This is a genomic window from Streptomyces sp. NPDC017202 (assembly GCF_044331705.1).
GTDB lineage: Bacteria > Actinomycetota > Actinomycetes > Streptomycetales > Streptomycetaceae > Streptomyces.
The window spans coordinates 1-53,841 of sequence record NZ_JBIRNP010000016.1 but is presented as its reverse complement, the minus strand read 5'-3'; the positions used below and the strand labels follow the sequence as shown (position 1 = coordinate 53,841).

Here is a 53,841-nt window from a genome sequence, read left to right as displayed (position 1 = left end):
TACTCCTGGTCCGTCGGGGGCATCAGGATCTCCGCGCCGTGCTCCACGGCCCGCCGGTGGTGGGCGTCGACGTCGTCCACCACGACGTACACCCCCGCCGGACCGGCGTCCTTCATCGCCGCGTCGAAGAGACCGCCGCGGCCCTTCGAGCCGAGCATCACCGCGCCGTTGCCCTGCACCAGCTCGGCGTGCAGCACCGAGCCGTCCTCGCCCTCGAACACCGACAGCTCGGAGAAGCCGAAGGCCTCCGTGAGCTGCCGGATCGCCGCCCCGGCGTCCCGGTAGAGCACCGTCGGGTAGATGCTCGGACGCCCACCGCTCGTGCCTGCCATGCCGACCACTCCCTCGTGACCCCCGCGCCGTTCCTGCCGGAAACCTCACTCACGCCCCAGTCTGGCAGCGCCCACCGACAACGCCCCGGGGAGCGGGCACCGCGCGGTCAGCGGAAGGTGTCGCACCGCGCCATGTCCCCGCTCCGGTACCCCGTGTCGAACCACTGCTGCCGCTGCGCCGCCGACCCGTGCGTCCACGTCTCGGGCGTCACCCGCCCCTGGAACCGCTCCTGGATCCGGTCGTCGCCCACGGCCGCCGCGGCGTTCAGCCCGTCGGCGACGTCCGCGGCCGTGAGGCTGGTGATCAGCGGCCGCCCGGTCGACTCGTCCGGGGTCGTGGTCGCGTGCCGGGCCCACACGCCCGCGTAGCAGTCGGCCTGCAGCTCCACGCTCACCGCGGCGCTCCCGGCGCCGGCCGCCCCGTCCTGCGAGCGGCTCAGCGTGCCCATGAGGTCCTGCACGTGGTGCCCGTACTCGTGCGCCACGACGTACGCCTGCGCGAAGGGACCGCCGCCCGCGCCGAACTTCGACCGCAGGTCGCCGAAGAACCCCAGGTCCAGGTAGACCTTCCGGTCGCCCGGGCAGTAGAACGGTCCGACCGCCGAGGTCGCCGTGCCGCACGCCGTCCCCACCCGCTGGGCGAAGAACACGGTGGGCGCGCGCGTGTACGCGCCGTCCCGCCGCCGGAACTCCTCGTCCCAGAAGTCCTGCACGCTGTTGACCACCGCCACCGTCCGGCAGTCGTCCCGCGTGTTCGCGTCCTGACCGGTACGGCAGTCGCGCTGCACCTGCGCGAGCCCCGACGAGGTCGCCGCGGGCTCGTCGCCGCCCGAGGAGAGCCCGAGCTGGTCCGGCCCGACCCCGAGGAACAGCGCCAGCAGCAGCGCGACCAGCCCGGCGATCCCGCCGCCCACGGTCGCCCGCCCGCCCGGGATCCGGCTCCCGCGCACGTCCTGCACCTCGGACGTGTCCAGCCTGGCGTCGTCGTCGAACTGCACGGGCCACCTCCGTCTGTGCCACCCTCGGCCGCCATCCTCACCCGCCATACACCCCCCACGCGCGCGGAGCCCGCGCACGCGGAGGGCGGTCGGCAACCAGGTACCCGCCCGTCCCGCCGTTGCACGCGCCCTTCCGCGCGACGGTCCCGCGCGCGGAGCCCGCCGGACCGTCGCGCGCACGCGGAACCGGACGGCTTCCCCCACCGAATGGTCCCGTGCGTACCCGCGCGCGGAGCCCGCGCGATCCGGCCCGCGCGCCCGACCAGGCACGCGACCCGCGCGAAGATCGAACACACGCACCCAGAAAAAGTGCTTGCACGGCCCCGTTAGAATGGCTTCATGGCCATTCTCCTCGCGCATTAGACGGCGGGAACGTCCTCAGCCGCCCATCCCGCCCCCACCCGCTCTGGAGTCTGTCCGTGATCTCCGCCTCCGGCATCGAGCTGCGCGCCGGCGCCCGCATCCTCATCGAGAACGCCTCCTTCCGCATCGCCAAGGGCGACCGCATCGGTCTGGTCGGGCGCAACGGCGCCGGCAAGACCACGCTGACGAAGGTCCTCGCCGGTGAGGGCATCCCCGCCGCGGGCCAGGTCACCCGGTCCGGCGAGGTCGGCTACCTCCCGCAGGACCCCCGCACCGGGGACCTCGACGTCCTCGCGCGCGACCGCATCCTCTCCGCCCGCGGCCTCGACGTACTGATCCGCAAGATGCGCGACAACGAGCAGCGCATCGCCAACGGCCAGGGCTCCACCCGCGAGAAGGCCATGCGGCAGTACGAGCGCCAGGAGACGGAGTTCCTCACCAAGGGCGGGTACGCCGCCGAGGCCGAGGCCGCCACCATCGCCGCCGCGCTCAACCTGCCCGACCGCGTGCTCGGACAGCCCCTGCACACGCTGTCCGGCGGTCAGCGCCGCCGGGTCGAGCTGGCCCGGATCCTGTTCTCCGACGCCGACACCCTGCTCCTCGACGAGCCGACGAACCACCTGGACGCCGACTCGATCGTCTGGCTGCGGGACTACCTCAAGACCTACCGCGGCGGCTTCATCGTCATCTCCCACGACGTCGACCTGGTCGAGACGGTCGTCAACAAGGTGTTCTACCTGGACGCCAACCGCTCCCAGATCGACGTCTACAACATGGGCTGGAAGCTCTACCAGCAGCAGCGCGAGGCCGACGAGAAGCGCCGCAAGCGCGAGCGGCAGAACGCCGAGAAGAAGGCCGCCGCCCTGCACTCGCAGGCCGACAAGATGCGCGCCAAGGCCACCAAGACGGTCGCCGCCCAGAACATGGCCAAGCGGGCCGACCGGCTGCTCGCCGGGCTCGAGGCCGTGCGGGCCTCCGACAAGGTCGCCAAGCTGCGCTTCCCGGAGCCCGCGCCCTGCGGGAAGACCCCGCTGATGGCCGAGGGCCTGTCGAAGTCGTACGGCTCGCTGGAGATCTTCACCGACGTCGACCTGGCCATCGACAAGGGGTCCCGCGTCGTCATCCTCGGTCTCAACGGCGCCGGCAAGACCACGCTGCTGCGCCTGCTCGGCGGCGTGGAGAAGCCCGACACCGGCGAGGTGCGCCCCGGCCACGGACTCAAGCTCGGCTACTACGCCCAGGAGCACGAGACCCTCGACCCCGAGCGCTCGGTCCTGGAGAACATGCGCTCCGCGGCCCCCGACCTGGACCTCGTCGAGGTCCGCAAGGTGCTCGGCTCGTTCCTGTTCTCCGGCGACGACGTCGACAAGCCGGCCGGTGTCCTGTCCGGCGGTGAGAAGACCCGGCTGGCCCTGGCCACCCTCGTGGTCTCCTCGGCCAACGTGCTGCTCCTCGACGAGCCCACCAACAACCTCGACCCGGCCAGCCGCGAGGAGATCCTCGGCGCGCTGCGCACCTACAAGGGCGCGGTCGTCCTCGTCACCCACGACGAGGGCGCCGTGCAGGCGCTCCAGCCCGAGAGGATCATCCTGCTGCCCGACGGCGTCGAGGACCTGTGGGGCGCCGACTACGCGGACCTCGTCGCCCTGGCGTGACCGAACGCTTGATCCACGGCGTATGGATCATTCGGCCCACCGGTGATCCCTCATCTGTGTGAGATCTCCTCGTACCGAGGTGTGTCCTACATCCATTTCACGGCCGACCCCTCTGTCGTCGGGGGTCGGCCGTCGTGCGTCTCTGACCTGCCGCTTCGTGGAGAAACCCGTTCGGCCGTACGAACGCCCGTCACTGGAATCACATATTCCGCTTGTGGAGACGTGCTCCTGTCGTCACGACCCTGTCGCACGGACCTTGCCGAATGGGTGGCCATCGGGCTCCGGAGGGGTGATCATGAGGGGACCAGAGCGCACTTCCCTTGAGGAGGCACGGGTGGCCGAGACTCTGAAGAAGGGCAGCCGGGTGACCGGCGCCGCGCGCGACAAGCTCGCGGCAGACCTGAAGAAGAAGTACGACTCCGGTGCGAGCATCCGGGCACTGGCCGAGGAGACCGGCCGCTCGTATGGCTTCGTGCACCGGATGCTCAGCGAGTCGGGCGTCACGCTCCGTGGGCGTGGCGGAGCGACACGCGGCAAGAAGGCCGCCTCGTCCTGATCCGGGCGGCCCGTCGGCTCCGATGGTGGCCACCCGGTCGGTCTTCCGATCGGCCGGGTGGTTACTGTGCAGTCACTTAGCTGACCGCTAGCTGACCGCACTCATCGGAGGCGCCCCATGGCCACGCCCGGCCAGGAACTCGTTCCCCTGCTCGACAAGGACGGCGTACGGCTCACCGTGGACGACGCGCTCGCCACGGTGACGCTGACCCGTCCGGCCAAGCGCAACGCGCAGAGCCCCGCGATGTGGCGCGCGCTGGCCGAAGCGGGCCGGCAACTGCCGGGCTCCGTCCGCGTGGTCGTGCTGCGCGGCGAGGGCAAGTCCTTCTCCGCCGGCCTCGACCGGCAGATGTTCACGCCCGAGGGGATCGAGGGCGAGCCGTCCTTCATCGATCTCGCGCGCAGTGGCGACGCCGAACTCGACGCCGCCATCGCCGGGTTCCAGGAGGGCTTCACCTGGTGGCGGCGCAACGACCTCGTGTCGATCGCCGCCGTCCAGGGCCACGCCATCGGCGCGGGCTTCCAGCTGGCCCTCGCCTGTGACCTGCGCGTCGTCGCCGACGACGTGCAGTTCGCCATGCGCGAGACCGGCCTCGGCCTGGTACCGGACCTCACCGGCACGCACCCCCTCGTCTCCCTCGTGGGGTACGGCCGCGCCGTCGAGATCTGCCTGACCGGCCGCTTCGTGCACGCCGAGGAGGCGGTCGCCACCGGCCTCGCCAACGTCGCCGTGCCCGTCGCCGAACTCGACGCGACGGTCCGCGAGCTGGCCGCGGCGGTCCTGGCCGCACCGCGCGACGCGGTCGTCGAGACGAAGACGCTGCTGCGCGGCGCCGGCGACCGGACGTACGACGAGCAGCGGGCGGCCGAACGCGCCTCCCAGGCCCGCCGCCTGCGGGACCTGGCCGGCCTCGGAGAATGACCCCGCCGGGGCCGGTGCGTGCGGCGGGCGTTCAGCCCGCCGCCGTCACCAGCACCGCCACCGTCGGCTGATCCGTCAGCGCTTCCGACACCGCCGCGCGGACCCCCCGGGCGACCTCCAGCGCCCGGTGGTCCGCGCGCACCGCGATCTCCACGCACGCGTGCCGCCGCGGCAGGGTGGCCGTCACGTCCCGCCGCTCCTCCAGGCGCACCGCGCGCCCGAGCACGTCCGTCAGCGCGGACACCCCGGGCACCGACAGGGCTGCCTCGGCGGCGCGCGCCTCGTCGCCCTCCCGCGCCGCCCCGGCCGGCCGGGGCGGCCGCCCGGACTCCGGCCCGGGCCCCGGCCGTTCCTCCTCACCGTCGAGCAGTGCCGTCACCCGCAGGTCCACCTCGGCCACCACCAGTCCGAGCCGCTCCGCCGCCGCCAGCGCCAGCGCCGTGCGCAGCCGGGACGCGGCCGTGGGCAGCGGTTCGGAGGCCGCCGCCGCGAACTCCGCCGTCACCCGCAGCGGACCCGGCGGCAGCGCGCTCGGCGGTGCCGGCACCACCGGCTCGTACACCGCCTCGGGATCGGCCATGGCGATCCGCAGCGCGCCCAGGCGCACGCCGGGCAGCTCCCGCGCCGCCCGGCGCAGCACCGCCCGCGCCGCGTCCTCCGTGATCCAGGCCCCGTCCCGCGGCCCGCCCAGAGGGAGCAACCGGCCCATTCCGAGCTGTTCGCGCACCACGCGCGTCCATTCGTCCGACGTCATTCCTCCACCCTGCCGCATCCCTGGGGCGGGGACGGCCCACCGCGCTTACGGTGGCAGAAGGACGACGACCGAAAAGGACGTACGGCGATGAGCGAGACGACCGAACAGAGCAGGACGCAGCTCCCGGACGGCGGCACCGAGCCGGTGTCGACCCGCAAGGCGACGAGGCGCGGCGGCGGCGACCCGGGATCGCGCGGACGCACCACCATCGCCGACGGCGTCGTGGAGAAGATCGCCGGACTGGCGGCCCGCGACGTGGTCGGCGTGCACGCGATGGGCAGCGGCATGAGCCGCACCTTCGGCGCGGTGCGCGACCGGGTGCCCGGCGGCAGCACGAAGGCCGTCACCCGCGGCGTCAAGGCCGAGGTGGGCGAGGTGCAGACGGCACTCGACCTGGAGATCGTGGTCGACTACGGCGTGTCCATCACCGAGGTCTCCCAGGACGTGCGCGAGAACGTCATCGCGGCCGTCGAGCGGATGACCGGCCTCGAGGTGGTCGAGGTCAACATCGCGGTCAGCGACGTCAAGCTGCCGGAGGAAGAGGACGAGGAGCCGGAGTCCCGGCTCCAGTGACACACCGGCCACGGGCGACCGGGCCGCTGAGGGGAGTGCATCGTGAACATGGCCGTGGTGGGCATGATCGCCGGCATGGCACTCGGCTTCGCCGGATACTTCGGCGGGTTCGGGGCCTTCCTGCTGGTGGCGGCGCTGGGCGCCGTCGGGTTCTTCGCCGGCCGGTTCCTGGAAGGGGACCTGGAACTCGGCGACTTCTTCCGCACGCGTGACGACCGGCGCCGGTGACGTCCGTGAGCGAGGCACTCGGCGCGTCCGGCACCCGCCCGGCCGCGGTCCCGCCCAGGGAGCGGGGCGCCACCCGGATCGCCGACCGGGTGGTGGCGAAGGTCGCCGCGCAGGCCGCGCGCGAGGCGGTCGGGCCGCTGCCGGCCGACGCCGCCCGCCCGCACGCCACCGTCGTCGTCCACCACGAAGCCGCGCACATCCGCGTCCACCTCGAACTCGGCTATCCGACCGACATCGGCCCCCGCTGCCACGCGGTGCGTCGTCATGTCACCGAGCGGGTAGGCGCGTTGGTGGGAATGGAGGTGCCGGAGGTCGCCGTCCAGGTCGAACGCCTGCATCTGGCGGCGGAACACGGCGTGGCACACGGGAGGACGTCATGAGCGAGCCCCTGGGCTCCGAGGGCACCACACGACGACTGCCGGTCCTCGAGAAGGCCGCCGAGGACGACACACCCCCGCCCGGACCCGCCCCCGCGCCGGGCAGCGGACGCTTCTGGTCGGCCCGCCGGATCCCGGCGGCCGTCGTCGCGGCGCTGCTCGCCGCCCTCGCGGGCGTGCTCCTGTACGACATCGCCGCGGTGCGGGCCGACCGGCCGGCCCTGCACGTACGCCGGGAGCTGGCACGGCAGCTCGCCGAACGGCCCCTGGACGACACCTGGGTCCTCGTGGGCGCGGGTGTCGCCGCGGCCCTCGGCCTGTGGCTGGTCCTCCTCGCCGTCACGCCCGGTCTGCGCGACCTGCTGCCCATGCGGCGCCCCCACCCCGACGTCCGCGCCGGACTGCACCGGGGCGCCGTCCGACTGGTGCTGCGCGACCGGGCCATGGAGGTCGCCGGCGTGCAGTCGGTCCACGTCCGCTCCGGGCGCCGCCGGGCCCGCGTACGGGCGGTCTCCCACTTCCGCGACCTGGACGAGGTGCGCGCGGAACTGGACGAGGTGCTCGGCGGCGCCGTCCGCGGCCTGGGGCTCGCCCGGCCGCCCGCGCTGTCCGTGCGCGTGCGCCGGCCCGGAAAGAAGGGATGACGCCGATGCTCAGGACCGTCAACCGCGTGGCCCTGGGGCTCGTGGGCCTCGCCCTGCTCGTCGTCGGCGGCGCCGTGCTCGCCGTCGGCCTGGGCGCCGACCCGCCCTCCTGGTGGATCCACGACGACCGGCACGACGTCCTGCTCAGCACCGCCGAGCGCACCCGCTGGCGGGACGAGGGCTGGTGGTGGCCGGTCGTCCTCGCCGTGCTGGCGGTGCTCGTCCTGCTCGCCCTGTGGTGGCTGGTCGCGGTCCTGCGCCGGCGCCGCCTCGGCGAGGTCCTCGTCGACACCGGCGACGGCGCGGGCGCCCTGCTGCGCGGCCGTGCCCTGGAGAACGTCCTGGCCGGCGACGCGGCCCGGCTGGACGGCGTGTCCCACAGCCGCGCCCACCTCACGGGCCGCAGGGACGCCCCCGAGGCCCACGTACGGCTCCTGCTGGAACCGCACGTGGACCCGGCCGCGGCGCTCGACCGCCTGACGAACGAGTCCCTGGTCCACGCGCGGGACTCGGCGGCGCTGCCGTCGCTCCCGGCGGAGGTCCGCCTCAGGACGCACAAGCACAAGGCGGAACGGGTCAGTTGACGCCGGTCCGGGCCGGCGGGCGGTCCCTCAGAACCCGTGCCGCATCCCGCCGTCCACCGGCACCATGGTGCCGGTCAGGTAGGAGGCGGCCGGCGACAGCAGGAAGGCCGCCACCCGCCCGAACTCCTCCGGCGTCCCGTACCGCCGCAGCGGGATCCGGGACTGGTTCGCCGCCCGGGTCGCCTCCGGGTCGGCCGACAGCGCGTCCAGCTCGCGCACCCGGTCGGTGTCGATCCGCGCCGGCAGCAGCCCCACGACCCGGATCCCGCGCGGCCCCAGCTCGTCGGAGAGCGACTTCGCGAACCCGGCCAGCCCCGGCCGCAGCCCGTTGGAGATCGTCAGCCCCGGAATCGGTTCGTGCACCGACCCCGACAGCACGAACCCGATCACACCCCCGGCCTCCAGCTCGGCGGCGGCCGCCCGCGCCAGCCGCACCGCGCCGAGGAACACCGACTCGAACGCCGCCAGCCACTGCTCGTCCGTGTTGTCCGCGACGAAACCGGGCGGCGGCCCGCCCACGCTCACCAGCACACCGTCGAAGCGGCCGAACGCCTCCCGCGCGGCCGCGATCAGCCGCGCGGGCGCCTCGGGGTCGGCGTTGTCGACGGCGACCCCGACCGCGTCCGGCCCCAGCGCCCGCGCCGCCTCGACGGCACGCTCCTCGTCCCGCCCCGTGACGACCACCTTCGCGCCGTCCGCGACCAGCTCGCGCGCGGCGGCGTTGCCGAGGCCGCGGGTGGCCCCGGTGACGACGTACACCCGGTCCTTCAGTCCAAGATCCATGGTCCCTATCCTGCCTGCCCGTCGCCGTACAGCGTGAGGGCGGTGTTGACGAGGCCGATGTGGCTGAACGCCTGCGGGTAGTTCCCCAGGTGACGGCCGGCCTTCGGGTCGTACTCCTCGGCCAGCAGCCCCACGTCGTTGGCCAGGGCCACCAGGCGGTCGAACAACTCGCGCGCCTCCCGGGTCCGGCCCGTCATGTGCAGGGCGTCCGCGAGCCAGAAGGAGCACGCCAGGAAGGTGCCCTCGTCGCCGGGCAGGCCGTCGACGGTCTCCCCGGCGGTGCTGTAGCGGCGCAGCAGACCGTCGTACCCGAGCCCCTCGCGGACGGCGTCGACGGTGCCGATCACCCGCGGGTCCTCGGGGGGCAGGAAGCCGACGCGCGGGATGAGCAGCAGGGCGGCGTCCAGGTCGCGCGAGCCGTAGTACTGCGTGAAGGTGTTGCGCTCGGGGTCGTAGCCCTTCTCGCACACCTCACGGTGCACCTCGTCGCGCAGCGCCCGCCACCTCTCCAGGTCGCCGCCGAGCCGCGGGTAGCGCTCCACCGCGCGGACGGCACGGTCGGCGGCCACCCACACCATCACCTTGGAGTGCACGAACTGGCGGCGGCCGCCTCGCACCTCCCAGAGCCCCTCGTCGGGCTGCCGCCAGTTCTCGCACAGCCAGTTCATCAGCGCGCACTGGAGCGACCACACGTGCGGCTTGGGCGTCATCCCCGCGGTGCGGGCCAGCGACAGCGAGTCCATCACCTCGCCGTACACGTCGAGCTGGAGCTGGCTCACGGCGCCGTTGCCGATGCGCACCGGACGGGAGTCCGCGTAGCCGGACAGCCACGGCAGCTCGAACTCGGGCAGCCGGCGCTCGCCCGCCAGCCCGTACATGATCTGGAGGTCCGCCGGGTCGCCCGCGACGGCACGCAGCAGCCAGTCGCGCCAGGCCTCGGCCTCCTCCTCGTGGCCGGCCGCCAGCAGGGCACCGAGGGTGAGGGTGGAGTCGCGCAGCCAGCAGTAGCGGTAGTCCCAGTTGCGGACCCCGCCCAGTTCCTCGGGCAGGGAGGTGGTGAGGGCGGCGACGATGCCGCCCGTCGGCACGTAGGTGAGGGCCTTCAGGGTGATGAGGGAGCGGATCACGGCGTCCCGGTGGGGTCCGTCGTAGCGGCAGCGTGCCGACCACGCCCGCCAGTCGGCGACGCTGGCCCGCAGCGCCTCGTGGGGGTCGACGAGCGGCGGGCGGGCGTGGTGCGAGGGGTGCCAGGTCAGCACGAACGCGACCGTCTCGCCCGCGGCGACGGTGAACTCCGCGTGGGTGCTGAAGTTCTCGCCCCAGGTGCGCACCTCCGGCTCGCTGCGCAGCCACACCGCGTCCGGCCCGGCGACCGCCACCCGGTGGCCGTCGACCCGGCGCATCCACGGGACGACCCAGCCGTAGTCGAAGCGCAGCCGCAGCGTGCTGTGGACGGTGACCCGCCCGCGCAGTCCCTCGACGATCCGTACGACGTCGGGGGCCCGGTCGCGCTGCGGCATCAGGTCGGTGACCCGGACCGCGCCCTCGTCGGTCTCCCACTCGGTGTCCAGGACGAGCGTGTCCGGGCGGTAGGCGCGGCGGGTGCAGTGCTCCCCGTCGGCGCCCTCGGGCGCGATGCGCCAGTGGCCGTTGTCCTCGTCGCCCAGGAGGCGCGCGAAGCAGGCTCCGGAGTCGAAGCGGGGCAGGCACAGCCAGTCGATCGAGCCGTCCATGCCGACCAGGGCCGCGGTCTGTTCGTCGCCGATGACGGCGTAGTCCTCGATACGGGGGTGCACGGGGTGCGGGTTCCCGGCGGTGCGGCAGGGCAATCCGGGCGGGAGCCGGGCGGGTGACACGGGGCCGGGACGTTCGGCCGGGGCGGCCCGAGCGATGCGGTCGGGTGTGGCCCGGGCGGTGCTGCCGGGGCGGCCCCGGCGGGCAGGGCCGCACCGACCCTGGGGCACGGCCCGGCGGGGCCCTCAGACCGCCGCGGGCTGCGCCTCCGTCGGCTGCTGCGCGGCGGCTGCCTCCCTGCGGTCGCGCAGCTCTCGCCGGACCAGGATCACCCAGCCGATCGGTACGCCAGCGGAGAACAGCCACCACTGGATCGCGTAGGCGTAGTTGAGCGCGGCGTCCTCGTTGCCGGGCCTGCCGATCAGCTCGGGGGTGCCGTTCGCGGGCTCGGGCGCCGTCTGCGCGATGTAGCCGCCGAGGACCCGGGCGCCGAGGCGCCGCGCCTCCTGCGCGCTGTTGATCAGCATGACCTGCCGGTCCGGCAGCCCCTGGAGGTTCTTGATGCCGCTCGCCGCGGTCGTCTCGTCGGGCATCAGCCGCCCGGTCACGGTGACCTGGCCGGCGGGCGGCGCCGGGACCTCGGGGAACGTGGTCTGACTCGGGGCGTCGGCGGGGATCCAGCCGCGGTTGACCAACAGCACCTTCCCGTCCTTCAGGACGAACGGGGTGAGGACGTGGAAGCCGACCTCCTCGTCGCCGTTGACGCGCCGCCGGACCACGATCTCCCGCTCGGGGTCGAAGTGGCCCACGGCGGTCACGGGGCGGTACCGCTGGCCGGTGCTGACGGTGTGGCCCGGGGACGTGAGCGTCTCCACCGGCACGGGATCGGCGGAGAGCGCCCGGGAGACCAGCTGGTTGCGGGCGGTGCGCTCGTCGTAGCGGTGCATCTGCCAGATGCCCAGCCTGATCATCGTGGGGATCAGGAGGAGGGCGACGAGCGTGATGATCACCCACTGCCGGGACAACAGGAAGCGGTACACCCCACGACGGTACCTCCCGGCCGTGGGGTGTTTTCGGGTGGGGGCCGCTTCAGACCCGGTCGACGATGCCCGCCTTTCCCTCCGCGCGGGCGCAGTGGGCGCCGCAGTACCAGCGCCCCTCGGCCTCCACGCCCTGGCCGATGATCTGCACCCGGCAGTGCTCGCAGATCGGGGCCATGCGGTGGATCGCACAGGAGAAGCAGTCGAAGACGTGCACCGCGCCCTGCGCGTGCACCTCGAAGGTCATTCCGTAGTTGTTGCCGCAGACTTCACATGTCGCCATGGGCCACAGGGTGGGCCGTCGGCGTGGCGCGGGCGAGGCGGTGCCGGGCGAGTCGCGCGGCAATCACCCGTCCGTACGGTCACCGCGGCGCGGCCGGCTCGACGTCGCGCAGCAGCTGGCCGAACGCCGCCTCGTCCACCACCGGCGTGCCGAACTGGCGGGCCTTGACCACCTTGGAGGTGCCCGAGTCGGGGTCGTTGGTGACGAGCAGGCTGGTCAGCCGGGAGATCGACGTGGCGACGTGCAGTCCGGCCTCGGCCGCGCGGTCCTCCAGCAGCTCGCGCTCGACCGAGGTGTCCCCGGAGAACGCGATGCGCATGCCCTGCTTGAGGCGTTTGCCGTCCTCGTACCGCCCCGGGTTGGGGTACGGGCACGCGGGCCGCTTCCGGGCCGGACGCCAACTCGTCGGCCGGGAGCCGCCCGCCTGCTGCCCGACCCGCGGCGCGGGACGGTCCTGCCACTCCGTCAGCGGCCGGCACTCGTGCAGCGGCAGCCGCACACCGCCCGCCGCCGCGGCCCGCAGACTCGGCCGGAACGCCTCCGCCAGCACGCGCGCGTCGTCCAGGGCGTGGTGCGCCCGCCGCTGGACGACGCCGAAGTGGGCGGCCAGCGACTCCAGCTTGTGGTTGGGCAGCGGCAGGGCCAGCTCCTTGGCGAGCGCGATGGTGCACAACCGCTGCCGCACCGGGGCCTCGCGCTTCGCGCGCGCGTACTCGCGGGCGATCATCTGCCAGTCGAACACCGCGTTGTGCGCGACCAGCACCCGGCCGTCGAGCCGGTCCGCGAACTCCTGCGCCACGTCCCGGAAGAGCGGCGCGCCCTCCAGGACCTCGCTCGTCAGACCGTGGATCCACACCGGGCCCGGGTCGCGCTCCGGGTTGACCAGCGTGTACCAGTGGTCCTCGACCTCGCCGCGCGCGTCCAGCCGGTACACGGCGGCGGAGATGATCCGGTCGTCGCGGGCCAGGCCGGTGGTCTCCACGTCGACGACCGCGTATCCCCGGGGGTAGGCGGCCGGCCACTCCGTGGGGGAGGACGCTGTGGGCGTACGGTCTTCGAGCATGGTCAATGAGGATACGGGCCGCCACCGACAGCCGACGCACGCCTCCCACCCCGCGGCCGGACACACCCGCACGCGCGTGCGGGACGAACCCGGACGGAGGGTGCGGCGGGCGCACGGGGGTCCGGTGCCGGCCAGCCGTTCCGGGCGATGCCGGGCAGGCCCGCGGGACCGGCGCCGGACCCGTGCCGGCCGGCGCGCTTCGGCACGCGCGCGGGGATCCTCGGTGCGACGTCCCGCCGGCCGGGATGCGATCCTCCCCGTATGACGGAACCATCCCACGAGGAGCCCCACGGCGGGTCGCTCGGAGCCCGGCTCAACTGGCTGCGGGCTGCCGTGCTCGGCGCTAACGACGGCATCGTGTCCACCGCGGGCCTCGTCGTCGGCGTGGCCGGGGCCACCGGTGACCGCTCGGCGCTGCTGACCGCGGGTCTGGCCGGTCTGCTGGCCGGGTCGATGTCGATGGCGGCGGGGGAGTACGTGTCGGTGTCGACGCAGCGCGACTCCGAGAGGGCCGCCCTCGCACTGGAACGACGGGAGCTGCGGGAGCAGCCGGAGGCCGAGCTGGAGGAGCTGACCGGGCTGCTGGAGGAACGGGGCCTGACCCGCGAGGTGGCCCGGGACGCCGCCGTCCAGCTGACGCGGCGCGACGCACTGCGGGCCCACGCGCGCGTGGAGCTGGGCATCGACCCCGACGAGCTCACCAACCCCTGGCACGCGGCCTGGGCGAGCTTCCTGGCGTTCACGGTGGGCGCCCTGCTCCCGCTGCTGGCGATCGTGCTGCCCCCGTCGGACTGGCGGCTGCCCGTCACCGTGGTGTCGGTCCTCCTCGCCCTGGCCTGCACGGGCTGGAGCAGCGCACGCCTCGGAGCGGCGGCACCCGCGCGGGCGGTCGTGCGCAACGTGGGCGGCGGGGCGGTGGCGATGGCCGTGACGTACGCGGCCGGGTCGCTGCTGGGCGCGGCCGGGATCTGAGCGGCGGCCCTCCCACGGCCCTCGCCCCGGGCGTCGTGGCCGACCGCACCGCGCCGAAGGCCGTGGCGGCCGGCTGAGCCGCCGGACGCCGAGGCAGGTGCCCATCCGCGGCCCGGCGGCCGGCCATAGACGCCGAAAGGCCGGGCGGATCCGCTCCGCCCGGCCTTTCGAAGGACGTCCCGGCTACTTCACCGCACGCAGCGCGTTCACCACGCCGAAGCCGTAGAAGCCGTTGACGCGCTTGCCGCCCTCACAGGTCGCGTCCACCACACCGTCACCGTTGCCGTCGTACGGCTCGGCCGGGCAGCCCGGGTTGTCGGCCTGCGCCTTGAGCAGCGCCTGGAGCGTCGCCGGAGAGGCCCACGGGTGGGCCGACTTCAGCAGCGCGGCCACACCCGCGACGTGCGGGGACGCCATCGAGGTGCCCTGGAGGAAGCCGTACGCGTTGTTCGGCATCGTCGACAGGATGCGGCCGTTGGCCGACGGGGTCTCCGGGATCTGGTACCGGTCGCCGCCCGGCGCCGCCACGTCGACGACGCCCAGACCGTACGTGGAGTAGTACGACTTGGCGCCCTTGACGCCCGTCGCGCTCACCGTGACGACCCCCGGCAGCTGGGTCGGCACGTCGAAGCACTCGTGCGGGTCGATCGTCCGCGTCACCGGGGTGGAGTCGTCCGGGCTGGAGGAGTCGACGATCGCGTCGGAGTCCAGGTCGTGGTTGGAGTTGCCGGCCGAGGCGACGTTGAGCGTGCCCTTCTTCTGGGCGTACAGCTGCGCCCTGTTGACCGCGTCGACGATGGCCTTCTGGTCGGGGTCGTCCATGCAGTTGTACAGCCACGGGTCCACGTAGTAGCTGTTGTTCGTGACCTCGACCCCGTGGTCGGCGGCGAACACGAAGGCGCAGACGACGTTCTCCGGGTAGAACAGACCGTCCTTGGGGTCGCTCACCTTGATGCCGGCGACCTTCACGCCGGGCGCGACACCGGCCACGCCGATGCCGTTGCGGGCCGCCGCGATCTCACCGGCGACGTGCGTGCCGTGGTAGTCCTCGGTGGGGTTGTACGGCCGCCAGGCGCCCTCGCTGGTGTCGGCCACACCGCCGACGCAGTTCGCCGACTGCGACGCGGAGAAGTTCGGCGCGAGGTCCGGGTGGGTGTCGTCCACACCGGTGTCGATGACGGCGACGGTCACCTTGCTGCTGCCCGGGTTGATCTCGGCGGCCTTGTCGGCGCCGATGGCGCGCAGGTCCCACTGGTCGGCCTCGAGCGGCTCGCTCACGCCCGCCGCGGCGGACGCACTCGCCGTCTTCGCGGCGTCGGCCGCGGAGATCAGCTCGGCGGCGCCCTCGTCCGTGGTCCCGGCGGGGCTCAGCGGCGCGGTGCGGGTCGCGCCCGCCGACTGGACCCCGCGCACCGCGCGTATCCGCGCGCCGAAGTCGGGGTTCGCCGAGTGCACGACGATGACGCCGATCTTCGCGTAGGTCGCGACGACGGTGCCGTCGGCCGCGGCGATCGCCTTCTTCACCGACTCGATCGTGCGGTGGTCCACCTTGGTGTTGACGACGTACGCCAGCGTTCCGGCGTCCGCCGCCTGGGTGGCCGTGGCCGTGACCGGAGCCGCCGAGGCCGCCGTCGGCAGGAAGCCGAGGGAGGCGGTCAGCGACAGCACGACGGGCACCGCGAGGGCGAGGCGGCGTCTGGAAGGCAGATGAGCCATGGGGTCTCCACATCATCCGGAAGCGAGACCTGCCCGGACACGGGTCGTGCCTGGGCAGGTACATGACGGGGTGGTGCTCGCCCGAAGCTATCTCCCCCACTCGCCGGCCAGCAATGACCTTCGGGAGGTGACTTCACCCGGCCATGACCTCCGACGGGCGTGGCTCGTTGACACAGCGGCCGCCGAGGCCGCTTCGGAAACCGCTGCGAGGTGTTGAACCCGTCGTCGTGCGCCGCCGTGACCTTGGGCAGGGACGGCGAGGCCCCTCGCCCGCCCCTTTGCCCACCGCACCCGCAACGCGAGGAGACTCCGTGGCCACCGAGACACCGCCCCCCTCGAAATCCCCAGCCCGACTCCCCGCAGGCGAGGAGTTCGTCGCGGTGCAGGAGAGCGCGGAGTTCGGTGAACTGCGCCGCTCCTACCGCGGCTTCGCCTTCCCGCTGACCTTCGCCTTCATCGCCTGGTACCTGCTGTACGTCCTGCTGTCCAACTACGCGGGCGACTTCATGGGCACCAAGCTGTTCGGCAACTTCAACGTCGCCATGACGCTGGGCCTCGCCCAGTTCCTCACCACGTTCCTCATCGCCTGGTGGTACGCGCGCGTGGCCGCCGCCAAGTTCGACCCCAGAGCCGAAGCGATCAAGTCCCGGATGGAGGGCGGCGCATGAACACCGCGCAGACGTTCCTGGCCGCCGGTGAGGCCGGCGAGCACCGCACGCTGATCATCACCCTCTTCGCCGTCTTCGTCGTCGCGACCCTCGTCATCACCGTGTGGGCGGGCCGCCAGACGAAGGACGCCGCCGACTTCTACGCGGGCGGCCGCCAGTTCACCGGATTCCAGAACGGCCTCGCCGTCTCCGGCGACTACATGTCGGCCGCGTCCTTCCTCGGCATCGCCGGCGCGATCGCCCTCTTCGGCTACGACGGCTTCCTGTACTCCATCGGCTTCCTGGTCGCCTGGCTGGTCGCCCTGCTCCTGGTCGCCGAGCCGCTGCGCAACTCCGGCCGCTACACCATGGGCGACGTCCTCGCGTACCGCATGCGCCAGCGCCCGGTCCGCACGGCCGCCGGCACCTCCACGATCGTCGTGTCGATCTTCTACCTGCTGGCCCAGATGGCGGGCGCGGGCGTCCTCGTCTCCCTGCTCCTCGGCATCACCAGCGACAGCGGCAAGATCGGCATCGTCGCCCTCGTCGGCGTCCTGATGATCCTGTACGTCACCATCGGCGGCATGAAGGGCACCACCTGGGTCCAGATGGTCAAGGCCGTCCTGCTGATCGCCGGAGCCCTGCTGCTCACCTTCCTGGTGCTGCTGAAGTTCGACTTCAACCTCTCCGACCTGCTGGGCTCGGCCGCCGACAACAGCGGCAAGGGCGCCGCCTTTCTGGAGCCGGGCCTGAAGTACGGCGCCACCGGCACCACCAAGCTGGACTTCATCTCCCTCGGCATCGCCCTGGTCCTCGGCACCGCCGGCCTGCCGCACATCCTGATCCGCTTCTACACCGTCCCCACCGCCAAGGCCGCCCGCAAGTCGGTGCTCTGGGCCATCGGCCTGATCGGCGCCTTCTACCTGATGACCCTCGCCCTCGGCTTCGGCGCCGCCGCACTGATCGAGCCGGACGAGATCACCTCCTCCAACAAGGCGGGCAACACCGCCGCACCCCTGCTGGCGCTCCATCTCGGCGGCGTCGACTCCACCTGGGGCGCCGTCCTGCTCGCCACCATCTCCGCCGTCGCCTTCGCCACGATCCTCGCGGTCGTCGCCGGCCTGACCCTGGCCTCGTCCTCCTCGTTCGCCCACGACATCTACGCGAACGTCATCAAGAGGGGCACGGCCACCGAGAAGCAGGAGATCAACGCGGCCCGCTACGCGACCGTGGGCATCGGCGCCGTCTCCATCCTGCTCGGCGCCCTCGCGAGGGACCTCAACGTCGCCGGACTGGTCGCCCTCGCCTTCGCGGTCGCCGCCTCGGCCAACCTGCCGACCATCCTCTACAGCCTGTTCTGGAAGCGGTTCACCACCGCCGGCGCCCTGTGGTCCATCTACGGCGGCCTGGTCACCGCCGTCGGCCTCGTGCTGTTCTCCCCGGTCGTCTCGGGCAAGCCCAGCTCGATGTTCCCCGACGTCGACTTCCACTGGTTCCCGCTGGAGAACCCCGGCATCATCTCCATCCCCGTCGGCTTCCTGCTCGGCTGGCTGGGCACGGTCCTCTCCAAGGAGGAGCCGGACACCGCCAAGTACGCGGAGCTGGAAGTACGGTCCATGACCGGCACCGGCGCACACTGACACACACCCCGAGGGGGCCGCGTCGCGGGCGGTCCGTGGATCCCCGCGACGCGGCCCCCTCGTACCTCGTGGAGATCGAGCCTCCTCGTTGTCGGTGCTGTCACGTAGGCTCACAGATGACGGAAAACCCGTGATCCGCTACGAGGGAGGGGGCCCGCGTGCTCATCGACACCTACGGCCGGGTGGCCACCGACCTGCGCGTCTCACTGACCGACCGCTGCAATCTCCGGTGCACGTACTGCATGCCCGAAGAGGGCCTGCAGTGGCTGGCCAAGCCGGATCTGCTCACGGACGACGAGATCGTCCGCCTGATCGACATCGCCGTCACCTCCCTCGGCATCGAGGAGGTCCGCTTCACCGGCGGCGAACCCCTGCTGCGCCCCGGCCTGGTCGGCATCGTCGAGCGGGTCGCGGCCCTGAGCCCGCGCCCCCAGATGTCGCTGACCACCAACGGCATCGGCCTCAGGCGCACGGCGCCGGCCCTCAAGGCCGCGGGCCTGGACCGGGTCAACGTCTCCCTCGACACGCTCCGCCCGGACGTCTTCAAGACCCTCACCCGCCGCGACCGCCACCAGGACGTCCTCGAAGGCCTCCGGGCCGCCCGGGAGGCGGGCCTGACCCCGGTCAAGGTGAACGCGGTCCTGATGCCCGGCCTCAACGCCGACGAGGCCCCCGACCTCCTCGCCTGGGCCATCGAGCACGACTACGAACTGCGGTTCATCGAGCAGATGCCCCTGGACGCCCAGCACGGCTGGAAGCGCGAGGGCATGGTCACGGCAGGCGACATCCTCGCCTCCCTGCGCACCCGCTTCGACCTCACCGAGGAGGGTTCCCAGGAGCGCGGTTCGGCTCCGGCGGAGCGCTGGACCGTCGACGGCGGCCCGCACCGGGTCGGCGTCATCGCCTCCGTCACCCGCCCGTTCTGCGCGGCCTGCGACCGCACCCGCCTCACGGCGGACGGCCAGGTCCGCACCTGTCTCTTCGCCCGCGAGGAGACCGACCTGCGTGCCGCCCTGCGCTCCGACGCCCCCGACGAGGAGATCGCGCGCATCTGGCGCCTGGCGATGTGGGGCAAGAAGGCGGGCGCGGGCCTGGACGACCCGGCCTTCGTCCAGCCGGACCGCCCGATGTCCGCGATCGGCGGCTAGGGCCTCTCGTGGGGATCATGCCGGGCTCGCGGGGCCTGGCACCGCCCCTCGCCGCGTTGTCGTCGGTTGCCATGGCTCCGCCATGGAGCCCTCCTCCGCCTTGCGATGCACGGCACCAGGCCCCGCTCCCTGATCCGGCCTGATCCAAACGAAAGACCCTAGGACGCCCCGGGGGCCCCGGGCGCCTCGGGGGCCCCGGGAACCCGAGCCTGGGGAACCTCGGGCGACTCCCACTCCGTCAGCAGGACGACGTCCTTCAGGAAGCCGCGCACTCCGAGGAACTGCGACAGGTGCTCCCGGTGCTCCTCGCACGCCAGCCACGTCTTGCGGCGCTCCGGCGTGTGGATCTTCGGGTTGTTCCACGCCAGCACCCACACGGCGTCGGCACGGCAGCCCTTCGCGGAGCAGATCGGGGTCTCGTCACTCACAGGTTCGTCTCACAGGTGCGCGGAAAAAAGGCGACGCCGAGCAGCCACGGGGGGAGCTGCCCGGCGTCGGTCCGTCGCTCCGACGGGGGATGCGGAGCGCGTACGAAGTATGTCACGGCGACCCGGCGCCACGGCACCGGAACAACAGCTTTTATTGGGCCCGGCGCACAGCCGGCTCATGGCCGCCGCCCGGTCGGACCGGCCTCCACGTGCCCCGACCGGGGCCCGGATTCCTCACGCGGGGACTCCGGTTCCTCCCGCGGGGATTCCGCGGCGGGCTCCTCTTGCGCCGTCCGTTCCTCCGCGTGCCCGGCGGTGATCATCGGCGGCAGGGGAGTGGTCACGAACGTCGACGGCAGCCCCGGCGCGTTCTCCCGTCCGGCATTGGCGATCACCACCGCGACGTACGGCAGGACCAGGCCCAGGACCAGCGCCACCACCGCGACATGCCGTTCCACGTTCCACAGCGTCGCTCCCAGGATCACCGCCACGGTACGGACCGACATCGAGATCACGTACCGCCGCTGCCGGCCCCGGACGTCCTCCTGGAGGCCCTGACGTGCTCCGGTGATCCGGAACACCTGGGCGTCGCCGCCGCCGCGCTGCTTCCGCATCACATTCCACCATCCGCGCGCTCGAACTCTCCCCGCTCGTCAACGGTACGCCGCGACCCGGCCGCCCTCGAGACCGGGTCGCCGCCGGCCGGGCGGAACCGCTGCGCCGTACCGCGTACGGCAGCACCCGACATGCGGCGTAAGGAGGTCGGGCCGACACTGGGGGCAATGCTCGCGTAGAGCCGTACGAGGAGGCAGCCATGGGCTGGTTGTGGGCGATCATCGTGGGATTCGTGCTGGGCCTGATCGCCAAGGCGATCATCCCGGGCAAGCAGCACAGCCCGCTGTGGCTGACCACCATCTTCGGCATCCTGGGCGCGGTCGTCGGCAACGCCGTCGCCCGGGGCTTCGGCGTCGAGGAGACCCCGGGCATCGACTGGAGCCGGCACATCTTCCAGCTGGTCGCCGCCGTGATCATCGTCGCCCTCGGCGACATGCTGTACGTCCGGACGCTGGGCAGGCGCAGGCACCACGCCTGAGCGCACGAAGAGGCGCGGGCCACGCGTGGCGGGCCACGGAATCCCGTCACCCGCCACGCACGGCCCGCGCCCCGGTGGCGCTCCGCGCCACTACGCCCCCGTCACCTCGACGGCGGCCAGGTTCTTCTTGCCGCGCCGCAGCACCAGCCACCGCCCGTGCAGCAGGTCCTCCGCCGCCGGGACGGCGTCCTCGGCGGTGACCTTGACGTTGTTCACGTAGGCTCCGCCCTCCTTCACCGTCCGCCGGGCCGCGGACTTGCTCGCCACCAGGCCGACCTCGGCGAACAGGTCGACGACCGGCCCCGGCTCGGCGACCCGGACGTGCGGCACCTCGGACAGGGCCGCGGCCAGCGTCCGCTCGTCGAGGTCCGCCAGCTCGCCCTGCCCGAACAGCGCCCGGGACGCGGCGATCACGGCGGCCGTCTGGTCGGCGCCGTGCACCAGCGTCGTCAGCTCCTCGGCCAGCGCCCGCTGTGCGGCCCGCGCCTGCGGCCGCTCCGCGGTCTGCCGCTCCAGCTCCTCCAGCTCCTCGCGGGAGCGGAAGGACAGGATGCGCGAGTACGTCGAGACGTCCCGGTCGTCCACGTTCAGCCAGAACTGGTAGAACGCGTACGGCGTCGTCATCTCCGGGTCGAGCCAGACGGCGCCGCCCTCGGTCTTGCCGAACTTGGTGCCGTCCGCCTTGGTCATCAGCGGTGTCGCCAGCGCGTGCACGGAGGCGTCCGGCTCCAGCCGGTGGATCAGGTCCAGGCCGGCCGTCAGGTTGCCCCACTGGTCGCTGCCGCCCTGCTGGAGCGTGCAGCCGTAGCGGCGGTAGAGCTGGAGGAAGTCCATGCCCTGGAGGAGCTGGTAGCTGAACTCGGTGTAGCTGATGCCCTGGTCGGACTCCAGCCGACGGGCCACGGAGTCCTTCGTCAGCATCTTGTTGACGCGGAAGTGCTTGCCGATGTCCCGCAGGAACTCGATCGCGGACAGACCGGCCGTCCAGTCGAGGTTGTTGACCATCACGGCCGCGTTCTCCCCCTCGAACGAGAGGAACGGCTCGATCTGGGAACGCAGCCTGCCGACCCAGCCGGCGACCGTCTCCGGGTCGTTCAGCGTGCGCTCCGCCGTGGGGCGGGGGTCGCCGATCAGGCCCGTCGCGCCGCCGACCAGCGCCAGCGGCCGGTGCCCGGCCTGCTGGAGCCGGCGCACGGTGAGCACCTGCACCAGGTGTCCGACGTGCAGGGACGGCGCGGTCGGGTCGAATCCGCAATAGAACGTGACGGGACCGTCCGCGAGCGCCTTGCGCAAAGCGTCCTCGTCGGTGGACAGGGAGAACAGCCCCCGCCACTTCAGCTCGTCGACGATGTCCGTCACGGTTCTCGTGTCTCCTCGGTGTTCTCGGGCGGTCCGGCGACCACCGGCTATGAGGTTATACGCCCTGGCTGACAGAGCTCATGTTGAAGTCCGGCACCCGCAGCGCGGGCATGGCGGACCTGGTGAACCAGTCGCTCCACTCCCGGGGCAGCGTCTTCTCCGTGCGCCCGGCCTCGGTGGCCCGGCGCAGCACGTCGACGGGGGACTCGTTGAAGCGGAAGTTGGTGACCTCGCCCACGACCTCGCCGTCCTCGACGAGGTAGACGCCGTCCCGGGTCAGCCCGGTCAGCAGCAGGGTCGCGGGGTCCACCTCGCGGATGTACCACAGGCAGGTCAGCAGCAGCCCGCGCGTGGTGCTCGCCACCATGTCCTCCAGCGACCGGTCGCCGCCGCCGTCCAGGATGAGGTTGTCGGCTCCGGGAGCCACCGGCAGGCCGGTCAGGGCCGCGCCGTGCCGGCTGGTCGTGAGCTGCTTCAGTTCGCCGCCGCTGATCCACTCGGTGGCCCGGATCGGCAGGCCGTTGTCGAACACCGACTGGTCGCCGCCCGAGGAGTGCGCGACGACGAACGGCGCCGACTCCAGGCCCGGCTCGTCCGGGTCGCTGCGCAGGGTCAGCGGCAGCCCGGTCAGCCGCTCGCCGAGCCGGGTGCCGCCGCCCGGCTTGGAGAACACCGTCCGCCCCTCGGCCGCGTCCCGGCCCGACGACGACCACAGCTGGTAGATCATCAGGTCCGCGACCGCGGTCGGCGGCAGCAGCGTCTCGTACCGCCCCGCGGGCAGGTCGATCCGCCGCTCGGCCCAGCCCAGCCGTACGGCCAGCTCGGCGTCGAGCGCCGCCGGGTCGACGTCCTTGAAGTCCCGTGTCGAGCGGCCCGCCCACGCCGAGCGCGTACGGTCCGGCGACTTGGCGTTCAGCTCCAGCGTCCCGTTGGGCTGGTCGTGCCGCAGCCGCAGCCCCGTCGACGTGCCCAGGTAGGTCGAGACCAGCTCGTGGTTGGCGAAGCCGTACAGCTCACGGCCGCCCGCACGCGCGCGTGCGAACGCCTCGCCCAGCGCCGGCGCGAAGTCGGCGAACACCGCGGACGAGGTCTCGGCGGGCGCCTCGGTGAACTCGGGGGACGGCGCCCCGCCCGTCACCAGCGGCTGCGCGTCCTCGGCGGGCGCCGCACCGCGTGCGGCGGCCTCGGCGGCCCGCACCAGCGGCTCCAGCTCGTCGGCGGTCACCGCGGACCGCGAGACGACCCCGGCGGCGGTGCCCTCCTTGCCGTCGACGGTCGCGATCACGGTGAGCGTGCGCCCGCGCGTGACACCGTTCGTGGTCAGCGCGTTGCCCGCCCAGCGCAGGTTGGCGGTCGACCGCTCGTCGGCGATCACGACGCAGCCGTCGGCCCGCGACAGCTCCAGCGCGCGCTCCACGACCTCGTGCGGCTTGTCGGTACGGGCGCTCATCGGCCGGCCTCCTGCGTGGTGTTCAGACTGTGTTTTCCCGGGGGGCGCCCCCCGGACCCCCGGCCGGTCCCGCACCTGGCGCTCATCGGCCGGCCTCCTGCGTGGTGTTCAGAATGTTGACGCCCTTGAACAGGGCGGACGGGCAGCCGTGCGAGACGGCCGCGACCTGGCCCGGCTGGGCCTTGCCGCAGTTGAAGGCGCCGCCCAGGACGTACGTCTGCGGGCCGCCGACGGCCGCCATGGAGCCCCAGAAGTCGGTGGTCGTCGCCTGGTAGGCCACGTCCCGCAACTGCCCGGTGATCCGCCCGTTCTCGATCCGGAAGAACCGCTGCCCGGTGAACTGGAAGTTGTAGCGCTGCATGTCGATCGACCAGGACCGGTCCCCGACGACGTAGATCCCGCGGTCCACGCTTCCGATCAGGTCCTCGGTGGACATCCCCGCCGGATCCGGCCGCAACGACACGTTGGCCATGCGCTGCACCGGCACGTGCGCGGGGGAGTCGGCGAACGCGCACCCGTTGGAGCGCTCGAAGCCGGTCAGCTTCGCGATGCGCCGGTCCAGCTGGTAGCCGACGAGCGTGCCGTCCTTGACCAGGTCCCAGGACTGCGCCTCGACGCCCTCGTCGTCGAAGCCGACGGTCGCCAGGCCGTGCTCGGCGGTGCGGTCGCCGGTGACGTTCATCAGGTCCGAGCCGTAGCGCAGCGTGCCGAGCCGGTCGAAGGTGGCGAAGGAGGTGCCGGCGTAGGCGGCCTCGTAGCCGAGGGCCCGGTCCAGCTCGGTGGCGTGCCCGATGGACTCGTGGATGGTCAGCCACAGGTTGGACGGGTCGACCACCAGGTCGTACAGCCCCGGCTCCACGCTCGGCGCCCGCATCTTCTCGGCGAGCAGCTCCGGGATCCGCTCCAGTTCCTCGTCCCAGTCCCAGCCGGTGCCCGTCAGGTACTCCCAGCCGCGCCCCACCGGCGGCGCGACGGTCCGCATCGAGTCGAACTCGCCGCTGGACTCGTCGACCGACACCGCCGTCAGCGCCGGATGCAGCCGTACCCGCTGCTGGGTGGTCACCGTCCCCGCGGTGTCGGCGTAGAACTTGTTCTCGTGGACGGTGAGCAGCGAGGCGTCGACGTGGTTGATCCCGTCGGCCGCCAGCAGCCGCGCGCTCCAGTCCGCCAGCAGCGCCGCCTTCTCCTCGTCGGGCACCGCGAACGGATCGATCTCGTACGACGAGACCCACGACTTCTCGGCGTGCACCGGCTCGTCGGCCAGCTCCACCCTCTCGTCCGACCCGGCGGCCCTGATCACCTGCGCGGACAGCTTCGCCATCGCCACCGCCTGCGAGGCGACCCGGGCGGCGGCGTCCATCGTCAGGTCCACACCGGAGGCGAACCCCCACGTCCCGCCGTGCACCACCCGCACCGCGTACCCCAGGTCGGTGGTGTCCGACGACCCGGAGGGCCTGGCGTCCCGCAGCCGCCAGGACGCGCTGCGCACCCGCTCGAACCGGAAGTCGGCGTGGTCCGCCCCGAGCGCACGCGCGCGTGCCAGGGCGGCGTCCGCGAGGGCGCGCAGAGGTAGTGCCAGAAATGACTCGTCGATTTCATGGGGCACGGGTGGGAATCCCTTCGAACTGCTCGCCTGTGAGGTACGTCGCAAGCAGTGAATCACGGCTCACTGGGCTGATTCCTTGGAAAAGGAGCGCGACGGTTCCTGCCGATATGGCGAGGAACGAAAGCACCGGTGGGGATGTCTCCGTGCGGAGCAGTAAGGTGGCTCAGTCGCGTGGAGACGATGGCCGAGGGACGGCCCTTCACCCACCCCTCCCTCACCCCGCCCCGGCTCAGGGCCCGCGCCACCCTCCGGGGAGCAGCCCACTGACCCGTGTCATCCCGGCCGGAGGTCCGCCGAAGCACCCGACCAGTTGGGCGGAGGCCTGTTCGGTCTGGGCGAGGTCGAGGGCGGCGACATACAGCTCGACATGCTCAACGTGTTCGGTGAGGGCGAGCAGGAGTAGGACAGCGGGCGCAGACCAACGGGCGGGCACGAGGTCAATCCTCGTGCCCGCCCGCGAACGTCATGTAGGACGTGCGACCTCAGTCGTCCAGAGGCGAGTCAGCCGCGAGTGTCGTGAACGCCGCCCAAGCGGTCGGCGTGACGACAAGTGGACGGATACCCGTGTCCTTGGAGTCCCGGATGTGGACCGCCTCGGGGCGCACGGCGACCTCGACGCAGTTGCCGCCGCCACTGCCGCTGTAGCTGCTCTTGAACCAGGCCAGTTCGGTGCTCATAGCGCTCCTTGCATCTCCCTCAGCAGGTCCACAGTGGCCATACGACTCAGGGCCTGTGACCGCATCTTCCCATAGCGCTGGAGCATGGAACTCACCAATTTCGGCTCGCTCAGGAGGGTGCTGCTGTCGTGTCCCTCGACGTAGCCGACCCACTGGTGGTTGTCGCGTTCAGCGAGGTACATCTGGCCGTCGACCCCGGAGTGATCCTCCTGTCGGAGGGGCATGACGAGGATCTCGACTGTCAGGCTGGATTCCTCGCGCAGGGTCTTGAGGACCGCGCCGAAGGTCTTCAGGCTGTCGGAGAGTTCCGCCTCCGTGCCGTTCGCGCCGCCGTTTCCGCCTCCGCCGTGGCCCGCCCTCATCGCCGTGTGCCTCCCGTGTCCGCGTGTCCACGCCTCGCTCAACTCCGCCCGACCCGCCCAGGGTCACGGGGAGTTACCCACCCAGTCCAGAGTGTGCGCCGATACAGCCGCGCCTGTATGGGTGTCGTCCCTGTCGGGGGCCAGGGACGGCACGGAACGCTGGCCGCATGCCAGCGTCAGAGGCCCAAGAGGCCGTAACCGTAAGTGTGTTCGCCCAGCGCTTCTCCGCCACGCGCCGGGGTGCCCGTCTCGCCCGCAGACTCGCCACCCACCGGCTCGACCTGTGGCACTTGCCCTACGGCAGCCCGGCCTCGGACACCGTCACCCTCGTCGTGGCTGAACTCGCCGCCAACGCGGCACTCCACGGCCACGTCCCTGGGCGCGACTTCGAGCTGCGGCTCACGTACGACCGGTCCGTGGGCCTCGTCCGCGTCGAGGTGTCCGACACCCACCCGGGGTATCCGGAAATCCCTGAGTCGGCAGGTCGGCCGTCCGCGGACACCGACGACGGGAGGGGCCTGCTCCTGGTGGAAGCCGTCGCCGACCGCTGGGGCGTGGTCGGGCGGACGGGGCCGGGCAAGACCGTGTGGGCCGAGTGCGCGGTCCGCGTCCCCGACGACCCGCGTCCGGTTCGGCCGTAGTTGACGATCATCTTCCGCAACTGCCCTCTACGCGCGTTGAGTTGGGATTTCGGCCAGTGTCAGTGGGGACGGGTAGGCTTGTCGGCCTGTTCGAGTTGACGGTCAGCTCTGCGACGGGCGACAGCTGGTGGAGGCGTACGTGGTCGGACGTGAGGTCGCTGCGGCGGACCATCCGAGCAAGGAGGTCAGGGCGGTCCTCAAGCGGCTCGTCGCCGACGGGTGGACGCTCGCGTCGGAGGCCCACTGGGGCACGCTGTACTGCCCGTGCCCGGACCACTACACGGTGATCCGCGTCGGCGGCACGCCGAGGAATCCCGGACAGGAGGCCCGCCGAATAGCCCGCAAGGCGAAGTGGTGCCCGCTGCCGCCGAACGACCCGCGCGCGGCCCTCCGCGGCGGCGTTGGCAATTGACAACACCGTCGGGCTCGGCGAAGCTTGCTACAGGGGGGCGTTCCCTGGAGTGAGAGGCGCAGATACCGGAACCAGGAAGAGCGAACAGGCATACGCATGGGGGGCTGGGGCGCCATGGAGTACGAGTTTCACTTCGTCGTGGACGGAATCGAGGTCGACGACGACAAGGCCGTCGCGATCGTCCACGACACCTTCGACGGGGTGCTGACCCGCCATCGTGGCCGGCACTTCCTGGACGTGTCCGAGAGCGGGGTCAACGCGATCGACGCGGCCCACCGCATCGTCGTGCGGCTGCGTAAATCCCTGCCCGCCCTGAGGCTGCTGCGCACCGATCCCGACCTCGTCGGCGTCTCCGACATCGCGGAGCGTGTCGATCGTTCCCGGCAGAACGTCCAACAGTGGGTGAGCGGCGAGCGGCGACAGGACAAGCTGCCCTTCCCGGACCCCGAGGGGATCGTCGGACGCTCGCCTGTGTGGCGCTGGGGAGACGTCAACGCCTGGCTCGCCCAGTTCGGCGAGGGGGACGACGTCCACCCACCCACCCGCGAAGAGGCCCTGACCATCGACTTCCTGCTGCCCAAGTGGCAGCGCACCCTGGACGACGGTCTTCCCCTGGTGCACTTCGCCGCCGCCGAGACCGGGGACGGGCGGGACGAGGAACGCGAGACCGTCCAGCGGCTGCTGGAGGGCACGCTGGCGCTGCCCGGCGTGCTGGAGCGGATCGCCGCGTTCCCCGTCCCCAGGACGGAGCGGCAACGGCTCACCGTCGTGTGCGCGGTCCTCACCGACCGGCTGAGCAGCGTGGTGTCCCGTATCGGTCACGACGAGGTGTGGGCGGTCCTCGCCTACCAGGGCGCGGAGAGTGAGCTGCACCTTCAGCCCGTCGGCACGGCGAAGGCCCCGGGCGCGGTCCCGGTCTCCAGCCTCGGTCTCGGCCGCGACGCCACGGTCGGTGACCTCCTGCTCGTCCAGACGAACGGCCCCGACGACATCCTGGTCACGCCGATCACTCCGGTCGGCCTGGACTGAGTCCGGGCGCGGCCCTCACCCCCGTACGCTGCGAAGAACGGACGCCGTGCCCGGCATCACGACCGTCGTCGCCCAGGCCCTGCACACCGCCGCGACCGTCCTGGCGGCTCACCGTCCGACTGGACGGGTTGCGCGTCCTGCCCGCGGGCGCCCCCGCTCCCCGCTGGACCCCCGACCGGCGCAACGCCCGCTACGCGCACGCTCTCTCTCTGGCGGAACTCGTCCTGCGCGGTGCCTCGTACGAACTCGGCGACGGCCGGGAGATTGCCGTGGACGGGATGCTGGTCACCATGTGGCGGCTCTTCGAGGCCTATCTGGCCCGAGCGGTCGGGGAGGCGCTGCGCCACCGCGTCGGCGGCAGACCCGAGCCGCAGGACCGGAACTTCTCCCTGGACACCGCCGGCAGGCATGTACTCAAGCCGGACCTGGTGCACTACCTGCCGTCGCCGCGGGACGGGGCGCTCCGCCAGGCCGTGGTCCTCGACGCCAAGTTCAAGACCAAACCCCAGCGGGACGACCTCTACCAGATGACCGCCTACTGCGTACGCCTCGGTCTCGCCGAGGGGTACCTCGTCTACGCCTCCGGCAGGCCCGGCGTCGTGGAGGTGCCGGTGGGGGAGGGGCGGCTGAGGATCTGGCGACACGTCGTCGATCTCTCCCGCCCCTGGCGGGACCTGGCCTCGGACATCGACGCTCTCGCCGAAACGGTCGACACCGCGCGCGGCAAGGGGGACCACGTGAAAGCGACCGCGGCGGGCCGAATGTAGGTACCCTCGGCGATATGTACGCACAACCTGCCTGCTGTGAGGAGAACGCGGTATGAGCACCATCTCGGTCCGCGAGTTCTCGTACAACCCCAGCGCGGTCTTCGCCCGCGTCGAGAAGGGCGAGGCCATCCAGGTCACCCGGCACGGCAACGTGATCGCGATACTGTCACCGGCCGGCAGCCCCATGGAGCGCTACGCGCACCTGGTGGCGCAAGGGAAGATCAAGCTGAAGCCGGTCACCGCCGCCGAGCGGCACAGCATGCCGCACTACGAGGTGCCGGAAGACGTCGACCCCGTGGCGCTCCTGCTGGCCGAGCGCGAAGAGGACGACCGTTGATCTACATGGACACGTCCGCGCTGGTCACCTGGATGACCCGGCGCGGTCACTGGGGCGCGCTGGACGCCTTCCTCCAGGAACGGGCCACGGAGCCGCTCGCCACCAGCACGCTCGGCTTCGTGGAGACCGTACGGACCCTGGACCTCATGGGGCACTTCCCGAAGGCGATGGACGATCTGGACGCCCGGGTCACCGAGATCCTCCTCACCCGGGAAGTACGCGACGGGGCCGCTCTCCTGGTCGGACGGCTGAGGACATTGGACGCGATCCACGTGGCCAGCGCACTCTCGCTGCGGGACGACCTGACCGCGTTGGTGACGTACGACCGCAGGATGCTCGACACGGCTCGTGCCGAGGGCCTGCCCGCTCACGCTCCCGGAATGGCGGAGTGACCGAGCGGCCGACTGTAGAAACCCGACAGTCGCCTCTGCACGTCACTGTCGGTGCCCGATTCCTTGTCGGCGCGCCCGGACCGATAGGTTTCGAGGAAGCCGCCTGTAGATCCAGCTGACCGGGCGGGTGCGTCAAGACCCCTACGGAAAGGGTGATCCGTTGAGCCGCTCGGTTCTCGTCACCGGAGGTAACCGGGGCATCGGCCTCGCCATCGCCCGCGCGTTCGCCGATGCCGGCGACAAGGTCGCGATCACGTACCGGTCGGGGGAGCCGCCCGCCGGCTTCCTGGCCGTCAAGTGCGACATCACCGACACCGAGCAGGTGGAGCAGGCCTACAAGGAGATCGAGGCCGAGCACGGCCCGGTCGAGGTACTGATCGCCAACGCGGGCGTGACCAAGGACCAGCTCCTGATGCGCATGTCCGAGGAGGACTTCACCTCGGTCGTCGACACCAACCTCACCGGCACCTTCCGGGTCGTCAAGCGCGCCAACCGCGCCATGCTGCGGGCCAAGAAGGGCCGCGTCGTCCTGATCTCCTCCGTCGTCGGCCTGCTCGGCTCGGCGGGACAGGCGAACTACGCCGCCTCCAAGGCCGGCCTGGTCGGCTTCGCGCGGTCCCTCGCCCGCGAGCTGGGCTCGCGCAACATCACCTTCAACGTCGTCGCCCCCGGCTTCGTCGACACCGACATGACGCAGGCGCTGACCGACGAGCAGCGCGCCAACATCGTCTCGCAGGTGCCGCTCGGCCGGTACGCGCAGCCCGACGAGATCGCCGCGACGGTGCGGTTCCTCGCCTCGGACGACGCCTCGTACATCACTGGAGCCGTCATCCCCGTAGACGGCGGACTGGGAATGGGTCACTGATCACCATGAGCGGAATTCTCGAGGGCAAGCGCGTCCTGATCTCCGGTGTGCTGATGGAGTCCTCCATCGCCTTCCACGCCGCCAAGCTGGCTCAGGAGCAGGGCGCGGAGATCATCCTCACCGCGTTCCCGCGGCCCACCCTGACCGAGCGCATCGCCAGGAAGCTGCCCAAGCCCACCAAGGTCATCGAGCTGGACGTGACCAACGACGAGCACCTGGGCCGGCTGGCCGACATCGTCGGCGAGGAGCTGGGCGGCCTCGACGGCGTCGTGCACTCCATCGGATTCGCCCCGCAGGACGCCCTCGGCGGCAACTTCCTCAACACGCCCTTCGAGTCCGTCGCCACGGCCATGCACGTCTCGGCGTACTCCCTGAAGTCGCTGACCATGGCCTGCCTGCCGCTGATGCAGAACGGCGGCTCCGTCGTCGGCCTCACCTTCGACGCGCAGTACGCCTGGCCGCAGTACGACTGGATGGGCCCGGCCAAGGCCGCCCTGGAGGCCACCAGCCGCTACATCGCCCGCGACCTGGGCAAGCAGAACATCCGCTGCAACCTCATCTCCGCCGGCCCGCTCGGCTCCATGGCCGCCAAGTCCATCCCGGGCTTCAGCGACCTGGCCGCCGTGTGGGACACCCGCTCCCCGCTGGAGTGGGACCTGAAGGACCCCGAGCCGGCCGGCCGCGGCATCGTCGCCCTGCTGAGCGACTGGTTCCCGAAGACCACCGGCGAGATCATCCACGTGGACGGCGGCCTGCACGCCATCGGCGCCTGATCCACCGCCCCGTCGTCGACGCCCCCGACGCCCCGCCGCCCGCCTCGCGCGGGAGGCGGGGCGTCACCCGTTCGGCGTACCCGGCCGGGCGGCGGAGCACCTGCACGAGGCAGTCTGAAGTACGCGTTCACCAAGCGCTTCCCTCCCCAGCCCGGCCGAGGAGGTCCCTTTGTGCGCCTGTCCCGCAGCGTGGCCCCACTGACCGTCGCCGTCTGCCTCGTCCTGTCGCTGCCCTACGACGCGCTGCCCCACGCGCGCGTGCCGGCACGGCCCGCCACCGCCGCCGCACCCGGGGACCTGTTCGGCTCGGAGTGCCGGACCACCGTCGACGGGTCCGAGGTGACCACCTACTGCCACAACCCCTACGCCGCCGCCGACCGGGTACGCCTGCACATCGAGTGCGCGCGCTGGTGGGACCTCGACACGGACGGCGCCCCCGCCGACGTCGGACCGGCCGTGACCGTACGGCTGACCGGGCGCTGCTGGAAGGAGGTCGGGGCGGTCTGGGTCAGCCACCAGCGGGTGTGAACCGTCCGGGCCGGCACAGGAAGGGGTAGCTCGCGGCCTCGACGGCGGCCGTCTCCGCGTCCCCCGCGCGGATCGCGTCGACCAGCCGGGTGTGGTCCATGCGCGTGTCCGGTGTCAGTTCCCCGCCGACGTCCTCGCGCAGCCAGTCCCGCAGGACCTCGCCCAGGTCGGCGTACACGGCCGTCATCGCGTCGTTGTGGGAGGCGGCCACCACCGCCAGGTGGAACGTCGCGTCCGCCGTCACGAAGGCCTCGGCGTCACCCGACTCCCACGCCTCCTCGCGGCGCAGCAGCAGGGTGTCCAGCTGCCCCAGGTCCTTCTCGGTGCGCCGCTCCGCGGCCAGCCGTGCCGCGCCCGACTCCAGGGTGGCGCGCAGTTCCGCGATGTGCCGCGGGTCGGCGTCCGCGAAGCGGCGGTGCATCACGCCCGCCAGTTCGCTGGTCGCCACCACGTAGGTGCCCGAGCCCTGACGGATGTCCAGCAGCCCGTTGTGCGCGAGCGCGCGGACGGCCTCGCGGACGGTGTTGCGCGCGACGCCCAGTTGCCCGACCAGCTCGGGCTCCGTCGGGATGCGCGAGCCCACCGGCCACTCTCCCGAGGTGATCTGGGTGCGCAGCGCGGCGATGACCTGCTCGGACAGCGCCGAGCGGCGGGGATGGCTCAGGGGCATGGCACACCTTCGCACGGGCGGGTCCGGGAGCGGGCACCCGGGGATGGACAGCGAATCATCCTATGATTCTATGATGGGCGGCATGGCGAGCAAGGAAACGACGAGCACGCGCGCGACCACGAGCACGCGCGACGTGGCCCCCGCGACCGGCCACCACCCGGTGCCCCCACCGTCCGCCCCGCGCGCGTGGACGGCCCGCCTGGTCGTCGTGGGCGTCGTGCTGGCCGCCCTCAACCTCCGCCCCGCCATCACCAGCCTCGGCGCCCTCCTCGAAGAGGTCCGCGACGGCCTCGGCATGAGCGGCAGCGTGGCCGGCCTCCTCACCTCCGTACCCCCGCTCTGCTTCGCCGTCTTCGGCGTCACGGCGCCCCGCCTCGCCCGCCGCTTCGGCGCCGGCGCGGTGGTCTGCGCGGGCATGGCCGCCATCACCGCGGGCCTGCTGATACGGCCGTACGCGGGCGGCACGGCCGGCTTCCTCGCCGCCAGCGCCCTCGCCCTGATGGGCATCGCCGTCAGCAACGTCCTCATGCCGGTCATCGTCAAGCGCTGGTTCCCCGACCGGGTCGGCTCCATGACCGGCCTGTACTCGATGGCCCTCGCCCTCGGCACCTCGGCCGCCGCCGCGGTCACCGTGCCCCTGACCGACGCGCTCGGCGGCGGCTGGCAGTCCGGGCTGGCGGTGTGGGCCGGCCTGGCGGCAGCCGCCGTACTGCCCTGGCTGCCGCTGGCCCGGGAGCGCGGGGCGACGCCCGCCGCGCAGTCCTCCGCGCGCGCGGAGGAAGGCCCCGTACTGCGCATCACCCGCAGCCGCACCGCCTGGGCGCTCGCCGCCTTCTTCGGGCTCCAGGCCACGGCCGCGTACATCACCATGGGCTGGATGCCGCAGATCTTCCGTGACGCGGGCGTACCCGCGAGCACGGCCGGACTGCTCCTGGCCGTCACCATGGTCATGGGGGTGCCGCTCGCCTTCGTCATCCCGCGCCTGGCGACCCGGCTGCCGCACCAGGGCCCGATCGCCGTCGCGCTCGGCCTGTGCGGCCTCGCCGGGTACGCCGGTCTGCACGTCGCGCCCGCCGCCGGCGCCTGGGCCTGGGCCCTGCTGCTCGGCGTCTCCAACTGTGCCTTCCCGCTGGCCTTGACCATGGTCGGGATGCGGGCCAGGACCGGCGGGGGAGTGGCCCAGCTGTCCGCCTTCGCGCAGAGCGCCGGATACCTGCTGTCCATCCCCGGCCCGCTGCTGGTCGGCGTGCTCTACCAGCACAGCGGCGGCTGGGGCCTGCCCCTGGCGCTGATGGCGGCGCTGATGGTCCCGCAGATGGCGGTGGGCGTCCTGGCCGGCCGCGACCGCACGGTCGAGGACGAGGCCGCCCGCTGACGCCGCCGCTCCCTGCTTCCCGGCGTTGCCGGCGTTCCCCGGCGCGCCCGACGACCCCGCAGGGGCCGCCCGGTGCGCCGGGTGCGAGACTGGGCGCATGCCAGTGCTCGACCCGAACCCCGAGAACGGCCAGAAGAAGATGCTGATCGTCTTCGGTTCGTTCCTCCTCATTTTTGTGATCATCGGGATCATCGCCACCATCGCCTCGCCCTGACGCGGCCCCCTCCCCGGTGGAGGGGGGTGGGGTTAACCCCCCTGTCCCCTAGGGGGTGAGGGTCAGGGTCAAGTGGGTGGATCACCGGATGGGACGCCGGCCGCCGGGTCCGTACCTTCGAGATGTGGCCGCGCGACGCGGCCGGAACCCCTCGAGGACCAGCGGAGGCACCCATGTCGGCCCCCACGCACACCCGGCCCCACCCGGTCGCTCAGGGCAGCGGCGTCGGCACCCGGCTGCCCTGGTGGGCCCTGGCCCTGCCGACCCTGGCCTTCGTGGCGCTCCTCGCGCTGATACTGAACCCGTCCGACGCCCAGGCGGCGTCCGGCGACCCGGCGATCACCGACCTCGTCGACCGCGTACGGCAGCTCGTCGGGCGATAGGCTCCCGCGATCACGCCCCGAGCGCACGCCGCACGCCCCGCTCCCCGGTGAAGGCGCATGTCAACTCCCTGCGCCCCGTGGCCTGTTTCATGCGAAGCTGGGAGTCATGAGCGTCGCAGAACCCCGCAGGATCGTCCTCTTCCGGCATGCGAAAGCCGACTGGCCACAGGTGACCGACCACGAGCGACCCCTCGCTGAGCGGGGCCGCCTGGACGCGGCCGTCGCCGGACGCAGGCTGGCCGACACCGGCATCCCCGTCGACCTGGCCCTGTGCTCCACCGCGACCCGCACCCGCGAGACGTGGAAGCTCGCCGTGCACGAGTTCCCGCACCGGCCCCGGACGGTCTACGAGGAGCGGATCTACGAGGCCTCCCCGGGCGAGCTGATCGCCCTGCTCAACGAAACCCCGGACGACGTGCACAACGTCCTCCTGGTCGGCCACAACCCGGGCGTCCAGGGCCTCGCGGACATCCTCTCCGGCGCCGCCGAGGGCGACGCACGCGAGCGGATGACCCGCCGCGGCTTCCCCGCCGCCGCCTTCGCCGTCATGGCCTTCGACGGCTCCTGGAAGTCCCTGGAGCCGGGCACGGCCACACTCGTCGACTACTGGGCGCCGTCCGAGTGACACCGGCGCGGCACACGTGAGGCCCGGCGGCACGCCGGGCCCCGCGGCCGCTACCCCTCGTCGTGCGTGTCCGCCGCCTCGACCTCTTCCCGGGTGACGCCCAGCAGATACAGGACGGTGTCCAGGAAGGGCACGTTCACCGCCGTGTGCGCGGCCTCCCGCACCACGGGCTTGGCATTGAAGGCGACCCCGAGACCGGCCGCGTTCAGCATGTCCAGATCGTTGGCGCCGTCACCGATCGCCACCGTCTGCGACAGCGGTACGCCCGCCTCCGCCGCGAACCGGCGCAGCAGCCGCGCCTTGCCCGCGCGGTCCACGATCTCCCCGATGACCCGGCCGGTCAGCTTCCCGTCGACGATCTCCAGGGTGTTGGCCTGGGCGAAGTCCAGACCCAGCCGTTCCTTGAGGTCGTCGGTGACCTGGGTGAAGCCGCCGGAGACCACACCCACCTGGTAGCCCAGCCGCTTCAGGGTCCGGATCAGCGTGCGCGCGCCCGGCGTCAGCCGCACCTCGGCGCGCACCTTCTCCACGACCGAGGCGTCCAGCCCCGCCAGCAGTGCCACCCGGGCGTGCAGCGACTGCTCGAAGTCCAGCTCGCCCCGCATCGCCGCCGCCGTCACCCCGGCGACCTCGTCCTCACAGCCGGCGTGCGCCGCGAAGAGTTCGATCACCTCGTCCTGGATCAGCGTGGAGTCCACGTCCATGACGACCAGCCGCTGGGCGCGCCGGTGCAGACCCGCGGCCACGACGGCGACGTCGACACCGAGTGCCGCCGCGTCGGTGACCAGCGCGGTGCGCAGCGGTCCGGTCTCCACCCCGGAGACGGCGAACTCGACGGCGGTGACCGGGTACTTGGCCAGCCGGAAGATACGGTCGATGTTGCCGCCGACCTTGGTGATCGTGGCGGCGACGGAGGCCGTGGCCTCCGCGGTGAGCGGATGTCCGAGCACGGTGACCAGTGACCGTCCGAGGCCGCGCGGCCGGTTGTCACCGAGGCCGGAGATGATCTCCGCCTGCATCTTCATGGATTCCGCCCAGCTGTGGACGGTCGACCTCAGATCACCCTCCAGCCCGTGCGGCGGCTCGGTCACGAGCGCGCACAGCACCATGCGGCCACGGGTGACGACCTGCTCGATGTCGACCACGTCGACGGAGTAGGCGGCAAGGGTGTCGAAGAGGCCGGCCGTGATGCCCGGCCTGTCCTTGCCGAAGATCTTGACAAGGAGGGTGGGGACGTCGGAGGACCAGGTCGGCGAGGTCTGCGAAGCGCTCATGGTGTCTCCACCGTATCCGGCACCCCGTGCCTTCCGCCGCCCAGGTCCGTCTGGCGGACACCGAACAGTGGGTGTCGTTCGCACGGCGATCACCTGGAGGAACGGCGCCGAGCAGCCGGCGGGTCCCCGGATGAGTACCGGCACTCATGCCGCCGACCGGTCACCGGCCGCAGGCTGTCTCCGTGAACGTGAAACGGAACGTCGTGCCCCGCGACATCGGCGACTCGCCCGTCTGCCGCGCCCTCGCCCTGCTCTTCTGGGGCTTCACGACGCTGGTGGTGCTGGGCCCCTGCGCCCTCCTGGTCGTCGTCTCCCTCGCCTGGGCACAGCCGGTGACGTCGGTGACGCAGTGTGCGGAGGCCGTCGTGCTCCAGGTCGGCATCGGCGCGGCCGTACTGACACCCCTGTGCTTCCTGCCCGGCTTCGGCCGGCTCGCCCGCTCCGCCCGGTTCGCGCTGCTGGGACCCGTGGCCGCGGCCGTCGCCCTGGCAGTCTTCCTCTGCGTCGGCCTCCCCGCGGGGTGACTCACCGCCGCCCGCCCGGCCCGTCCGGCGGCGGGGGAGGGGGTGGCGGGGGCGGCGGCACGGGACCATCGGCTTCCGGCGACCGCTCCCGGGAGCGCGGGGGCCCCGTCGGGCGCCGGGGCGGCCGGGCGGGGGGCTCCACGGGGCCCACCATCGTCGGCGCGTCGTACAGATCGTGCCCGGGCAGATCGGGTCCGGGCCGCTCGTGCCCGGGCCGGGAGTCCTCCGGTTCCCCAGGCCCCTCCGGCAGTCGCAGGTACGGGTTGGTGGCGGGGTTCGGCGGCCGGTACGGCACACCCGGCACGTACGGCCCGGAGCGGCCGTCCGTCGCCGGGGGGCTGCCGGACCCCTCGGCCGCCCACCCCGGGCCGTCCCCACGCGGAGGCGGGCCGCCCGGCCCGGGCGCCGGCGCCGCGCCCCCGCCCCCCACCGTGATGTCGCACGAGGGCGGCGCCGCCCGCTCGCCCTCGCCCTCGCGCTCCTCCGCGATGTCGTGTGGTCCCGGCGCCGCCCGCTCGCCGGTACCCCCTGCCGCGAAGTCGTACGCCGCTGGCGCCGCCGCCCGTGTCCCCGCCGCCCCGCTCGCCCGGGCGAGGAGCGCCCCGGCCGCCCCGGCGCCGGCGCCCCACGCGCCCCCGAGCAGGACGGCCGTGCCGAGGTGGCCGTGCAGTTCCACGCCGGCGCCGAAGGTGTCGAACCCGAGCACGGACAGGGAGGCGTCGACGGACACGTCCGCCAGCCGGGCGAGCAGCGGCAGTGCCACCGCGGTCACCACCCCCAGCCGCACCGCACACCACCCCACGAACCCGGCGCCACCCGCGCCCCGTACCGCCCCGGAACCGTCGGCCGCCCCGGAACCGTCGGCCGCCCCGGAACCGCCGGCCGTCCCGGCCCGGCCCACCGGGCTCCGCACCGCCGTCAACACCCCCGCCAGCAGCGTCATCACCGCCGCCGCGACCCCCAACAGCCACACCCGTCCGTCCAGTTCGGCCAGCCGGCCCAGCGTCACCGACCCCTCGGTGCCGGTGCCCAGCAGGTCGTCGAGCGGATCGGGCAGCACCCGCGTCAGAACCCCGCTCGCCCGGCCGTCCCACGGCACGAACAGACCGACGTCCACCCCGAACCACACCCCGTTGGGCGCCCCGAGCAGCGCCGCCCCCGCGATCCGCTTCGGATGGTCGTCACCGACCGCCGCGTACGCCGCCGCCGCGAGCCCGGCGGCCACCGCGACCAGCAGCACCGTGACCAGGGCGGACACCGCGGGCCGCACCACCCGGTGCACGGCGTCCCAGCCGGGCGGCAGCGGCGTACGGCGTGAGGCCAGCAGGGCGATCAGCAGCACCGCGGCCGACCACAGCAGTCCGCCGAGCAGCGTCGCGGACGGGTCGACGGTGAAGCCGACCGCGGCCCGCGCGTCGACGAGATCCCCCAGCCGGTCGGGCAGCAGCCCGCCGACGTCCCCGAGGCCGCCCAGCCCGGGGACCTCGACGCCACCCCCGCCGCCGGGCAGGCCGGCCGGCCCCAGCGCCCCGCCGTCGAGGGTGATGACGTCGTGCCCGGCCCAGGCCGGCCCGCCCAGCACGGCGACGAACAGCGCGACCACCGTGCCCGCGCGCGCCAGGAGTTCGGCCGGTGCGACCACGACCCCGGCCGTGCGCAGGGACCGTAGGAAGAACCAGGACAGGAGCACCGCCCCGACCAGGCTCACGCCCAGTGGCGTGATCTCGATGGCGGTGTTCGCCTCCGCACCCGTCAGGCCGAACGCGGACACATCGCCCGACGGCGTCACGGAACCGCCGGCGCCCAGCGCCACGACCGCCGCCGTCATGGGCACCGGCGAACCCGCGGCGTCCGCCCCCAGCAGATGCAGGCCGAGCGCCGCCGTCCCCGCCATCCCGATCAACGCCCAGCTCACCGCGGCGATCGCGGACAGCAGCACGTCCAGCCACGGCACCCGCTCGTCGTACGCCGTGCTCCCGCCGCGCTCGCCGCTCGTGCCGGTGCTCATGCAGACCCCCCGATCCGCGGTGCGGAACGGCGAAGATCGCCGCTTCCGTCCCCCTCGCGTGCGTTTACCACTCTCCGGCCGGGTTTCCACCCCGTCAACGGAAACGGACGACGAGACGACGACGAGACCGCGTGCGCCCGCGCGCCCCCTTCGCAAGGCCCGGCTTTCGGTCAGGGGGCCGAGCCTGAAATAGTTCCCGACGATGTTCGACATCCCTAGACTCCCCGTGATGGGGGTAACTCGGGGGACTACTCAGTGGGGCATGGAGTGCCGGAACTCGTACTGGAATTGAACGGACGCACCTGGACGCTCGATCCGTCCAGGTCATACACCCTCGGACGGGATCCGCAGGGGGACGTCGTCCTCGACGACGCCAGGGTCTCCTGGCGTCACGCCACGGTCAGCTTCAACGGCCGCGGCTGGACACTGGAGGACCACGGCAGCACCAACGGGACGTTCGTACAGGGCCGGCGCGTCCAGCAGGTGGACATCGGGCCCGGCTCGGCGGTCCACCTGGGCAACGCCACCGACGGACCGCGCCTGAACCTCTCCGCCGCGCAGGCGGCGGTCGCGCAGCCGCAGCAGCCGTACGCCGCGCAGGCCGCGAACCCCGGCTGGGCCCAGCCGGCCCCGCCCCAGCAGCAGATGCCGGCGCAGGTGCCGCAGCAGCAGGCGCCGCAGCCCGGATGGGAGCCGCCGCGGAAGGTCGGCGGGCCCGTCGTGCCCCAGCAGGGCCCCGGCGTCGGCGCGGGGGCGCCGCCGGTCCACGGCGACCGCAGCCCGACCACGTTCCACCAGTTCTCCCTCGGCCGGGTCATGCGCATCGGCCGTGCCCTGGAGAACGACCTGGTCGTGTCCGACCTCCAGGTCTCGCGCAACCACGCCGAGTTCCACTCGACGCCCGACGGGCGCATGGAGATCCGCGACCTCGGCTCGCACAACGGCACGTACGTCAACGGCCAGCCGATCGCCAAGGGCGGCTCGCAACTGCTCGGCCCCACCGACGTCGTGGGCGTCGGCCACTCGACGTTCCGGATCGTCGGCGACCGGCTCGAGGAGTTCGTCGACACCGGTGAGGTCTCCTTCTCCGCACGCCACCTGACCGTGACGGTCGACGGCGGCAAGCAGATCCTGAAGGACGTCTCCTTCGGCGTCCCGGAGAAGTCGCTGATCGCGGTCATCGGCCCGTCCGGCTCCGGCAAGTCGACCCTGCTCAAGGCCCTCACCGGCTACCGGCCCGCCAACGAGGGCGACGTCCTCTACGACAACCGCAACCTCTACAAGCAGTTCGCCGAGCTGCGCCAGCGCATCGGTCTGGTCCCGCAGGACGACATCCTGCACAAGGAACTGACCGTCAAGAAGGCCCTCAAGTACGCGGCCAAACTCCGCTTCCCGGCCGACACCACGGCCGCCGAGCGCGACGCCCGCATCGACGAGGTGCTGCGCGAGCTGAAGCTGGACATCCACAAGGACAAGAAGGTCACCTCCCTCTCCGGCGGCCAGCGCAAGCGCGTGTCGGTCGCCCTGGAACTGCTGACCAAACCGTCGCTGATCTTCCTCGACGAGCCGACCTCGGGCCTCGACCCGGGCATGGACCGCGACGTCATGCAGCTGCTGCGCGGTCTCGCCGACGACGGCCGTACGGTCCTCGTGGTCACGCACTCGGTGGCCGAACTCGCCATCTGCGACAAGCTGCTCGTGATGGCGCCGGGCGGCAGCGTCGCCTACTTCGGTCCGCCCGAGGAGGCGCTGAACTTCTTCGGCTACGACAGCTGGGCCGACGTCTTCTCCGCCTTCGAGAACTACCGCGACTACGACTGGGCGGGCCGCTGGAAGGGCTCGCAGCACTACCAGATGTACGCCGCGGACATCGACGCCATCGCACCGCAGTCCGTATCGGTGACGCCGATGCAGGCGATGCGGCCGCCGAAGCCACAGGGCTGGATGTCCCAGTTCGTCACCCTGGTGCGCCGCTACGCGTCGGTGATCGTCTCCGACAAGGGCTTCCTGGGCCTGATGGTGATCCTGCCGGCCGTGATCGGCGCGGTGAGCCTGCTCATCGACCCGGACCGAGGCCTGCTGCCCAACGGGGTCAACCCGCAGAGCGGCCGGATCGTCCCGAACGGCACGGCCAGCACCGTCCTGCTGCTCCTCGCCGTCGGCGCCTGCTTCTCGGGCGCGGCGAACTCCGTCCGTGAGCTGATCAAGGAGCGGGTGATCTACGAGCGGGAGCGCGCGACCGGCCTGTCCCGCTCGGCCTACCTGATGTCCAAGGTGTTCGTGCTCGGTCTGATCACCGTGTTCCAGGGCCTGCTGGTCGGCGTCATCGGCTTCGCCAGCCGTGAGATCCCGGAGGAGGGACTGGTCTTCGGCGGTGCCCCGCTGCTGGAGCTCTCCCTGCCGATCATGGGGCTGGGCTTCACCTCGATGATGTTCGGCCTGGTCATCTCCTCCCTGGTGAAGACGGCCGAGAAGACCATGCCGCTGCTGGTCATGTTCGCCATCGTCCAGGTCGTGTTCACGGGCTGCCTGTTCGCCCTGAACGGTTCGATCGGCGCCAACCAGGTCTCGTACCTGATGCCGTCGCGCTGGGCGGTCGCCGCCGCGGGCGCCACGCTGGACTTCAACAAGATCAGCCCGCCCGAGAAGGGCGCCGGCAACGACCCGCTGTGGGAGCACACCCTCGGCGCCTGGGGCCTGGACATGGCCGCCCTGATCGTCCTCGGCGTGATCTGCGGCTTCTTCGTGGCCCGCTTCCTGCGCCGCCACGAGCCCGAGGTCATGCGCAAGTAGGCGCGAGCGGTCGTACGACGCCGAAGGGCGGCACCCCGGTCAGGGAAGGTGCCGCCCTTCGGTGCGTGGGGGGTCCCGGCGGGAGCCGGGACGCTCAGTACGCGCTGTTGACGTTGTCGATCGTGCCGTACCGGTCGGCCGCGTAGTTGGCGGCGGCGGTGATGTTGGCGACCGGGTCGTAGATGTTCCAGGACGTGCCCGGGACGTGGTACGCCTTGAAGGTCGGCGGGATCACCTGGAGCAGGCCCTTCGACGGGACGCCGTTGACGGCGTTGATGTCCCAGTCGTTGATGGCCTGCGGGTTGCCCGAGGACTCGCGCATGATGTTCTTGTGCAGCCCGTGGTAGGAGCCCGGGATGCCCTTCTTCTTCATGATGCCGAGAGCCTCGTGGATCCAGCCGTCGAGGTTGTTCGGGTAGCTCTTGACGACGACCTGCTTGACCACGGGACGCTGGACGGACCGGCTCGCGGCAGCCTTGGCGGCGCGCGCCGCGGCGGCCTTCTTCGCTGCCGCCTTCTTCGCGGCGGCAGCGGCGGCCGCCTTCTTCTGCGCCGCGGCGGTGGTGGCGGCCTTCTTCGCGGCCACCGCGTCGACGGCGGCCTTCTTCCTGGCCTCGATGGCCTGGACCTTCAGGCTGGTGCCGGCCAGCTGGTCGGTCACGCTGGCCTTGACGTCGCGCACCTGCTCGGAGCTGTAGGCCACGCGGGACGAGGAAAGGGCGTCCGTCGTGGTCGTCTGACCGTCGGCCGGAACCACGGTGAAAGCGACGGCGGCGGCACCGAGCGTGGCGACACCGGCGAGCGCGATCTTGCGAGTGTTCTTGGGCATGGCGGAAGGACCTCTTCGAATAGCGCGGAGGTCGCTCACTTCGTCCGACGACGGACAGCGGGTGCTTTTCGGCACGAGCGCCGCGGATCGGAAACCGCGGCGCTGAGCGACGGGAGCCATTGTTAGCGGCCGCAAAATGCCCAGGCAAAGGTGTGACGTACTATCCCCGGTAGTGGATCAGGGAAGGGCAAAACGGGACAGACCAGGCTGTCTGCCCCGTTCAAAAGGACCCTTTTGGCTTCTATCGCCCTTAGTACGTGATGTGCGCCCTATGTGCGGGCTCACAGGGAGGCCGAGGTTTCGTCACCGGCCGTCGTCGGCTCAGGTCTCTGCGTGAGCAGCTTCCGCCGGCAGGAGAAGGTGCAGGTCCCCGAACTCGTGCCACAGGTAGGAGCCCCGCAGTGCCTCCTCGTAACCCCGGTCGATCGCGGCCCGCCCCGCCACCGCCTCCAGCATGAGCAGATGCGAAGCCTCCGGCTCGTGCAGCCCGGTCAGCAGCCCGTCCACCACCCGCACCCCGCGCTCGGGTGTGACGACGAGGTCCGTCCACCCCGCACGCGCGCGGACGACCCCGTCGGCCCCCACCGCCGACTCCACCGCCCGGACGGCGGTCGTCCCCACCGCGACGACCCGGCCGGCTCCCGCCCGCGCCGCGTTGATCAGCCGGGCCGACCCCGCGGGCACCGCGAACCGCTCCGGGTACGGCGGCTCGTGCGCCTCCACCGACGCCACCCCGGTGTGCAGCGTGACCGGCGCGAACTGCACCCCCCGGCTGACCAGCTCCGTCACCAGCCGTGCCGTGAAAGGACGCGCCGCACTCGGCATCTCCGCGCTGCCCGCCCCGTCGGCCGACGGCAGCGCGAACACCGTCTGGTACGCCGCCAGCGGCTGATCCCGGTCCGTGTAGGAGTAACGGATGGGCCGCCCGTGCTCCCTCAGCAGCCCCGGCACCGCCCCCGCGGTCATCCGCGCCCACCACAACCGCCCCCCGGGCCCGCCCAGCGGCTCCTCCAGCACCAGCCGCACTCCGGAGGGCAGCCGCACCTCCGTCCCGGCCGGCCCTCCCGCACGCGGGCGCGTGGTGCCCCGCCCGTCGGGCTCCCGCAGCTCGACCGCCCACCGCCCGTCGTCCCCGCGCGTGGAGAAGTGCACCACCACGCACGCGTGCCCGATCCGCCCGTCCACGGCGGCGGCCAGCGTCGGCGAGGTGTTCACCACGAGCAGGTCCCCGGCCCGCAGCAGACCCGGCAGCTCCCGGAACACGTGATGCGCCGGCTCGCTCCCCCGCGACACCAGCAGTCGGACGGAGTCCCGGTCGCGGCCGGGCCCGCGCTGCTCGGCCGGAACCCGCGCCGACAACTCCGGCGGCACGCTCAGGGCCGGCGTCATCGCCGTCCCCCCAGCAGGGCCGGTGCCCCGTAGCGCCCGCTCGGCGGCCGCTCGTCCAGCAACCGCAGGAAGGCCGGCACCACACCGCCCGGCTCCGGCCGCGCCCCGTCGTCCTCCGGCACGGCCGCCGCGTACAGGTCCGTCGCCATGTCCCCGGGATCCACCGCCCACACCCGCAGCTCCGGCTCCTCCTCGCCGAGCACCGCCGCGAGCAGGTCGAGGGCCGCCTTCGACGCCCCGTACCCGCCCCACGTCGGGTAGGCCTCGGCCGCCGCGTCCGAACTGACCGTGATCACCGCGCCGTCCGGCGCCGCGCGGAGCAGCGGCAGCGCCTCCTGGACCAGCCCCAGCGCGGCCACCACGTTCACCTCCACGGCCCGCCGCAGCCCCTCCAGGGGCAGCTCCGCCAGCCGTACCAGCGGCTCGGCGCCCAGCGCGCTCGCGTTGTTCACCAGCAGCCGGCATCCGCCGAGCCGCCAGGCGGCCGCCACCAGCGCGGTCCGGTGCGCGGCATCGGTCACGTCCCCGGCGAGCGCCTCCACCCCGGTCCCGTGCTCCGCCACCGCGGCGGCCGCCTCCTTCAGCACCCCGGCCGTCCTGGCGTCCAGCACCAGATCCCAGCCCCGGGCGGCCAGGGCCTCGGCGAGCGCCCGGCCCAGTCCCTTCGAGGCACCCGTGATGATCGCAACCGGCATGACAACCGTCCCCTTCGTCGACCCGCCGCTCGGCGGTGCCGCCACCGTAGGAACGCGCCCCCGCCGGCCGCCTCGGACGCCGGACGGGGCCCACCGGGGCCCTTCGGCGTACGCCCCCGGCACCGGGGACCTCGGACCTAGGCCTTGCGGCCCACCCCGCTGCGTCACGGGCCCGATCCCGCCGTCACACCCCGCCGGTACCGTGAGGGCATGAGTCAAGGCCCCCGGTCCGGCCTCGCCGCGGTCAGTTCCGCGCTGCTGGCCATGAGCAGGCACCTCGAGGTGCGCGACGTCCTCAAGACGATCGTCGCCTCGGCGCGCGAGCTGCTCGACGCGCAGTACGCCGCGCTCGGCGTGCCCGACGACCACGGGGGCTTCGCCCAGTTCGTCGTCGACGGCGTCGACGAGGAACGGTGGAAGGCCATCGGCCCGCTGCCCCGGCAGCACGGCATCCTGGCGGCGATGCTGCACGAGGCCAAGGCCGAGCGCCTCGCCGACGTGCGCAAGGACCCGCGCTTCGAGGGCTGGCCGTCCGCCCACCCGGAGATGTCCGACTTCCTCGGCCTGCCCGTCCGCGACGGCGACGAGGTCATCGGCGCCCTGTTCCTCGCGAACAAGCTGTGTCCCGACGGGGTGAACCCGCCGTGCTCCGGGCCCACGGGCGGCTGCGGATTCACCGAGGACGACGAGGAGCTGCTCGCGATCCTCGCTCAGCACGCCGCGATCGCCCTCACCAACGCCCGCCTGTACGAGCGCAGTCGCGAACTCACCATCGCCGAGGAGCGCTCCCGGCTCGCCCACGAACTGCACGACGCGGTGAGCCAGAAGCTCTTCTCCCTGCGCCTGACCGCCCAGGCCGCCACCACCCTCGTCGACCGCGACCCCGTCCGCGCCAAGGGCGAACTCCAGCAGGTCGCCGCCCTCGCCGCCGAAGCCACCGACGAACTGAGGGCCGCCGTCGTCGAGTTGCGCCCCGCCGCCCTCGACGAGGACGGCCTGGTGGCCACCCTCCGCACCCAGATCCAGGTTCTGGACCGCGCCCACTCCGCGCGCGTGACCTTCACCGCCCACGGCGTCCGGGCCCTGCCCGCCGCCCAGGAGGAGGCCTTCCTGCGCGTCGCCCAGGAGGCCCTGCACAACGCGCTGCGCCACTCGGGCGCCGAGCACGTCGAGGTGACCCTCCACAAGCGCGGCCCGGACACGGTCCTGCGCGTCGTCGACGACGGCGGCGGATTCGACCCCACGACGGTCCGCAGGGCCGGCCGCCACCTGGGCCTGGTCTCCATGCGGGACCGGGCCGGCGGGGTCGGCGGCAGCCTGACGGTGCAGTCGGCGCCCGGCAAGGGCACCACGATAGAGATGGAGGCCCCCGGTGGCTGACGCAATCAAGGTGCTGCTCGTCGACGACCACCAGGTCGTCCGCCGCGGCCTGCGCACCTTCCTGGAGGTCCAGGACGACATCGAGGTCGTCGGGGAGGCGTCCGACGGGGCCGAGGGAGTCGCCCGCGCCGAGGAGCTGAGGCCCGACGTCGTCCTGATGGACGTCAAGATGCCGGGCATGGACGGCGTGGAGGCGCTCCGCAGACTCCGCGAACTGGCCAACCCCGCGCGCGTCCTGGTCGTCACCAGCTTCACCGAGCAGCGCACGGTGGTCCCCGCCCTGCGCGCGGGTGCCGCCGGGTACGTCTACAAGGACGTGGACCCCGACGCACTGGCCGGCGCCATCCGCTCGGTCCACGCCGGCCACATCCTGCTCCAGCCCGAGGTCGCCGACGCCCTCCTCTCCCAGGAGGAGACCAACTCGGTGCAGGGGAGGGGCGGTTCGCTCACCGAGCGGGAGCGTGAGGTCCTCGGTCTGATAGCGGACGGCCGCTCCAACCGGGAGATCGCCCGAGCCCTCGTGCTGTCCGAGAAGACCGTCAAGACCCACGTCTCGAACATCCTGATGAAGCTCGACCTCGCCGACCGCACCCAGGCCGCCCTGTGGGCCGTACGCCACGGCGCGGCGGGCTGACACACGCCCCGGCGCACGACACCGGCGGCACGGCACCCGGTGCACGACCGGTGGCACGGCGGGGCGCCCGTCCGGACACGTCTCCTCCGGTCCGAGATCCATACCGTCGTGGAAATGTCCCCCGAACGGCGCATCCTCCGCCGGCCCCCGACGTTCTCCAGCGCGTGCCGCGGTGATCGCCGCGGCCGTCACCAGGAGGGGTCGGAAGTGAAGAACCTGAAGAAGGCAGCGGCCGTGACGATGATCGCCAGTGGACTGGTGGCGTCGGCCGCCGGCGGCGCGTCGGCCGCCGGCGTCGCCGAGCACTCGCCGGGCGTCGTCTCGGGCAACGTCGCCCAGGCCCCGGTCCACATCCCGGTCAACGCCGTCGGCAACAGCGTCGACGTCGTCGGCGTGCTCAACCCCGCCTTCGGGAACCTGGGCCTCAACCACTGAGGCACCCGCCACCGAGGAACCGCCGAGTCCCTCCCGGCCTCTCCCGGCCCCACTCCGGGGGAGGCCGGTTCGCCCCGACCCCCGCCGGTGGGGTCGACGCCTTCCCCCGCCGGTACCGCGACCGACGCCTTCCGCCGCCGTCCCGGCGGGTACCGCCGGTCACCGACGCGGAGGCCGGCCACCCGTCCCGCGCCACGCGCGGACACCTCACCGCCCCCGCTCGCGCTCCTCCACATACGCGTTGTACGCAGCCACCTGCGCCCGCCGCCCCGTCCGCTCCACCGGCTGCAACGCGGCCACCCGAGCCCCCATCTCGGAAGCGCTCACCGCACCCCCGTGCCCGTTCTCACGGGCCAGCGACACCAGCAACCCCACCCGCTGCGCCAGCTCCAGCACCCGCACCGCGCGCGGCGGGTACCCCGGCGCCAGCACCTCCCGCCCGCGCTCCGCCCGTGCCCGGTACGCGTCGATCGCCGCCTCGGCCACCGGCCCCGAGCCCGCCACGTCCAACCGCGCCAGGACGGCCGTGGCGTCACGCAGCGCCTCCGCCAGCTCCCGCTCGGCCTCACCCAGCGACGGCACGTCCGCCGGCGGAGCCTCCCGCACCGGGAGGCAGTGCCACGTCACCTCGACATGTACATCGCCCGCCGGCCCGGCCTCGTACACCTCCGGCACCAGCCCGAGCGCGGCCCCGTGACAGACCACCGCCTCCTCGGCCTCCAGCGCCCGCGCGTTGAACTCCGGCGGCCCGCTCAGCCCCAGCGGATGCCCCGGCGCCGGCAGCGCCACCCGCAGCCCCCTCACACCGAGCGCCCGCAGCCGTCCGAGCGCGAGCGTGAGCCCGACGGGCGCGGACTCGCCGGGCAGCCCTTCCACCCGGTGCACGGCGTCCTCCCCGACGATGGCGAGTACGGCGTCGTCCGGAGAGACAAGTCCGGCCAAAAGCGCATTTCCCCAAGCTGCGAGGCGACCGGAGCGCGGTTCAGAGAGCATGCCCCCAAGCCTAAGGACCGGACCGATGGAACGGCCCACCCGGCCGGTGGCGTAGATTTTCCTGGAGGGGCCGCGCCCACCCGCGCGCGGCGGTCCGAGCCACAGGCGTACGCGACAACCGAGACCGGCCACACTGCAAGGGGAGACAACGCGCTCATGAGCGATGTTCTGGAGCTTCAGGACGTATCCGTGGTCCGCGAGGGCCGGGCTCTGGTGGACCAGGTCTCCTGGTCGGTCAAGGAAGGCGAGCGCTGGGTCATCCTCGGCCCCAACGGAGCCGGCAAGACGACCCTGCTGAACGTCGCGTCCAGCTACCTCTACCCCAGCAGCGGCACCGCCGCCGTCCTCGGTGAGACCCTCGGCCGTCCCGGCACCGACGTCTTCGAACTGCGCCCCCGCATCGGCATGGCCGGCATCGCCATGGCCGACAAGCTCCCCAAGCGCCAGACCGTCCTGCAGACCGTCCTGACCGCCGCGTACGGCATGACGGCCAGCTGGCAGGAGGACTACGAGGAGATCGACGAACAGCGCGCCCGCGCCTTCCTCGACCGCCTCGGCATGACCGAGTACCTGGACCGGAAGTTCGGCACCCTCTCCGAGGGCGAGCGCAAGCGCACGCTCATCGCCCGCGCCCTGATGACCGACCCCGAACTGCTGCTCCTCGACGAGCCGGCCGCCGGCCTCGACCTCGGCGGCCGCGAGGACCTCGTCCGCCGCCTCGGCCGCCTGGCCCGCGACCCGATCGCCCCCTCGATGATCATGGTCACGCACCACGTCGAGGAGATCGCCCCCGGTTTCACGCACGTCCTCATGATCCGTCAGGGCAAGGTCCTCGCCGCCGGACCGGTCGAACTCGAACTGACCTCCCGCAACCTCTCCCTCTGCTTCGGCCTCCCCCTCGTCGTGGAACAGGTCGGCGACCGCTGGACCGCCCAGGGCCTGCCGCTGTCCTGACCGCCCCCGTTCGCGCCCTGTCGGTCGCACACCCGCCGGACCTACCATGAACACGTGGACGACATCGACGCGTGGGTGTGGTGGCTCGTAGGTGCGGCAGCGCTCGGAATCCCTCTGGTGGTCACCGCCATGCCGGAGTTCGGCATGTTCGCGGTCGGTGCGGTGGCCGCGGCCGTCGCGGCCGCCCTCGGCTTCGACGTGGTCGCCCAAGTACTCGTCTTCGTGGTCGTCTCCGTCGCCCTCATCGCCGTCGTACGGCCCATCGCGGCCCGGCACAGCGCCCAGCGGCCCCAATTCGCCAGCGGCGTCGACGCGTTGAAGGGCAAGCAGGCCGTCGTACTGGAACGGGTCGACGGCAGGGGAGGACGTATCAAGCTCGCCGGGGAGATCTGGTCGGCGCGCGCTCTCGACACCGACCGCACCTATGAAGTGGGGCAGGAGGTCGACGTCGTGGACATCGAGGGGGCCACGGCGATCGTCATCTGACCCAGTCAACTACCGCACCACGTAAGTGAACCGAACACCCCACGAGCCGGACGACGGTCTGGCACACTCGACCAGCAAGATCTTCAACAAGCCTAAGATCTTCCGAAAGCGCCGAGGCGGAGAAGGGTACGGGGAGCACGATGGAACCGGTCATCATCGTCTTGATCATCCTGGTGGTGTTGGTCTTCATCGCCCTGATCAAGACGATCCAGGTCATCCCACAGGCGAGCGCCGCGATCGTGGAGCGGTTCGGCCGCTACACACGGACGCTCAACGCGGGCCTCAACATCGTCGTCCCGTTCATCGACACCATCCGCAACCGCATCGACCTGCGTGAACAGGTCGTTCCGTTCCCGCCGCAGCCGGTCATCACCCAGGACAACCTGGTCGTCAACATCGACACCGTCATCTACTACCAGGTGACCGACGCCCGCGCCGCGACCTACGAAGTCGCCAGCTACATCCAGGCGATCGAGCAGCTCACCGTCACCACCCTGCGCAACATCATCGGCGGCATGGACCTGGAGCGCACCCTGACCTCCCGCGAGGAGATCAACGCGGCTCTGCGCGGAGTGCTCGACGAGGCCACCGGCAAGTGGGGCATCCGCGTCAACCGCGTGGAGCTGAAGGCGATCGAGCCCCCGACCTCCATCCAGGACTCGATGGAGAAGCAGATGCGCGCCGACCGGGACAAGCGCGCCGCGATCCTCACCGCCGAAGGCACGCGCCAGGCCGCCATCCTCACCGCGGAAGGCGAGAAGCAGTCCGCCATCCTCAAGGCCGAGGGCGAGGCCAAGGCCGCCGCCCTGCGCGCCGAGGGCGAGGCCCAGGCCGTCCGCACGGTCTTCGAGGCGATCCACGCCGGCGACGCGGACCAGAAGCTCCTCTCCTACCAGTACCTCCAGATGCTCCCGAAGATCGCCGAGGGCGACGCCAACAAGCTCTGGATCGTGCCCAGCGAAATCGGCGACGCCCTCAAGGGACTGTCCGGCGCCATGGGCAACTTCGGTCCCATGGGCGGCGGTTCGGGCTCCAACGGCGGTGGCTCGGACAGCCCGAGGGAACGCCGCGAGAAGCCGTCGATCGACTGACGACGCACCCCCTGAAACCCCCGGTTCCCCGCAGCCCTTCAAGGACTGCGGGGAACTGTTCGACTGCGGGGAACCGTTCGTCGCGGCCACGGCGGGGCGGCGCACGCAACACGGCCTGCCCGCCGGGCTACGCCGCGTCCGTGGTCAGCCACTCCGGCAGCGCGGCCAGGTCCTCCTGCCCCAGGGCGAGCAGCATCGCGTCCTGCGGGGTCGGCTCGAACGGCTGCCGCAGCAGCGGCATGCCCGCCTGCTCCGGAGTCCGGTCCGCCTTGCGGTGGTTGTCCTCCGCGCACGAGGCGACCGTGTTGAGCCAGGAGTCCTGACCGCCCTGGGCCCGCGGCACGACGTGGTCCACCGTGGTCGCCCGGCGACCGCAGTAGGCGCACCGGTGCCGGTCCCGGACCAGCACACCCCGCCGCGACCACGGAGCTTGTCTTCGGAACGGCACCCGTACGTACCTGCACAGCCTGATGATCCGGGGCGCCGGTATGTCCACCTCGGCTCCCCGCATCCGCAGTTCGGGGTGGGCCTGCTCGACGACGGCCTTGTCCTGAAGCACCAGAACGACGGCTCGGTTCAACGTCACCGTCGACAGCGGCTCGAAGCTCGCGTTGAGTACCAGCGTGTCCCGCATACCAGCCCACCTCCCGTGTGCACCGGCCCACCCCCTGGCGGGCTGGGAACAACTCTGGCCGGGCACACCGAGATGGACAACGCAATATCTGCTGCTCCCACGGGGGATGCCCCCCGCGCCCCCGGCAACAAAATGCCCGCCCCTGATCACTTCCAAGACCAGGGACGGGCAAACGTTGAACGAACGATGAGATGACTCGGGGGAGGCCCGGCTCAGCTCGCGGCGGGGCTCTCGTACTCCCCGATCAGCTGGGCTCGCGCGAGCGTGTGGAAGCGCAGATTGAACCCGACGGCGGCGGGAGAGGCGTCCGAGTCCGGACCGAGCTTCTCCTGGTCCACCGCGTACACCGTGAAGACGTACCGGTGCGGGCCGTCCCCGGGCGGCGGGGCTGCCCCGCCGAAGTCCTTCGTCCCGTAGTCGTTGCGCGCGTGGACGGCACCCTCGGGCAGGCCCTCGAACTTGCCGCCGCCGGCCCCCGCCGGAAGCCCGGTCACCGAGGCGGGGATGTCGAACAGCACCCAGTGCCAGAAGCCGCTGCCCGTCGGTGCGTCGGGGTCGTAACAGGTCACCGCGAAGCTCTTGGTCTCCGGCGGGAAACCCTCCCACCGCAGCTGCGGCGAGGTGTTCCCGTCCGACTGGACCTGGTCGCCCTTGAGGGTCGCGCCCTCCTCGACGTCCTCGCTCGTCACCGTGAACGACGGCACGGGCGGATGGAAGTCGTGGGGGAGCGGCCGTCGCTTGAGCTCGGTCACCTCGGTACCTCCTGCATCGGTTCTGGAGTCAGTGGTTCCGAGCCTAGAACCAGTTGCGCCTGCTGCCGACCTCGGACAGCCACTGGTTGAGGTACGCCGCCCAGTCGGTCCCCTGGTAGTCGTTCAGCCCGACCTGGAAGGAGCGGAAGGTGTCGCTGCCCTCACTGAACAGCCCCGGCTTCTTGTCCATCTCCAGCACGACGTCCATCGTGTGCTCGTCGGCGACGAAGCTCACCTCGACCTGGTGCAGACCCCGGTACTGCGACGGCGGGAAGAACTCGATCTCCTGGTAGAACGGCAGCTTCTGCCGCGTCCCCCGGATGTGACCGCGCTCCAGGTCCGCGTTCTTGAAGCGGAAGCCCAGCTGGAGGAAGGCGTCCAGGATCGCCTTCTGCACCGGCAGCGGGTGCACGTTCACCGGGTCCAGGTCACCGGAGTCCACGGCCCGCGCGATCTCCAGCTCCGTGGTCACCCCGACGTTCATCCCGCGCAGGGCCTGCCCGTCGATCATCGTGATGGGCGTCTCCCACGGGATCTCCAGACCGAACGGCACGGCGTGCACCGCGCCCGCCTGCAGCTCGAAGGCCCCTCCCAGACGCTGCTTGACGAACTCGATGTCCTGCTTGTACTCCTGGTCGCCGCTCTCGACCTCGACCTTGGCCTGGAGCCCGACGGACAGTCCCTCGATCTGCTGGTTCACGGACCCGCCCTGGATCCGCACCTCGCCCTGCACCACGCCACCCGGAACGACGTTGACCTCGGTCAGCACCGTCTCGACCGAGGCCCCACCGGCCCCGAGACTCGCGAGCAGCTTCTTGAACGCCATGACTCTCCCTCTAGACCTCTACGACGGGATCCTTGATCCCTACAAACGCGATCCGGCCGGAGCCGGTTCCGCACTCCACCCTGGCAACCCGGGTGCCCACTGGCCACCCCGACGCACCGACCGCCTCCATTACGCTCGGAGGGCATGATCGCGACCCCCGACCGTACGCCCCTGCCCAGGACCTTCTTCGAGCGCCCCGTTCTGGAGGTGGCCCCCGATCTCCTCGGCCGCCTCGTCGTGCGCACCACCCCGGACGGTCCGATCACCCTGCGCCTCACCGAGGTCGAGGCCTACGACGGCCCGAACGACCCCGGTTCCCACGCCTTCCGCGGACGCACCGCCCGCAACAGCGTGATGTTCGGCCCGCCCGGACACGTGTACGTCTACTTCACCTATGGCATGTGGCACTGCATGAACCTCGTCTGCGGCCCCGAGGGCGCCGCGAGCGGTGTCCTGCTCCGCGCGGGTGAGGTGATCGGAGGCACCGAGCAGGCCCGCAGGCGTCGACTCTCGGCCCGCGACGACAGGGAACTGGCCAAAGGCCCCGCCCGCCTGGCCACGGCCCTGGACGTCGACCGGACCCTCGACGGCACGGACGCCTGCGCCCCCGGCGGCACCCCGCTCCGCGTCCTCACGGGTACCCCGGCACTCACCGACCAGGTACGCAACGGCCCACGCACCGGAGTCTCCGGCGACGGCGCGTTCCACCCCTGGCGCTACTGGATCGCCGGCGACCCGACGGTGAGCCCCTATCGGGCCCACGTGCCCCGGCGCCGCCGAAGTTGACTCGCCTTGGACAGCGGCGTAACGTAGCCCGAGCCGCTTGAACCGGGTACGGCATTCGCCAGCAGCCGGAAGTGGCCAACCCACTACCTACGACGCCCCTCAGCGGGGTCGAATTCGGCGTGCCTGCATGTCTGAATTCGAACTCGGCGGAGTTCGATTATGAGCTGCCGAGGGAATCGGCTAACGTAGTGAATGTCGAAAGGCCGACAGGCGAAAGCCAGAAGCTCGAGGCAAATCCCGCCGACAGGGAATCGGGCCGGAAACGGTCTGATAGAGTCGGAACCGCCGGAAAGGAAACCGCGAAACATAAGCGGGGGCCTGGAAAGCACCGAGGAAATCGGGCCGGGAAACGGTCTGATAG

General features: G+C 72.2%; 61 protein-coding genes (1 of these 61 only partly in view). 35 read left to right on the top strand and 26 right to left on the bottom strand.

What is annotated here, in order from left to right; all coding sequences use genetic code 11:
- Together ACH4N1_RS26100 and ACH4N1_RS26095 are read right to left on the bottom strand one after the other, a co-directional pair.
- Positions 1–332 carry the 5' portion of a VOC family protein gene (locus ACH4N1_RS26100; protein ID WP_398100588.1) on the bottom strand. It extends 82 nt beyond the left edge of the window, so the window shows 332 of its 414 coding nt (coding positions 1–332); it begins with the start codon at positions 330–332; the stop codon falls past the left edge of the window.
- A 107-nt stretch (positions 333–439) separates the two neighbouring features.
- Entirely contained in the window at positions 440–1,330 is an 891-nt protein-coding gene (locus ACH4N1_RS26095) for a neutral zinc metallopeptidase (protein ID WP_398100586.1), read from the bottom strand.
- A gap of 419 nt (positions 1,331–1,749) precedes the next feature.
- On the opposite strand from ACH4N1_RS26095, the gene ACH4N1_RS26090 reads away from it, so the two are divergent.
- The 3 genes from ACH4N1_RS26090 to ACH4N1_RS26080 all read left to right on the top strand — a co-directional run bounded on the left by ACH4N1_RS26090 (position 1,750) and on the right by ACH4N1_RS26080 (position 4,825).
- The gene (locus ACH4N1_RS26090) at positions 1,750–3,348 is read left to right on the top strand and encodes an ABC-F family ATP-binding cassette domain-containing protein (protein ID WP_398100584.1); all 1,599 of its coding nucleotides are present in this window, start codon (positions 1,750–1,752) and stop codon (positions 3,346–3,348) included.
- Positions 3,349–3,682: 334 nt separating this feature from the next.
- A complete protein-coding gene (locus ACH4N1_RS26085; protein ID WP_004002281.1) occupies positions 3,683–3,904 on the top strand; it encodes a helix-turn-helix domain-containing protein in 222 nt (73 codons plus the stop codon).
- Between the two features lie 117 nt (positions 3,905–4,021).
- Positions 4,022–4,825 carry an enoyl-CoA hydratase/isomerase family protein gene (locus ACH4N1_RS26080; RefSeq protein WP_398100582.1) on the top strand — a complete coding sequence of 268 codons (804 nt, stop codon included), beginning with the start codon at positions 4,022–4,024 and terminating at the stop codon, positions 4,823–4,825.
- Positions 4,826–4,856: 31 nt separating this feature from the next.
- Here the strand turns inward: ACH4N1_RS26080 and ACH4N1_RS26075 are convergent, their stop codons facing one another.
- Positions 4,857–5,579 (bottom strand): nucleopolyhedrovirus P10 family protein, encoded by a 723-nt coding sequence (locus ACH4N1_RS26075; RefSeq protein ID WP_398100580.1) that lies wholly within the window; start codon positions 5,577–5,579, stop codon positions 4,857–4,859.
- Between the two features lie 87 nt (positions 5,580–5,666).
- Between ACH4N1_RS26075 and ACH4N1_RS26070 the strand changes: the two genes are divergently transcribed.
- From ACH4N1_RS26070 to amaP, 5 genes are read left to right on the top strand one after another with little or no spacing between them, the layout of a single operon-like run.
- Positions 5,667–6,152: an Asp23/Gls24 family envelope stress response protein gene (locus ACH4N1_RS26070; protein ID WP_398100578.1), complete on the top strand. Its 486-nt coding sequence runs from the start codon at positions 5,667–5,669 to the stop codon at positions 6,150–6,152.
- 42 nt (positions 6,153–6,194) lie between these two features.
- Positions 6,195–6,380 carry a hypothetical protein gene (locus ACH4N1_RS26065; RefSeq protein WP_382793408.1) on the top strand — a complete coding sequence of 62 codons (186 nt, stop codon included), beginning with the start codon at positions 6,195–6,197 and terminating at the stop codon, positions 6,378–6,380.
- A complete protein-coding gene (locus tag ACH4N1_RS26060) occupies positions 6,377–6,760 on the top strand; it encodes a hypothetical protein (protein WP_398100576.1) in 384 nt (127 codons plus the stop codon). The genes ACH4N1_RS26065 and ACH4N1_RS26060 overlap by 4 nt, the downstream gene beginning before the upstream one ends.
- A complete protein-coding gene (locus ACH4N1_RS26055) occupies positions 6,757–7,401 on the top strand; it encodes a DUF6286 domain-containing protein (RefSeq protein WP_398100575.1) in 645 nt (214 codons plus the stop codon). Before ACH4N1_RS26060 ends, ACH4N1_RS26055 begins: the two co-directional genes overlap by 4 nt.
- Positions 7,398–7,985, top strand: a complete 588-nt coding sequence (amaP, locus tag ACH4N1_RS26050) for an alkaline shock response membrane anchor protein AmaP (protein ID WP_398100574.1) — start codon at positions 7,398–7,400, stop codon at positions 7,983–7,985. Before ACH4N1_RS26055 ends, amaP begins: the two co-directional genes overlap by 4 nt.
- A gap of 27 nt (positions 7,986–8,012) precedes the next feature.
- Here the strand turns inward: amaP and ACH4N1_RS26045 are convergent, their stop codons facing one another.
- The 5 genes from ACH4N1_RS26045 to ACH4N1_RS26025 all read right to left on the bottom strand — a co-directional run bounded on the left by ACH4N1_RS26045 (position 8,013) and on the right by ACH4N1_RS26025 (position 12,888).
- A complete protein-coding gene (locus ACH4N1_RS26045) occupies positions 8,013–8,768 on the bottom strand; it encodes an SDR family oxidoreductase (RefSeq protein WP_398100572.1) in 756 nt (251 codons plus the stop codon).
- A 5-nt stretch (positions 8,769–8,773) separates the two neighbouring features.
- On the bottom strand, positions 8,774–10,564 hold the full coding sequence (locus tag ACH4N1_RS26040; protein ID WP_398100570.1) for a glycoside hydrolase family 15 protein: 1,791 nt from the start codon (positions 10,562–10,564) through the stop codon (positions 8,774–8,776).
- 183 nt (positions 10,565–10,747) lie between these two features.
- Positions 10,748–11,542, bottom strand: a complete 795-nt coding sequence (locus ACH4N1_RS26035) for an SURF1 family protein (RefSeq protein ID WP_398100569.1) — start codon at positions 11,540–11,542, stop codon at positions 10,748–10,750.
- 49 nt (positions 11,543–11,591) lie between these two features.
- A complete protein-coding gene (locus ACH4N1_RS26030) occupies positions 11,592–11,825 on the bottom strand; it encodes a hypothetical protein (protein ID WP_363091090.1) in 234 nt (77 codons plus the stop codon).
- A gap of 79 nt (positions 11,826–11,904) precedes the next feature.
- On the bottom strand, positions 11,905–12,888 hold the full coding sequence (locus ACH4N1_RS26025; protein ID WP_398100567.1) for a DEDDh family exonuclease: 984 nt from the start codon (positions 12,886–12,888) through the stop codon (positions 11,905–11,907).
- Positions 12,889–13,149: 261 nt separating this feature from the next.
- Between ACH4N1_RS26025 and ACH4N1_RS26020 the strand changes: the two genes are divergently transcribed.
- On the top strand, positions 13,150–13,860 hold the full coding sequence (locus tag ACH4N1_RS26020; RefSeq protein WP_398100565.1) for a VIT family protein: 711 nt from the start codon (positions 13,150–13,152) through the stop codon (positions 13,858–13,860).
- 183 nt (positions 13,861–14,043) lie between these two features.
- Here ACH4N1_RS26020 and ACH4N1_RS26015 read toward each other — a convergent pair whose 3' ends face one another.
- A complete protein-coding gene (locus ACH4N1_RS26015) occupies positions 14,044–15,576 on the bottom strand; it encodes a S8 family peptidase (protein WP_398100563.1) in 1,533 nt (510 codons plus the stop codon).
- 311 nt (positions 15,577–15,887) lie between these two features.
- On the opposite strand from ACH4N1_RS26015, the gene ACH4N1_RS26010 reads away from it, so the two are divergent.
- The 3 genes from ACH4N1_RS26010 to moaA all read left to right on the top strand — a co-directional run bounded on the left by ACH4N1_RS26010 (position 15,888) and on the right by moaA (position 19,011).
- On the top strand, positions 15,888–16,244 hold the full coding sequence (locus tag ACH4N1_RS26010; protein ID WP_398100561.1) for a DUF485 domain-containing protein: 357 nt from the start codon (positions 15,888–15,890) through the stop codon (positions 16,242–16,244).
- Positions 16,241–17,863, top strand: a complete 1,623-nt coding sequence (locus ACH4N1_RS26005) for a cation acetate symporter (RefSeq protein ID WP_398100559.1) — start codon at positions 16,241–16,243, stop codon at positions 17,861–17,863. Before ACH4N1_RS26010 ends, ACH4N1_RS26005 begins: the two co-directional genes overlap by 4 nt.
- A gap of 158 nt (positions 17,864–18,021) precedes the next feature.
- Positions 18,022–19,011, top strand: coding sequence for a GTP 3',8-cyclase MoaA (gene moaA / locus ACH4N1_RS26000; protein ID WP_398100557.1), 990 nt, complete (start codon positions 18,022–18,024; stop codon positions 19,009–19,011).
- Positions 19,012–19,169: 158 nt separating this feature from the next.
- Here moaA and ACH4N1_RS25995 read toward each other — a convergent pair whose 3' ends face one another.
- Together ACH4N1_RS25995 and ACH4N1_RS25990 are read right to left on the bottom strand one after the other, a co-directional pair.
- Positions 19,170–19,439 (bottom strand): hypothetical protein, encoded by a 270-nt coding sequence (locus tag ACH4N1_RS25995; RefSeq protein ID WP_398100555.1) that lies wholly within the window; start codon positions 19,437–19,439, stop codon positions 19,170–19,172.
- A gap of 176 nt (positions 19,440–19,615) precedes the next feature.
- Positions 19,616–20,053 carry a DUF3099 domain-containing protein gene (locus ACH4N1_RS25990; RefSeq protein WP_398100553.1) on the bottom strand — a complete coding sequence of 146 codons (438 nt, stop codon included), beginning with the start codon at positions 20,051–20,053 and terminating at the stop codon, positions 19,616–19,618.
- 200 nt (positions 20,054–20,253) lie between these two features.
- On the opposite strand from ACH4N1_RS25990, the gene ACH4N1_RS25985 reads away from it, so the two are divergent.
- Positions 20,254–20,532, top strand: a complete 279-nt coding sequence (locus tag ACH4N1_RS25985) for a GlsB/YeaQ/YmgE family stress response membrane protein (protein WP_398100552.1) — start codon at positions 20,254–20,256, stop codon at positions 20,530–20,532.
- 90 nt (positions 20,533–20,622) lie between these two features.
- Here the strand turns inward: ACH4N1_RS25985 and tyrS are convergent, their stop codons facing one another.
- The 5 genes from tyrS to ACH4N1_RS25960 all read right to left on the bottom strand — a co-directional run bounded on the left by tyrS (position 20,623) and on the right by ACH4N1_RS25960 (position 25,986).
- Positions 20,623–21,891: a tyrosine--tRNA ligase gene (gene tyrS / locus ACH4N1_RS25980; protein ID WP_398100550.1), complete on the bottom strand. Its 1,269-nt coding sequence runs from the start codon at positions 21,889–21,891 to the stop codon at positions 20,623–20,625.
- A gap of 55 nt (positions 21,892–21,946) precedes the next feature.
- A complete protein-coding gene (locus ACH4N1_RS25975; RefSeq protein WP_398100548.1) occupies positions 21,947–23,341 on the bottom strand; it encodes a metallopeptidase TldD-related protein in 1,395 nt (464 codons plus the stop codon).
- Positions 23,342–23,423: 82 nt separating this feature from the next.
- Positions 23,424–24,947: a TldD/PmbA family protein gene (locus ACH4N1_RS25970; RefSeq protein ID WP_398100546.1), complete on the bottom strand. Its 1,524-nt coding sequence runs from the start codon at positions 24,945–24,947 to the stop codon at positions 23,424–23,426.
- A 482-nt stretch (positions 24,948–25,429) separates the two neighbouring features.
- Positions 25,430–25,624 (bottom strand): DUF397 domain-containing protein, encoded by a 195-nt coding sequence (locus ACH4N1_RS25965; protein WP_398100544.1) that lies wholly within the window; start codon positions 25,622–25,624, stop codon positions 25,430–25,432.
- A complete protein-coding gene (locus ACH4N1_RS25960; RefSeq protein WP_398100542.1) occupies positions 25,621–25,986 on the bottom strand; it encodes a Scr1 family TA system antitoxin-like transcriptional regulator in 366 nt (121 codons plus the stop codon). The genes ACH4N1_RS25965 and ACH4N1_RS25960 overlap by 4 nt, the downstream gene beginning before the upstream one ends.
- Positions 25,987–26,153: 167 nt before the next feature.
- Here ACH4N1_RS25960 and ACH4N1_RS25955 point away from each other — a divergent pair, with 167 nt between their 5' ends.
- The 9 genes from ACH4N1_RS25955 to ACH4N1_RS25915 all read left to right on the top strand — a co-directional run bounded on the left by ACH4N1_RS25955 (position 26,154) and on the right by ACH4N1_RS25915 (position 31,730).
- The gene (locus tag ACH4N1_RS25955; RefSeq protein WP_398100541.1) at positions 26,154–26,627 is read left to right on the top strand and encodes an ATP-binding protein; all 474 of its coding nucleotides are present in this window, start codon (positions 26,154–26,156) and stop codon (positions 26,625–26,627) included.
- Positions 26,628–26,766: 139 nt separating this feature from the next.
- Positions 26,767–27,039 (top strand): hypothetical protein, encoded by a 273-nt coding sequence (locus tag ACH4N1_RS25950; RefSeq protein WP_398100539.1) that lies wholly within the window; start codon positions 26,767–26,769, stop codon positions 27,037–27,039.
- Positions 27,040–27,153: 114 nt separating this feature from the next.
- On the top strand, positions 27,154–28,068 hold the full coding sequence (locus ACH4N1_RS25945) for a helix-turn-helix transcriptional regulator (RefSeq protein ID WP_398100537.1): 915 nt from the start codon (positions 27,154–27,156) through the stop codon (positions 28,066–28,068).
- Between the two features lie 128 nt (positions 28,069–28,196).
- Positions 28,197–28,835: a hypothetical protein gene (locus ACH4N1_RS25940; RefSeq protein WP_398100536.1), complete on the top strand. Its 639-nt coding sequence runs from the start codon at positions 28,197–28,199 to the stop codon at positions 28,833–28,835.
- Positions 28,836–28,887: 52 nt separating this feature from the next.
- Entirely contained in the window at positions 28,888–29,172 is a 285-nt protein-coding gene (locus tag ACH4N1_RS25935; RefSeq protein WP_398100534.1) for a type II toxin-antitoxin system Phd/YefM family antitoxin, read from the top strand.
- Positions 29,173–29,177: 5 nt separating this feature from the next.
- Entirely contained in the window at positions 29,178–29,564 is a 387-nt protein-coding gene (locus ACH4N1_RS25930; RefSeq protein ID WP_398100730.1) for a type II toxin-antitoxin system VapC family toxin, read from the top strand.
- A gap of 160 nt (positions 29,565–29,724) precedes the next feature.
- Positions 29,725–30,429: a 3-oxoacyl-[acyl-carrier-protein] reductase gene (gene fabG / locus ACH4N1_RS25925; protein WP_398100532.1), complete on the top strand. Its 705-nt coding sequence runs from the start codon at positions 29,725–29,727 to the stop codon at positions 30,427–30,429.
- A gap of 5 nt (positions 30,430–30,434) precedes the next feature.
- Positions 30,435–31,202, top strand: a complete 768-nt coding sequence (fabI, locus tag ACH4N1_RS25920; protein WP_363091077.1) for an enoyl-ACP reductase FabI — start codon at positions 30,435–30,437, stop codon at positions 31,200–31,202.
- Positions 31,203–31,373: 171 nt separating this feature from the next.
- Positions 31,374–31,730, top strand: coding sequence for a hypothetical protein (locus tag ACH4N1_RS25915; protein ID WP_398100530.1), 357 nt, complete (start codon positions 31,374–31,376; stop codon positions 31,728–31,730).
- Here ACH4N1_RS25915 and ACH4N1_RS25910 read toward each other — a convergent pair.
- On the bottom strand, positions 31,711–32,400 hold the full coding sequence (locus ACH4N1_RS25910; RefSeq protein ID WP_398100528.1) for a FadR/GntR family transcriptional regulator: 690 nt from the start codon (positions 32,398–32,400) through the stop codon (positions 31,711–31,713). The two genes, ACH4N1_RS25915 and ACH4N1_RS25910, sit on opposite strands and share 20 nt — an antisense overlap.
- 70 nt (positions 32,401–32,470) lie before the next feature.
- Between ACH4N1_RS25910 and ACH4N1_RS25905 the strand changes: the two genes are divergently transcribed.
- The 4 genes from ACH4N1_RS25905 (at position 32,471) to ACH4N1_RS25890 (ending at position 34,997) form a co-directional block, all read left to right on the top strand.
- Positions 32,471–33,775: a CynX/NimT family MFS transporter gene (locus tag ACH4N1_RS25905; protein ID WP_398100526.1), complete on the top strand. Its 1,305-nt coding sequence runs from the start codon at positions 32,471–32,473 to the stop codon at positions 33,773–33,775.
- Between the two features lie 97 nt (positions 33,776–33,872).
- Complete coding sequence (locus ACH4N1_RS25900; protein WP_356568251.1) at positions 33,873–33,989, top strand: SGM_5486 family transporter-associated protein; 117 nt, start codon at positions 33,873–33,875, stop codon at positions 33,987–33,989.
- A 173-nt stretch (positions 33,990–34,162) separates the two neighbouring features.
- The gene (locus ACH4N1_RS25895) at positions 34,163–34,372 is read left to right on the top strand and encodes a hypothetical protein (protein ID WP_382795884.1); all 210 of its coding nucleotides are present in this window, start codon (positions 34,163–34,165) and stop codon (positions 34,370–34,372) included.
- Between the two features lie 106 nt (positions 34,373–34,478).
- Positions 34,479–34,997 carry a SixA phosphatase family protein gene (locus ACH4N1_RS25890; RefSeq protein ID WP_398100524.1) on the top strand — a complete coding sequence of 173 codons (519 nt, stop codon included), beginning with the start codon at positions 34,479–34,481 and terminating at the stop codon, positions 34,995–34,997.
- A 50-nt stretch (positions 34,998–35,047) separates the two neighbouring features.
- Here the strand turns inward: ACH4N1_RS25890 and serB are convergent, their stop codons facing one another.
- Entirely contained in the window at positions 35,048–36,271 is a 1,224-nt protein-coding gene (gene serB, locus ACH4N1_RS25885) for a phosphoserine phosphatase SerB (RefSeq protein WP_398100522.1), read from the bottom strand.
- 182 nt (positions 36,272–36,453) lie between these two features.
- On the opposite strand from serB, the gene ACH4N1_RS25880 reads away from it, so the two are divergent.
- Complete coding sequence (locus tag ACH4N1_RS25880; protein ID WP_398100520.1) at positions 36,454–36,795, top strand: hypothetical protein; 342 nt, start codon at positions 36,454–36,456, stop codon at positions 36,793–36,795.
- 1 nt (position 36,796) lies between these two features.
- Here ACH4N1_RS25880 and ACH4N1_RS25875 read toward each other — a convergent pair whose 3' ends face one another.
- Entirely contained in the window at positions 36,797–38,803 is a 2,007-nt protein-coding gene (locus ACH4N1_RS25875) for a streptophobe family protein (protein ID WP_398100518.1), read from the bottom strand.
- A gap of 267 nt (positions 38,804–39,070) precedes the next feature.
- Here ACH4N1_RS25875 and ACH4N1_RS25870 point away from each other — a divergent pair, with 267 nt between their 5' ends.
- Positions 39,071–41,596 (top strand): FHA domain-containing protein, encoded by a 2,526-nt coding sequence (locus ACH4N1_RS25870; RefSeq protein ID WP_398100516.1) that lies wholly within the window; start codon positions 39,071–39,073, stop codon positions 41,594–41,596.
- Between the two features lie 94 nt (positions 41,597–41,690).
- On the opposite strand, the gene ACH4N1_RS25865 is transcribed toward ACH4N1_RS25870, so the two are convergent.
- The 3 genes from ACH4N1_RS25865 to ACH4N1_RS25855 all read right to left on the bottom strand — a co-directional run bounded on the left by ACH4N1_RS25865 (position 41,691) and on the right by ACH4N1_RS25855 (position 44,509).
- Complete coding sequence (locus ACH4N1_RS25865) at positions 41,691–42,425, bottom strand: transglycosylase SLT domain-containing protein (RefSeq protein ID WP_398100514.1); 735 nt, start codon at positions 42,423–42,425, stop codon at positions 41,691–41,693.
- A gap of 321 nt (positions 42,426–42,746) precedes the next feature.
- A complete protein-coding gene (locus ACH4N1_RS25860) occupies positions 42,747–43,814 on the bottom strand; it encodes an S-adenosylmethionine:tRNA ribosyltransferase-isomerase (RefSeq protein ID WP_398100512.1) in 1,068 nt (355 codons plus the stop codon).
- Entirely contained in the window at positions 43,811–44,509 is a 699-nt protein-coding gene (locus ACH4N1_RS25855) for an SDR family NAD(P)-dependent oxidoreductase (RefSeq protein WP_398100510.1), read from the bottom strand. The genes ACH4N1_RS25860 and ACH4N1_RS25855 overlap by 4 nt, the downstream gene beginning before the upstream one ends.
- A 210-nt stretch (positions 44,510–44,719) precedes the next feature.
- Here ACH4N1_RS25855 and ACH4N1_RS25850 point away from each other — a divergent pair, with 210 nt between their 5' ends.
- The 3 genes from ACH4N1_RS25850 to ACH4N1_RS25840 all read left to right on the top strand — a co-directional run bounded on the left by ACH4N1_RS25850 (position 44,720) and on the right by ACH4N1_RS25840 (position 46,958).
- Positions 44,720–45,889, top strand: coding sequence for a GAF domain-containing sensor histidine kinase (locus tag ACH4N1_RS25850; protein ID WP_398100509.1), 1,170 nt, complete (start codon positions 44,720–44,722; stop codon positions 45,887–45,889).
- The gene (locus tag ACH4N1_RS25845) at positions 45,882–46,523 is read left to right on the top strand and encodes a response regulator (protein ID WP_398100507.1); all 642 of its coding nucleotides are present in this window, start codon (positions 45,882–45,884) and stop codon (positions 46,521–46,523) included. Before ACH4N1_RS25850 ends, ACH4N1_RS25845 begins: the two co-directional genes overlap by 8 nt.
- A 207-nt stretch (positions 46,524–46,730) precedes the next feature.
- Positions 46,731–46,958, top strand: coding sequence for a chaplin (locus ACH4N1_RS25840; RefSeq protein ID WP_398100505.1), 228 nt, complete (start codon positions 46,731–46,733; stop codon positions 46,956–46,958).
- A gap of 207 nt (positions 46,959–47,165) precedes the next feature.
- On the opposite strand, the gene ACH4N1_RS25835 is transcribed toward ACH4N1_RS25840, so the two are convergent.
- Complete coding sequence (locus tag ACH4N1_RS25835; protein WP_366060553.1) at positions 47,166–47,951, bottom strand: hypothetical protein; 786 nt, start codon at positions 47,949–47,951, stop codon at positions 47,166–47,168.
- A 156-nt stretch (positions 47,952–48,107) separates the two neighbouring features.
- On the opposite strand from ACH4N1_RS25835, the gene ACH4N1_RS25830 reads away from it, so the two are divergent.
- The 3 genes from ACH4N1_RS25830 to ACH4N1_RS25820 all read left to right on the top strand — a co-directional run bounded on the left by ACH4N1_RS25830 (position 48,108) and on the right by ACH4N1_RS25820 (position 50,482).
- The gene (locus ACH4N1_RS25830) at positions 48,108–48,905 is read left to right on the top strand and encodes an ABC transporter ATP-binding protein (RefSeq protein WP_398100504.1); all 798 of its coding nucleotides are present in this window, start codon (positions 48,108–48,110) and stop codon (positions 48,903–48,905) included.
- A 54-nt stretch (positions 48,906–48,959) separates the two neighbouring features.
- Complete coding sequence (locus tag ACH4N1_RS25825; protein WP_398100502.1) at positions 48,960–49,391, top strand: NfeD family protein; 432 nt, start codon at positions 48,960–48,962, stop codon at positions 49,389–49,391.
- Positions 49,392–49,531: 140 nt separating this feature from the next.
- Complete coding sequence (locus ACH4N1_RS25820) at positions 49,532–50,482, top strand: SPFH domain-containing protein (RefSeq protein WP_366060556.1); 951 nt, start codon at positions 49,532–49,534, stop codon at positions 50,480–50,482.
- Positions 50,483–50,609: 127 nt separating this feature from the next.
- On the opposite strand, the gene ACH4N1_RS25815 is transcribed toward ACH4N1_RS25820, so the two are convergent.
- The 3 genes from ACH4N1_RS25815 to ACH4N1_RS25805 form a co-directional block, all read right to left on the bottom strand.
- On the bottom strand, positions 50,610–51,116 hold the full coding sequence (locus ACH4N1_RS25815; RefSeq protein ID WP_392248394.1) for an HNH endonuclease: 507 nt from the start codon (positions 51,114–51,116) through the stop codon (positions 50,610–50,612).
- A gap of 212 nt (positions 51,117–51,328) precedes the next feature.
- Positions 51,329–51,868 carry a YbhB/YbcL family Raf kinase inhibitor-like protein gene (locus ACH4N1_RS25810; RefSeq protein WP_398100499.1) on the bottom strand — a complete coding sequence of 180 codons (540 nt, stop codon included), beginning with the start codon at positions 51,866–51,868 and terminating at the stop codon, positions 51,329–51,331.
- A gap of 43 nt (positions 51,869–51,911) precedes the next feature.
- Entirely contained in the window at positions 51,912–52,694 is a 783-nt protein-coding gene (locus ACH4N1_RS25805; RefSeq protein WP_398100497.1) for a sporulation protein, read from the bottom strand.
- A gap of 144 nt (positions 52,695–52,838) precedes the next feature.
- Here ACH4N1_RS25805 and ACH4N1_RS25800 point away from each other — a divergent pair, with 144 nt between their 5' ends.
- Positions 52,839–53,480 carry a DNA-3-methyladenine glycosylase gene (locus ACH4N1_RS25800; protein ID WP_398100496.1) on the top strand — a complete coding sequence of 214 codons (642 nt, stop codon included), beginning with the start codon at positions 52,839–52,841 and terminating at the stop codon, positions 53,478–53,480.
- The last annotated feature ends 361 nt before the right edge of the window (positions 53,481–53,841 follow it).

What these genes read in the sequence shown, in the direction of transcription:
- ACH4N1_RS26080 (WP_398100582.1), top strand. Translation starts at nt 4,022, where the DNA reads ATGGCCACGCCCGGCCAGGAACTCGTTCCCCTGCTCGACAAGGACGGC.
- ACH4N1_RS26075 (WP_398100580.1), bottom strand. Translation starts at nt 5,579, where the DNA reads ATGACGTCGGACGAATGGACGCGCGTGGTGCGCGAACAGCTCGGAATG.
- ACH4N1_RS26070 (WP_398100578.1), top strand. Translation starts at nt 5,667, where the DNA reads ATGAGCGAGACGACCGAACAGAGCAGGACGCAGCTCCCGGACGGCGGC.
- ACH4N1_RS26055 (WP_398100575.1), top strand. Translation starts at nt 6,757, where the DNA reads ATGAGCGAGCCCCTGGGCTCCGAGGGCACCACACGACGACTGCCGGTC.
- amaP (WP_398100574.1), top strand. Translation starts at nt 7,398, where the DNA reads ATGACGCCGATGCTCAGGACCGTCAACCGCGTGGCCCTGGGGCTCGTG.
- ACH4N1_RS26045 (WP_398100572.1), bottom strand. Translation starts at nt 8,768, where the DNA reads ATGGATCTTGGACTGAAGGACCGGGTGTACGTCGTCACCGGGGCCACC.
- ACH4N1_RS26030 (WP_363091090.1), bottom strand. Translation starts at nt 11,825, where the DNA reads ATGGCGACATGTGAAGTCTGCGGCAACAACTACGGAATGACCTTCGAG.
- ACH4N1_RS26025 (WP_398100567.1), bottom strand. Translation starts at nt 12,888, where the DNA reads ATGCTCGAAGACCGTACGCCCACAGCGTCCTCCCCCACGGAGTGGCCG.
- ACH4N1_RS26020 (WP_398100565.1), top strand. Translation starts at nt 13,150, where the DNA reads ATGACGGAACCATCCCACGAGGAGCCCCACGGCGGGTCGCTCGGAGCC.
- ACH4N1_RS26015 (WP_398100563.1), bottom strand. Translation starts at nt 15,576, where the DNA reads ATGGCTCATCTGCCTTCCAGACGCCGCCTCGCCCTCGCGGTGCCCGTC.
- ACH4N1_RS26005 (WP_398100559.1), top strand. Translation starts at nt 16,241, where the DNA reads ATGAACACCGCGCAGACGTTCCTGGCCGCCGGTGAGGCCGGCGAGCAC.
- ACH4N1_RS25990 (WP_398100553.1), bottom strand. Translation starts at nt 20,053, where the DNA reads ATGCGGAAGCAGCGCGGCGGCGGCGACGCCCAGGTGTTCCGGATCACC.
- ACH4N1_RS25985 (WP_398100552.1), top strand. Translation starts at nt 20,254, where the DNA reads ATGGGCTGGTTGTGGGCGATCATCGTGGGATTCGTGCTGGGCCTGATC.
- ACH4N1_RS25975 (WP_398100548.1), bottom strand. Translation starts at nt 23,341, where the DNA reads ATGAGCGCCCGTACCGACAAGCCGCACGAGGTCGTGGAGCGCGCGCTG.
- ACH4N1_RS25965 (WP_398100544.1), bottom strand. Translation starts at nt 25,624, where the DNA reads ATGAGCACCGAACTGGCCTGGTTCAAGAGCAGCTACAGCGGCAGTGGC.
- ACH4N1_RS25960 (WP_398100542.1), bottom strand. Translation starts at nt 25,986, where the DNA reads ATGAGGGCGGGCCACGGCGGAGGCGGAAACGGCGGCGCGAACGGCACG.
- ACH4N1_RS25955 (WP_398100541.1), top strand. Translation starts at nt 26,154, where the DNA reads ATGCCAGCGTCAGAGGCCCAAGAGGCCGTAACCGTAAGTGTGTTCGCC.
- ACH4N1_RS25945 (WP_398100537.1), top strand. Translation starts at nt 27,154, where the DNA reads ATGGAGTACGAGTTTCACTTCGTCGTGGACGGAATCGAGGTCGACGAC.
- ACH4N1_RS25935 (WP_398100534.1), top strand. Translation starts at nt 28,888, where the DNA reads ATGAGCACCATCTCGGTCCGCGAGTTCTCGTACAACCCCAGCGCGGTC.
- ACH4N1_RS25930 (WP_398100730.1), top strand. Translation starts at nt 29,178, where the DNA reads ATGGACACGTCCGCGCTGGTCACCTGGATGACCCGGCGCGGTCACTGG.
- fabI (WP_363091077.1), top strand. Translation starts at nt 30,435, where the DNA reads ATGAGCGGAATTCTCGAGGGCAAGCGCGTCCTGATCTCCGGTGTGCTG.
- ACH4N1_RS25910 (WP_398100528.1), bottom strand. Translation starts at nt 32,400, where the DNA reads ATGCCCCTGAGCCATCCCCGCCGCTCGGCGCTGTCCGAGCAGGTCATC.
- ACH4N1_RS25905 (WP_398100526.1), top strand. Translation starts at nt 32,471, where the DNA reads ATGATGGGCGGCATGGCGAGCAAGGAAACGACGAGCACGCGCGCGACC.
- ACH4N1_RS25900 (WP_356568251.1), top strand. Translation starts at nt 33,873, where the DNA reads ATGCCAGTGCTCGACCCGAACCCCGAGAACGGCCAGAAGAAGATGCTG.
- ACH4N1_RS25895 (WP_382795884.1), top strand. Translation starts at nt 34,163, where the DNA reads ATGTCGGCCCCCACGCACACCCGGCCCCACCCGGTCGCTCAGGGCAGC.
- ACH4N1_RS25890 (WP_398100524.1), top strand. Translation starts at nt 34,479, where the DNA reads ATGAGCGTCGCAGAACCCCGCAGGATCGTCCTCTTCCGGCATGCGAAA.
- serB (WP_398100522.1), bottom strand. Translation starts at nt 36,271, where the DNA reads ATGAGCGCTTCGCAGACCTCGCCGACCTGGTCCTCCGACGTCCCCACC.
- ACH4N1_RS25875 (WP_398100518.1), bottom strand. Translation starts at nt 38,803, where the DNA reads ATGAGCACCGGCACGAGCGGCGAGCGCGGCGGGAGCACGGCGTACGAC.
- ACH4N1_RS25865 (WP_398100514.1), bottom strand. Translation starts at nt 42,425, where the DNA reads ATGCCCAAGAACACTCGCAAGATCGCGCTCGCCGGTGTCGCCACGCTC.
- ACH4N1_RS25860 (WP_398100512.1), bottom strand. Translation starts at nt 43,814, where the DNA reads ATGACGCCGGCCCTGAGCGTGCCGCCGGAGTTGTCGGCGCGGGTTCCG.
- ACH4N1_RS25855 (WP_398100510.1), bottom strand. Translation starts at nt 44,509, where the DNA reads ATGCCGGTTGCGATCATCACGGGTGCCTCGAAGGGACTGGGCCGGGCG.
- ACH4N1_RS25850 (WP_398100509.1), top strand. Translation starts at nt 44,720, where the DNA reads ATGAGTCAAGGCCCCCGGTCCGGCCTCGCCGCGGTCAGTTCCGCGCTG.
- ACH4N1_RS25835 (WP_366060553.1), bottom strand. Translation starts at nt 47,951, where the DNA reads ATGCTCTCTGAACCGCGCTCCGGTCGCCTCGCAGCTTGGGGAAATGCG.
- ACH4N1_RS25830 (WP_398100504.1), top strand. Translation starts at nt 48,108, where the DNA reads ATGAGCGATGTTCTGGAGCTTCAGGACGTATCCGTGGTCCGCGAGGGC.
- ACH4N1_RS25820 (WP_366060556.1), top strand. Translation starts at nt 49,532, where the DNA reads ATGGAACCGGTCATCATCGTCTTGATCATCCTGGTGGTGTTGGTCTTC.
- ACH4N1_RS25815 (WP_392248394.1), bottom strand. Translation starts at nt 51,116, where the DNA reads ATGCGGGACACGCTGGTACTCAACGCGAGCTTCGAGCCGCTGTCGACG.
- ACH4N1_RS25805 (WP_398100497.1), bottom strand. Translation starts at nt 52,694, where the DNA reads ATGGCGTTCAAGAAGCTGCTCGCGAGTCTCGGGGCCGGTGGGGCCTCG.
- ACH4N1_RS25800 (WP_398100496.1), top strand. Translation starts at nt 52,839, where the DNA reads ATGATCGCGACCCCCGACCGTACGCCCCTGCCCAGGACCTTCTTCGAG.